The organism is Microbulbifer sp. ARAS458-1, assembly GCF_045348205.1.
GTDB lineage: Bacteria > Pseudomonadota > Gammaproteobacteria > Pseudomonadales > Cellvibrionaceae > Microbulbifer.
The window spans coordinates 3,500,506-3,557,981 of the sequence record NZ_CP155838.1 but is presented as its reverse complement, the minus strand read 5'-3'; the positions used below and the strand labels follow the sequence as shown (position 1 = coordinate 3,557,981).

At 53.5% G+C, this 57,476-nt stretch carries 57 protein-coding genes and 1 tRNA gene (1 of these 58 running past the window's edge); 36 read left to right on the top strand and 22 right to left on the bottom strand.

Annotated features, from left to right (window positions below; genetic code table 11):
- Positions 1-1,388: the 3' portion of a flagellar hook-associated protein FlgK gene (gene flgK, locus AAFH99_RS14825; protein WP_043318878.1), read on the top strand. Its footprint begins 232 nt before the window's first position; only the last 1,388 of its 1,620 coding nucleotides appear in the window; the start codon falls outside the window, past its left edge; it ends in the stop codon at positions 1,386-1,388.
- Positions 1,389-1,431: 43 nt separating this feature from the next.
- Positions 1,432-2,628, top strand: coding sequence for a flagellar hook-associated protein FlgL (flgL, locus tag AAFH99_RS14820; RefSeq protein ID WP_043318877.1), 1,197 nt, complete (start codon positions 1,432-1,434; stop codon positions 2,626-2,628).
- A 58-nt stretch (positions 2,629-2,686) separates the two neighbouring features.
- On the opposite strand, the gene fliR is transcribed toward flgL, so the two are convergent.
- The 13 genes from fliR to fliF form a co-directional block, all read right to left on the bottom strand.
- Complete coding sequence (fliR, locus tag AAFH99_RS14815; RefSeq protein WP_406828094.1) at positions 2,687-3,469, bottom strand: flagellar biosynthetic protein FliR; 783 nt, start codon at positions 3,467-3,469, stop codon at positions 2,687-2,689.
- Between the two features lie 13 nt (positions 3,470-3,482).
- On the bottom strand, positions 3,483-3,734 hold the full coding sequence (gene fliQ / locus AAFH99_RS14810; RefSeq protein ID WP_369797829.1) for a flagellar biosynthesis protein FliQ: 252 nt from the start codon (positions 3,732-3,734) through the stop codon (positions 3,483-3,485).
- 14 nt (positions 3,735-3,748) lie between these two features.
- The gene (fliP, locus tag AAFH99_RS14805; protein ID WP_406828093.1) at positions 3,749-4,525 is read right to left on the bottom strand and encodes a flagellar type III secretion system pore protein FliP; all 777 of its coding nucleotides are present in this window, start codon (positions 4,523-4,525) and stop codon (positions 3,749-3,751) included.
- Complete coding sequence (fliO, locus tag AAFH99_RS14800) at positions 4,522-4,911, bottom strand: flagellar biosynthetic protein FliO (protein WP_051687124.1); 390 nt, start codon at positions 4,909-4,911, stop codon at positions 4,522-4,524. Before fliO ends, fliP begins: the two co-directional genes overlap by 4 nt.
- Before the next feature lie 5 nt (positions 4,912-4,916).
- Entirely contained in the window at positions 4,917-5,384 is a 468-nt protein-coding gene (gene fliN / locus AAFH99_RS14795) for a flagellar motor switch protein FliN (protein ID WP_043318873.1), read from the bottom strand.
- Entirely contained in the window at positions 5,381-6,430 is a 1,050-nt protein-coding gene (gene fliM, locus AAFH99_RS14790; RefSeq protein WP_043318872.1) for a flagellar motor switch protein FliM, read from the bottom strand. Before fliM ends, fliN begins: the two co-directional genes overlap by 4 nt.
- Before the next feature lie 11 nt (positions 6,431-6,441).
- A complete protein-coding gene (fliL, locus tag AAFH99_RS14785; protein ID WP_043318870.1) occupies positions 6,442-6,927 on the bottom strand; it encodes a flagellar basal body-associated protein FliL in 486 nt (161 codons plus the stop codon).
- Positions 6,928-7,154: 227 nt separating this feature from the next.
- Positions 7,155-8,159 (bottom strand): flagellar hook-length control protein FliK, encoded by a 1,005-nt coding sequence (locus AAFH99_RS14780; protein ID WP_406828092.1) that lies wholly within the window; start codon positions 8,157-8,159, stop codon positions 7,155-7,157.
- 235 nt (positions 8,160-8,394) lie between these two features.
- Positions 8,395-8,859, bottom strand: a complete 465-nt coding sequence (fliJ, locus tag AAFH99_RS14775) for a flagellar export protein FliJ (RefSeq protein WP_406828091.1) — start codon at positions 8,857-8,859, stop codon at positions 8,395-8,397.
- Positions 8,856-10,250 carry a flagellar protein export ATPase FliI gene (fliI, locus tag AAFH99_RS14770; protein ID WP_406828090.1) on the bottom strand — a complete coding sequence of 465 codons (1,395 nt, stop codon included), beginning with the start codon at positions 10,248-10,250 and terminating at the stop codon, positions 8,856-8,858. Before fliI ends, fliJ begins: the two co-directional genes overlap by 4 nt.
- Positions 10,247-10,918 carry a flagellar assembly protein FliH gene (locus AAFH99_RS14765; protein WP_043318863.1) on the bottom strand — a complete coding sequence of 224 codons (672 nt, stop codon included), beginning with the start codon at positions 10,916-10,918 and terminating at the stop codon, positions 10,247-10,249. Before AAFH99_RS14765 ends, fliI begins: the two co-directional genes overlap by 4 nt.
- Positions 10,911-11,945 (bottom strand): flagellar motor switch protein FliG, encoded by a 1,035-nt coding sequence (gene fliG / locus AAFH99_RS14760; protein ID WP_051687122.1) that lies wholly within the window; start codon positions 11,943-11,945, stop codon positions 10,911-10,913. Before fliG ends, AAFH99_RS14765 begins: the two co-directional genes overlap by 8 nt.
- A complete protein-coding gene (gene fliF / locus AAFH99_RS14755; RefSeq protein ID WP_043318861.1) occupies positions 11,938-13,665 on the bottom strand; it encodes a flagellar basal-body MS-ring/collar protein FliF in 1,728 nt (575 codons plus the stop codon). The genes fliG and fliF overlap by 8 nt, the downstream gene beginning before the upstream one ends.
- A 236-nt stretch (positions 13,666-13,901) precedes the next feature.
- On the opposite strand from fliF, the gene fliE reads away from it, so the two are divergent.
- On the top strand, positions 13,902-14,252 hold the full coding sequence (gene fliE, locus AAFH99_RS14750; protein WP_043318859.1) for a flagellar hook-basal body complex protein FliE: 351 nt from the start codon (positions 13,902-13,904) through the stop codon (positions 14,250-14,252).
- An 80-nt stretch (positions 14,253-14,332) separates the two neighbouring features.
- Here the strand turns inward: fliE and AAFH99_RS14745 are convergent, their stop codons facing one another.
- Positions 14,333-15,463 carry a FliC/FljB family flagellin gene (locus AAFH99_RS14745; RefSeq protein WP_043318858.1) on the bottom strand — a complete coding sequence of 377 codons (1,131 nt, stop codon included), beginning with the start codon at positions 15,461-15,463 and terminating at the stop codon, positions 14,333-14,335.
- 258 nt (positions 15,464-15,721) lie between these two features.
- Between AAFH99_RS14745 and fliD the strand changes: the two genes are divergently transcribed.
- The 9 genes from fliD to AAFH99_RS14700 all read left to right on the top strand — a co-directional run bounded on the left by fliD (position 15,722) and on the right by AAFH99_RS14700 (position 21,816).
- Positions 15,722-17,077, top strand: coding sequence for a flagellar filament capping protein FliD (gene fliD / locus AAFH99_RS14740; RefSeq protein WP_406828089.1), 1,356 nt, complete (start codon positions 15,722-15,724; stop codon positions 17,075-17,077).
- A gap of 21 nt (positions 17,078-17,098) precedes the next feature.
- A complete protein-coding gene (gene fliS / locus AAFH99_RS14735) occupies positions 17,099-17,518 on the top strand; it encodes a flagellar export chaperone FliS (protein ID WP_043318855.1) in 420 nt (139 codons plus the stop codon).
- Positions 17,508-17,894, top strand: a complete 387-nt coding sequence (locus AAFH99_RS14730; protein WP_043318853.1) for a flagellar protein FliT — start codon at positions 17,508-17,510, stop codon at positions 17,892-17,894. The genes fliS and AAFH99_RS14730 overlap by 11 nt, the downstream gene beginning before the upstream one ends.
- Positions 17,891-18,790, top strand: coding sequence for a flagellar hook-length control protein FliK (locus AAFH99_RS14725; RefSeq protein WP_406828088.1), 900 nt, complete (start codon positions 17,891-17,893; stop codon positions 18,788-18,790). The genes AAFH99_RS14730 and AAFH99_RS14725 overlap by 4 nt, the downstream gene beginning before the upstream one ends.
- On the top strand, positions 18,787-19,074 hold the full coding sequence (locus tag AAFH99_RS14720; protein WP_406828087.1) for a hypothetical protein: 288 nt from the start codon (positions 18,787-18,789) through the stop codon (positions 19,072-19,074). The genes AAFH99_RS14725 and AAFH99_RS14720 overlap by 4 nt, the downstream gene beginning before the upstream one ends.
- Before the next feature lie 507 nt (positions 19,075-19,581).
- Positions 19,582-19,884, top strand: coding sequence for a flagellar transcriptional regulator FlhD (flhD, locus tag AAFH99_RS14715; RefSeq protein ID WP_043318849.1), 303 nt, complete (start codon positions 19,582-19,584; stop codon positions 19,882-19,884).
- Between the two features lie 10 nt (positions 19,885-19,894).
- Complete coding sequence (gene flhC / locus AAFH99_RS14710; protein ID WP_043320298.1) at positions 19,895-20,461, top strand: flagellar transcriptional regulator FlhC; 567 nt, start codon at positions 19,895-19,897, stop codon at positions 20,459-20,461.
- 272 nt (positions 20,462-20,733) lie between these two features.
- Positions 20,734-21,033, top strand: coding sequence for a hypothetical protein (locus tag AAFH99_RS14705; RefSeq protein WP_406828086.1), 300 nt, complete (start codon positions 20,734-20,736; stop codon positions 21,031-21,033).
- An 84-nt stretch (positions 21,034-21,117) separates the two neighbouring features.
- Positions 21,118-21,816, top strand: a complete 699-nt coding sequence (locus AAFH99_RS14700) for a molecular chaperone (RefSeq protein WP_051687120.1) — start codon at positions 21,118-21,120, stop codon at positions 21,814-21,816.
- Positions 21,817-21,819: 3 nt separating this feature from the next.
- Here AAFH99_RS14700 and AAFH99_RS14695 read toward each other — a convergent pair whose 3' ends face one another.
- Genes AAFH99_RS14695 through AAFH99_RS14680 form a run of 4 tightly spaced genes read right to left on the bottom strand, consistent with a single transcriptional unit; the run spans position 21,820 to position 27,123 of the window.
- Positions 21,820-22,923: a hypothetical protein gene (locus tag AAFH99_RS14695; RefSeq protein WP_156035246.1), complete on the bottom strand. Its 1,104-nt coding sequence runs from the start codon at positions 22,921-22,923 to the stop codon at positions 21,820-21,822.
- A gap of 19 nt (positions 22,924-22,942) precedes the next feature.
- Positions 22,943-24,028 (bottom strand): hypothetical protein, encoded by a 1,086-nt coding sequence (locus AAFH99_RS14690; RefSeq protein WP_406828085.1) that lies wholly within the window; start codon positions 24,026-24,028, stop codon positions 22,943-22,945.
- Complete coding sequence (locus AAFH99_RS14685; protein ID WP_406828084.1) at positions 24,015-26,531, bottom strand: TcfC E-set like domain-containing protein; 2,517 nt, start codon at positions 26,529-26,531, stop codon at positions 24,015-24,017. The genes AAFH99_RS14690 and AAFH99_RS14685 overlap by 14 nt, the downstream gene beginning before the upstream one ends.
- A gap of 25 nt (positions 26,532-26,556) precedes the next feature.
- Positions 26,557-27,123, bottom strand: a complete 567-nt coding sequence (locus tag AAFH99_RS14680; RefSeq protein ID WP_043318841.1) for a hypothetical protein — start codon at positions 27,121-27,123, stop codon at positions 26,557-26,559.
- 338 nt (positions 27,124-27,461) lie between these two features.
- On the opposite strand from AAFH99_RS14680, the gene gltX reads away from it, so the two are divergent.
- A complete protein-coding gene (gltX, locus tag AAFH99_RS14675) occupies positions 27,462-28,937 on the top strand; it encodes a glutamate--tRNA ligase (protein WP_406828083.1) in 1,476 nt (491 codons plus the stop codon).
- A 297-nt stretch (positions 28,938-29,234) separates the two neighbouring features.
- Positions 29,235-29,310 (top strand) — tRNA-Ala (locus AAFH99_RS14670).
- Between the two features lie 138 nt (positions 29,311-29,448).
- Here AAFH99_RS14670 and AAFH99_RS14665 read toward each other — a convergent pair.
- The 4 genes from AAFH99_RS14665 to AAFH99_RS14650 form a co-directional block, all read right to left on the bottom strand.
- Complete coding sequence (locus AAFH99_RS14665) at positions 29,449-30,891, bottom strand: O-antigen ligase family protein (RefSeq protein WP_406828082.1); 1,443 nt, start codon at positions 30,889-30,891, stop codon at positions 29,449-29,451.
- Between the two features lie 137 nt (positions 30,892-31,028).
- Positions 31,029-31,550, bottom strand: a complete 522-nt coding sequence (locus AAFH99_RS14660; RefSeq protein WP_406828081.1) for a hypothetical protein — start codon at positions 31,548-31,550, stop codon at positions 31,029-31,031.
- Between the two features lie 178 nt (positions 31,551-31,728).
- Positions 31,729-32,526 (bottom strand): LapD/MoxY N-terminal periplasmic domain-containing protein, encoded by a 798-nt coding sequence (locus AAFH99_RS14655; RefSeq protein WP_406828080.1) that lies wholly within the window; start codon positions 32,524-32,526, stop codon positions 31,729-31,731.
- A gap of 30 nt (positions 32,527-32,556) precedes the next feature.
- The gene (locus AAFH99_RS14650) at positions 32,557-33,309 is read right to left on the bottom strand and encodes a transglutaminase-like cysteine peptidase (RefSeq protein ID WP_406828079.1); all 753 of its coding nucleotides are present in this window, start codon (positions 33,307-33,309) and stop codon (positions 32,557-32,559) included.
- A gap of 820 nt (positions 33,310-34,129) precedes the next feature.
- Between AAFH99_RS14650 and galU the strand changes: the two genes are divergently transcribed.
- The 22 genes from galU (at position 34,130) to AAFH99_RS14540 (ending at position 57,256) form a co-directional block, all read left to right on the top strand.
- Positions 34,130-35,041, top strand: a complete 912-nt coding sequence (gene galU, locus AAFH99_RS14645) for a UTP--glucose-1-phosphate uridylyltransferase GalU (protein ID WP_406828078.1) — start codon at positions 34,130-34,132, stop codon at positions 35,039-35,041.
- A gap of 167 nt (positions 35,042-35,208) precedes the next feature.
- A complete protein-coding gene (locus AAFH99_RS14640) occupies positions 35,209-36,651 on the top strand; it encodes an MBL fold metallo-hydrolase RNA specificity domain-containing protein (RefSeq protein WP_406828077.1) in 1,443 nt (480 codons plus the stop codon).
- Between the two features lie 26 nt (positions 36,652-36,677).
- Positions 36,678-37,637 carry a sulfotransferase family protein gene (locus tag AAFH99_RS14635; protein WP_406828076.1) on the top strand — a complete coding sequence of 320 codons (960 nt, stop codon included), beginning with the start codon at positions 36,678-36,680 and terminating at the stop codon, positions 37,635-37,637.
- Between the two features lie 2 nt (positions 37,638-37,639).
- Positions 37,640-38,410: a glycosyltransferase gene (locus AAFH99_RS14630; RefSeq protein ID WP_406828075.1), complete on the top strand. Its 771-nt coding sequence runs from the start codon at positions 37,640-37,642 to the stop codon at positions 38,408-38,410.
- Positions 38,407-38,856 (top strand): hypothetical protein, encoded by a 450-nt coding sequence (locus AAFH99_RS14625; RefSeq protein ID WP_406828074.1) that lies wholly within the window; start codon positions 38,407-38,409, stop codon positions 38,854-38,856. The genes AAFH99_RS14630 and AAFH99_RS14625 overlap by 4 nt, the downstream gene beginning before the upstream one ends.
- A complete protein-coding gene (locus tag AAFH99_RS14620) occupies positions 38,853-39,419 on the top strand; it encodes a glycosyltransferase (RefSeq protein ID WP_406828073.1) in 567 nt (188 codons plus the stop codon). The genes AAFH99_RS14625 and AAFH99_RS14620 overlap by 4 nt, the downstream gene beginning before the upstream one ends.
- Positions 39,420-39,425: 6 nt before the next feature.
- On the top strand, positions 39,426-40,628 hold the full coding sequence (locus tag AAFH99_RS14615) for a hypothetical protein (RefSeq protein ID WP_406828072.1): 1,203 nt from the start codon (positions 39,426-39,428) through the stop codon (positions 40,626-40,628).
- Positions 40,625-41,743 (top strand): GDP-mannose 4,6-dehydratase, encoded by a 1,119-nt coding sequence (gene gmd / locus AAFH99_RS14610; protein ID WP_406828071.1) that lies wholly within the window; start codon positions 40,625-40,627, stop codon positions 41,741-41,743. Before AAFH99_RS14615 ends, gmd begins: the two co-directional genes overlap by 4 nt.
- 89 nt (positions 41,744-41,832) lie before the next feature.
- A complete protein-coding gene (locus AAFH99_RS14605) occupies positions 41,833-42,801 on the top strand; it encodes a GDP-L-fucose synthase family protein (RefSeq protein WP_406828070.1) in 969 nt (322 codons plus the stop codon).
- A gap of 7 nt (positions 42,802-42,808) precedes the next feature.
- A complete protein-coding gene (locus AAFH99_RS14600; protein ID WP_406828069.1) occupies positions 42,809-43,288 on the top strand; it encodes a GDP-mannose mannosyl hydrolase in 480 nt (159 codons plus the stop codon).
- A gap of 36 nt (positions 43,289-43,324) precedes the next feature.
- A complete protein-coding gene (locus tag AAFH99_RS14595) occupies positions 43,325-44,740 on the top strand; it encodes a mannose-1-phosphate guanylyltransferase/mannose-6-phosphate isomerase (protein WP_406828068.1) in 1,416 nt (471 codons plus the stop codon).
- A gap of 24 nt (positions 44,741-44,764) precedes the next feature.
- Positions 44,765-46,084: an oligosaccharide flippase family protein gene (locus tag AAFH99_RS14590; protein WP_406828067.1), complete on the top strand. Its 1,320-nt coding sequence runs from the start codon at positions 44,765-44,767 to the stop codon at positions 46,082-46,084.
- Positions 46,085-46,198: 114 nt separating this feature from the next.
- Positions 46,199-46,585, top strand: a complete 387-nt coding sequence (locus AAFH99_RS14585; protein WP_406828066.1) for a hypothetical protein — start codon at positions 46,199-46,201, stop codon at positions 46,583-46,585.
- 256 nt (positions 46,586-46,841) lie between these two features.
- Positions 46,842-48,251, top strand: coding sequence for an undecaprenyl-phosphate glucose phosphotransferase (locus tag AAFH99_RS14580; protein ID WP_406828065.1), 1,410 nt, complete (start codon positions 46,842-46,844; stop codon positions 48,249-48,251).
- 183 nt (positions 48,252-48,434) lie between these two features.
- Positions 48,435-49,634 (top strand): outer membrane beta-barrel protein, encoded by a 1,200-nt coding sequence (locus tag AAFH99_RS14575; protein ID WP_406828064.1) that lies wholly within the window; start codon positions 48,435-48,437, stop codon positions 49,632-49,634.
- A gap of 43 nt (positions 49,635-49,677) precedes the next feature.
- Complete coding sequence (locus tag AAFH99_RS14570) at positions 49,678-50,244, top strand: polysaccharide biosynthesis/export family protein (RefSeq protein ID WP_406828063.1); 567 nt, start codon at positions 49,678-49,680, stop codon at positions 50,242-50,244.
- Positions 50,245-50,257: 13 nt separating this feature from the next.
- Positions 50,258-52,549 carry a GumC family protein gene (locus tag AAFH99_RS14565; protein WP_406828062.1) on the top strand — a complete coding sequence of 764 codons (2,292 nt, stop codon included), beginning with the start codon at positions 50,258-50,260 and terminating at the stop codon, positions 52,547-52,549.
- On the top strand, positions 52,546-53,271 hold the full coding sequence (locus AAFH99_RS14560) for a tyrosine-protein phosphatase (RefSeq protein WP_406828061.1): 726 nt from the start codon (positions 52,546-52,548) through the stop codon (positions 53,269-53,271). Before AAFH99_RS14565 ends, AAFH99_RS14560 begins: the two co-directional genes overlap by 4 nt.
- Before the next feature lie 46 nt (positions 53,272-53,317).
- Positions 53,318-54,124: a VpsP family polysaccharide biosynthesis protein gene (locus AAFH99_RS14555; protein ID WP_406828060.1), complete on the top strand. Its 807-nt coding sequence runs from the start codon at positions 53,318-53,320 to the stop codon at positions 54,122-54,124.
- 152 nt (positions 54,125-54,276) lie between these two features.
- A complete protein-coding gene (locus AAFH99_RS14550; protein WP_406828059.1) occupies positions 54,277-54,615 on the top strand; it encodes a hypothetical protein in 339 nt (112 codons plus the stop codon).
- Between the two features lie 3 nt (positions 54,616-54,618).
- Positions 54,619-55,089, top strand: coding sequence for a hypothetical protein (locus AAFH99_RS14545; RefSeq protein WP_406828058.1), 471 nt, complete (start codon positions 54,619-54,621; stop codon positions 55,087-55,089).
- A 406-nt stretch (positions 55,090-55,495) separates the two neighbouring features.
- Positions 55,496-57,256 (top strand): DEAD/DEAH box helicase, encoded by a 1,761-nt coding sequence (locus AAFH99_RS14540; RefSeq protein ID WP_406828057.1) that lies wholly within the window; start codon positions 55,496-55,498, stop codon positions 57,254-57,256.
- The last annotated feature ends 220 nt before the right edge of the window (positions 57,257-57,476 follow it).

Below are 57,476 nucleotides of genomic sequence, written 5' to 3'. Positions count from 1 at the left end.
GTTACGTGACACAGGTATCACAGATAGACAACCTGCTGGCAGACCAGCAGGCGGGCCTTGCGCCCCTGATGCAGGATTTCTTTTCCTCATTTGAAGATCTGGTCAGTGCGCCTTCTGACCCGGCTGCGCGTCAGGGGGTGATTGGCGCGGCCGATACAATGAGTGCGCAATTCCGTGCCTTTGATGAATACCTTAACGATATGCAGGACGGCGTCAACACGCAGATTCGCGACGAAATCACCCAGATCAATAACACCGCTGCCCAAGTTGCCAACCTGAATCGTGAGATCGCCCTGGCCAGAGCCAAGCACGGTGAAGCGCCGAACAGTCTCCTCAATCAGCGGGACCAGTTGGTAGCGGACTTGAGTACACGTCTGGACGTTGAACTGACCGTGCAGGAAAGTGGTACCTACAACCTTTCTATTGGTAATGGGCAGCCCATTGTTGCCGGCAGTAGCAGCTTTGAGTTACAGGCAGTGGCCAGTGATGCAGATCCAGCCCGTTCGGTGGTTGGCTATCGGGATTCTGCCGGCAATCTGATTGAAATGAAGAGTGATAGCATCAGTGGCGGTACTCTAGGTGGTCTGTTGAGCTTCCGTAGTGAAGCATTGGACAAGACCCAGAGTCAGCTTGGTCAGTTGGCGGTCAGCCTGGCAAGTGCGCTGAATGAGCAGCACCGAGCAGGCTTTGATCTCGAAGGCAATCCAGGCGAGAACATGTTTACCGTGGCTGAGCCCCGTATTCTGAGTAATGACAGTAATAACGGTACTGCCGCGTTCAGTGCCGCGTTCGGTGATCTCAGTCAGTTGGCGGCGACCGATTACCAATTGAAAGTGAGCGATGCTGCCACGGGTGAATTTCAGGTCACTCGTCTGGATAGTGGTGAGCGCTTCACCATCACACTGGATGGCAATGGCCAACTGGAAGTGGGTGGTGTAGTGCTACAGGTGGACGACGCTACCGCACTGGCAGATGGTGATAGCTTTCAGCTGCAACCGGTACGCGGTGCGGCCGGAAGTATGGAAAATTTGGTTCGGGATACTGCGGCTATCGCCGCGGGCGCCGGTGGAGGAACTGGCGACAACGAGAATGCGCTGGCCCTACAGCAGTTGCAGCAGCAGAGCCTGGTAGGTGGCAGTGCTACATTTAATGGCGCTTACGCGATCATGGTCAGCGATGTGGGCAGTCACACCAATATCGCACAGGTGAATCTGGATGCGCGCCAAGGGCTGAGTGAACAACTTTATGCATTACAGCAATCCGAGTCCGGTGTAAATCTTGATGAGGAAGCGGCAAACCTGATTCGCTATCAGCAGTTTTATCAGGCGAATGCCAAAGTCATCCAGACAGCCTCTACTGTGTTGGACGAAATTCTCGGTCTTCGCTAACTCGCAGTCCGGCGTGAAACGAGTAAATAGAGAGAAATAAATCATGCGTATCAGCACCCTTACCATTTACGAGCAAAGCATGAGTTCACTGAATCGTCAGCAGGGTAGTCTGATGCAGGTGAGTCAACAGATCGCATCTGGCCGTCGCGTGGTCAATCCTTCCGACGACCCTCAGGCTGCGTCTCAAGCCGTACAGGTTTCGCAGGCTCTGGCCATCACCAATCAGTATACCGATGCCAGGATAAGTGCACGGAATGCGTTGGCGCAGGAAGAAAGTGTGTTGAACAGTGTTAGTGATGCCATTGGCAGCGCCCGAACACTGATTCTGCAGGCTGCCAGCGATACTCTGAGCGATGCAGACCGTGCTTCGGTGGCCAGTGAATTGCGCGGTATCTATGAAACTGTGATTGGCCAGGCTAATGCCACTGATGGTAATGGACGCTATCTTTTTGGTGGTTACCAGGACAGCAGTGAACCGTTCGTGCGCGACGCGAATGGCAATGTCAGTTATGTTGGTGATAACAATAGCCGCGCAGTGAGAATTGACGCTTCGAGGCTGATGCCGGTAGCCGACAGTGGAGAAGATATTTTCCGCAGCGTTCACAGCGGAGCCGGCTATGTGATGGAGGCCGCAGATACCAACCAGGGCAGCGTCGTTTTCAAGGGACCACAAATAGTGGATGAAAGTGATCCCGCTTATGGTAGTGCCTTTGACATATCCTTTTCAGTGTCTGGTGGTGTAACCAGCTATTCGATCAATGGCGGTACGGCGCAGGCTTACGAGCCGGGCCAGGCAATACGATTCGGTGGGCTCTCTGTTACTCTTGATGGAATTCCAGCGGATGGTGACAGCCTGCACATGGATCGCGCGGAAAATATGAACACCGACCTGTTCCGGACTTTTGAAAAAGCACTCGCCGTGCTTGAGCAACCCTCCGTTACCGATAGGGAAATTGCGGCGCGAAAGAATACTCTTAGTAGCGTGCTGCGAGAATTCGATAATAGCCTGGATAACGTATTGACTACGCGCGCATCGGTCGGCGCGCGCATGAATGAACTGGATGTTGTTGATTCGGTCGCTGGAAATCGCAGTCTGAATTACGAAGAAAAACTCTCAGGCTTGGTGGATCTGGACTATGTTTCCGCGATTGCGGAGTACAGTCTGCGCCAGATTGGTTTGCAGGCGGCGCAGCAGGCGTTTATCGATATCAAGGGTATGAGTCTGTTCGACCGCATGTAACGGTAGTACTCTACTGTTCAGGACTTGGCGCTGAGGGCGGTAAACTGGCCTTCTGCACTCAGGAAGAAAATGTTGCGAGTAACTGCACAACCGTAGTTAGACCATTTTCAAACAGTAGCTGCAGAAAGCGCCCCAAGTCGGTCATCAACACCAGTAGCAATACCAAGCCCAGAGTGAGGGATACGGGAAACCCGATCGAGAATACCGTGAGCTGTGGTGCGGATCGATTGAGAATCCCGAGAGACAGATTGACGATCAACAAGGCGGCTACCATGGGTAACGCCAGCATTAGTCCAGAGGAAAAAATTGTACCGCCATAACGAGCGAGCATTTCGAAGCCCGCGGGGTTAAGCCCGCTGTATCCGATTGGAAGTGTCCGAAAACTTACCGCCAGTGTATCTATTACGATCAGATGACCATCCACCGCCAAAAAAACCATCATGGCGATCAGGTGCAGAAAACGTGACAGCACCATGGTATTGACTCCGTCTGGGGTAACAAAGGTGGCAAATGCGAGCCCCATCTGAAGACCAATAAAATCTCCTGCCGCTTGAACCACAGCAAACATTACTCGTAAAACCAGCCCGATGGCCGCCCCGATCAACGTCTGTTCAATCATGATTCCGAGCCCAACCCAGGACCATACTGGTACCGAGGGTAGTGTGGGAAGGGTGGGTGAAATAGCGAAAGTGATAAGTACTGCGAGGCCAATTTTGACCCGCGCGGGCGCGCTCTGATGACCTAGTAGCGGCGCCGTCATAAAGAAACCTGACAGACGCACAAACGGCCAGAGAAATGCGATCAACCAGGCATGTAATTGCGCGTAAGTAATATCAATCACGAATATGCCGAATTCAGGAGACCAGCAGGGGGATATTCTGGAACAGTGTGCGTGTGTAATCGACAATCAATGCCAGAAGCGCCGGACCGGTAATCACGAGAACAGCAAATACTGCGAGAATTTTCGGAATAAATGAGAGTGTCATTTCATTGATCTGGGTCGCGGCCTGAAACAGGCTGACCAGCAACCCTACTAATAGCGCGGTGATCAGCATGGGTGCGCCGAGGGACAGGGCTACCAGCATTGCCTGATAGGCGAGGTTCATTACGGTTTCTGCAGTCATGGGAAAAAGCTCTGTGCGAGAGATCCGATCAATAGTTGCCAGCCATCGACTAGAACAAAAAGCATCAATTTGAACGGCAGGGAAATAGTGGCGGGAGGGACCATCATCATACCCAACGCCATAAGCACGCTGGCCACAACAAGATCGATAATCAGAAAGGGAATGAAAATCGTAAAGCCGATCTGAAATGCCGTTTTCAGCTCACTAGTGACAAATGCTGGTAGCAACACACGCAGTGGCACTGCTTCCGGCCCCTGCAGCGGACCCACATCGGCCAGGCGGACAAACAATGCGATATCCGGCTCGCGGGTCTGTGCCAGCATGAACTGTTTCATCGGCTCGCTGCCACGATGCAGAAATTCCTCAAATTGGATCTCGTCTCGTGTGAGTGGCTGCCATGCCTCCTTGTACACTTTGTCTAATACTGGCGACATGACAAAAAAGGTCAGGAACAGAGTGATCCCTAGGATCACCTGATTGGGGGGCGCAGCCTGTGTGCCCATTGCCGTACGCAGAAGTCCCAACACAATAATGATACGGGTGAAGCAGGTCATCATCAGAAGAATTGCGGGCAGAAACGCCAGGCTGGTGAGTAGCAATAGGGTCTGAAGTTTGATCGACCACTGCTGGCCACCTCCCGCGGTTGGCTGACTGATAAGACCGGTGATATCCGCACCTTGTGCCAAGCTGCCGGAAGACCAAACGCCAATAAATAGGAGTAGCAGCGTTTTTGTCCGCGGAAAACCTTCTTGAATCGCATTGGCTATTTTCACGAGCCTTGTCCTCGGCCACGCAGGTTTTTTGTTAAAGCGTGCGCGAAGCGCTCAGCAAAACTATCGGGACTTTTTTTCGGGGTATTAACCTGAGGTGATGAGGGTGTAGCCTCGAGTGTATGCAAGCAGCTGACCTGCCCACCGCCAACGCCAAGCACCAGCCACTGGTTTTCGACCCGCAGAACTACGACCTTTTCCCGTGTACCCAGTGCCTTAGTGGCTACAATATCCATCTGAGGTCCATTGTGGGTACTGGCAAGTCCAGGTGCGAGGCGACGAGTCAGCCAGGCACACAACAGAATAAAGGCAATAAGCGCAATCAGAACTCCGGCTACCTTGCCCAGCACAGCCAGTCCAATGACCGATTCGCTGCTTGCAGAATTCACTCCGTTCACCGGTTCAGCTTGTGAATACGTTCTTGGGGAGTAACAATTTCAGTAATCCGAATACCGTACTTCTCTTCAATAACGACCACTTCGCCCTGTGCAACCAGATAGCCATTGATCAGGATATCCATGGGTTCACCAGCGAGTCCGTCCAGCTCAATTACAGAGCCCTGGGCCAGTTCGAGTAGTTGTTTGATAGTGATACGGGTGCGCCCCAGCTCGACACTCAGTTTCACCGGAATGTCCATCACCATCTCGAGATCTCGCGCAGCACCTCCCGCACTGTTATTTTCCAGTGGCTTGAATACCTGATCAGCAGCACTACGCGCGCCGCTTTCAGAATTCTCCTGCTCCGATAGCGCTTCTGACCACGCATCTTCAGCGCCGTCTGTCAGTTGCTCTGCCATCGCTGCCGCCCAGTTATCGGGTTCCTGTGCTGTGTTTTTTGGTTCCGCTTGATCACTGTCGCTCATGCTTCGGATTCCTCACGTTGCGGGGCCAAGCCCGCGTTAAAATTACTGATCAGGGATGTTGGCCGTGATGGGCTGCGTTCGATGACTTTATTCACGCGCAGGGCACTCAGGCCATTGCGGCTGCCGTACTCGCATTCCAATACCGGTACGCCGTCCACCCGCGCAGTTACACTGGTTGGTAGGTCGATGGGCAATATGTCGCCCGGTTGTAGTGCCAGTACTTTTCCGATACGACTGGGAATGTTTGCGAACTCGGCGACCAGCTCGACCTCAGACTGTCGGATTTCCCCTGCCATACGCCGATTCCAGGTCTGATCTCCCGGGTCGCGCCCGTCAACTACCGGGTTGGCTAGAAGATCGCGCAAAGGCTCTATCATGGAATAGGGCATACAAATCTGAAATCGCTCCGAAAGATTCCCCACTTCCAGATGAAAATTGGTGTTGACGATGATTTCGTTCGGCGAGTTGGTAATATTGGCGAAACGTGCCTGAAGTTCCGAGCGCAGATAACTTATCTGCAACGGATAAACCGACCGCCATGAATCCTGGTAGGCATTGATTGCAAGGTCGAGCACTCGCTGGATTACACGTTGCTCTGTATTGGTAAATTCCCTACCTTCGGAGCGGGTAACAAAACGACCGTCCCCGCCGAATAGACTGTCCACTACCATAAAGACCATTGCTGGGGGGAACACCATAAGGCCGGTGCCCCGCAGTGGCTTCATTGCAATCAGGTTGAGGTTGGTGGGCACCGGAAGGTTGCGTGCAAAATCCTTAAAACTCTGGTAGCGCACTGACTCAACGGTAATGTCCGCAGAGCGGCGAATCAGATTGAACAGACTCACGCGAAAATTCCGTGCAAACCGCTCATTAATAACATCGATACTGTGAAGCCGCTCGCGGATAACACGTTGCTGGGATGCCGGGTCGTATGGGCGCATCTGCGGGCCGTCGGCGCTGCTGATAGTGCTATCACCGCTATCGCCATCACCACCATGCAGCAACGCATCAATTTCTTCCTGGGAAAGGAGATCATCCTGGGACATATGAATACTGCCTATTGCACGATGAACTCGGTAAAAAGAACATCATCGATGAGTAGTGCCGGTTGCTTTTTACTCATTGGTTCTGAGAGGGTGTTGAGGATTCCTTGCACCAGGTTTTGCTTACCTTCCAGCGTCGCGAGCCCCGCCGGTGACTGAGACGAATGCAAGATCAGTAGCCGGCTACGTACCTGAGGCATGTGCTCCAGAAGGAAATCTCGGGTTTCGTTGTTTCCAACCTGCAATGAAAGCCCAACGTAGAGGAGACGATTGGCCATCTGATCACCCTGAAGGTTCACGGTAAAGGGGTCTATTCGTACAAAAATCGGATTGTCTGAGCGATTCGGAGACTCTTCCTGAACTACGGCTGTAGACGTCGCGTGGCCTTCATCGCGTAGTAACAGGTAGAGGTTGAGCCCTACCAAGATGCTAATCAGTAAAACCCCAATCGTAGCCAGCCAGACCAGGCCGCGAGGTTGTCCAGAAGTGTCTTCAGTCATACTGATGTGCCTTATTAAACATAGCCCTGCTGGGTGAATGAGAAGCAACGTGTGGAAAACAGCACGCTCCCATTCTTGATATTTTGTTTATGGGATGCGGGGAGTATGCCGTCGTGGCACGCCATTGAAGGAAAGAAAAGGCCCAGGAATTGGGCCCATCTCAAGGTTTTGGCGTTACCAAAGTAGGTGGCACGGAAATCAGGTGGGAAGTCAGGGTTCTTGGTTGCTCAGGCGTAAAGGTCGATTCCACTCGCACGGGAGCCGAGAGCTGTGTGCACCACAGTCTGTTTTTCGTCATTGGATTTGTCGGCAGAACTGAATTCGTTGGGTATAGCGCTACTTTCACCCAGATCGCGGCCAGAATGCTGCTGTTGGGGCGTCTGCTGTTGTTGCTGGCCCACGGATGTCTCACCCAGGGCAACCCCTTGCTGCGCGAGTGTTTCCCGCAACTGCGGTATTGCCTGTTCCACGGCACTACGCACCGCAGCATTTGCTGTGAGGAACTGTGCTCGCACCCCCTGGTCATCCAGGTTCAGGCTGACAGTAAGGGAGCCCAGTTCACGTGGGTGAAGATGCAGATCTACCTGTTTGTCTCCCCGGTGTGCCATGGTCAGCAGATGTTGGCTGAATTCCTGGCCCCATACCTCTGATCCCAAAGGTGTTGTCAAAGCCAGCCCGGAGCCCGCAGCAGATCGGGCAATGGGCCCCGCAGAATCGGTAAATGTGGAAGTTACGATTGGTGAAGGGGTAGGTTGATGTGTAAGCGATTGAGAATTATGTCCGTCGCCCGTAAAGATTCGAGTAGTAAACGATTCAGGTGGTGAGGGCTTTCCGGTGACTGATTCCTGCAATGAATTCAGTTCCCCGTTGGCCGCTGGTTCGAGATTTGTACCCTGGGGCATGGCACGTGGGTGGTTGGCAATATCCGGAGTACCAAGACCCCGTACATTGTCCGGCGATGCTTCGGGCGTTGATGACAATGCGGTCTGCTGCTGGCCGTTGCCCATAGGTGGTGTTGAAGCCAGGATCGCTTGGGGCTTGTGCGTGTCTGTGGCCGCCGTATTTGACGGCACTAGGTTGGAGATGGTGGTCAGTGCCGAGGGCGCCAGGAGATCGGGATCGTCCTGCACTAACTCCTCAAGCTCCGTTTTCGGCAGCTGTTCGTTATCTTGCGCGGAAGTATGCCCGGCCAGTAGCGCGCGCAAGTTATCATGGCTCGATATCCCTTCCACAGCCGTTTCTATAACAGGCAGTTGGCCGGGTAGCATTGTGGATCGCGACGGGCTACCTGTTGCAGCCTGAATGGCGGATTTCAGGTTTTGTGCAAATGGCTTCTCACTCTTCGGAACTTCGCTAGTGCTGTTTCCGGGCGCGCCATGTGCCGGCCTGCTGCTTGTCGACTTGATGGGTGCCTTGGCAAGTAGTGCATTCATATCCATGAGCGGTAATTCCGAAGCGGTTATTTCGTTAAAATGGGTTCTTGGCATCGCCGCTTGCGCGGCGGGCGATCAAATTCTGAGTGATCTCATCGGTCTGTCGACGCTCACGGCGGGCATCCTGTTGTTGCTCCAGCTGCACGCGCCGGGTTCTCAGTGTGCTGAAAGATGTGAGCCTGCTTTGATGGTGGCGCCAGTGCTCGCTACTGGATTCGACCCTGTCCTGCTGTTGAATTTGCAGGCTTCTCGCCTGGGTAATGGCGTCATCGAGGGAGCTGATAAAGCGGTTATAGTCTGCAAGGGTCGACGCATTGATTCCCATAGCCATGGCCTGCTGAAGCCGTTCACAGTATTCACTGCGATATCGCTGTAGCGCCTCCAGTTGCCCGGTGGTTTGTTCGTGCGCATTGCGCTCTTCAGCCAGCACCCGCCCCGCGCTATCTCGCGCTTTGCGGCTTTGGTCGATCAGGATTTCGAGTGGCTCTGAGGAAGTCATTTTCTACCTCCTGGCTGAGATGTTGCCTGCAGCAGCCCATTCAGCGCAGCAGTCGAGGATGTAATATCGGCGCGTTCATTCATTCGTTGTTGCAAAAACTGTTCAATGTATGGGTACCGCTGTACCGCCTGATCCAACTCGGGATCGTGCCCTGGGCTGTAAGCGCCAACGCTGATCAGGTCGCGATTCCGCTGATAGCGGGAGAACAATTGCTTGAGTCGCTGGGCCGCACGTTGATGGTTGTCGTCAACGATGGCGCTCATAGCGCGACTGACGGATGCTTCTATGTCGATAGCCGGGTAATGCCCGGATTCAGCGAGACTTCGAGAAAGCACGATATGGCCGTCCAGAATTGCGCGGGCCGCATCTGCAATCGGATCCTGCTGGTCGTCCCCCTCAGCCAGAACCGTGTAGAAGGCTGTGATAGAGCCACCGTTCTCACCATTGCCTGCGCGCTCAACAAGGACTGGCAGCTGCGCAAATACCGAAGGCGGATAGCCTTTTGTAGCTGGTGGCTCCCCGATGGCGAGGGCGATTTCCCGTTGTGCCATGGCGTAGCGGGTGAGGGAGTCCATAATCAGTAGTACACTTTTTCCTTCGTCACGAAAGTGCTCCGCTATGCGTGTGGCATAGGCGGCGCCTTGTAATCTCTGGAGTGCAGATGTATCTGCGGGGGCAGCCACTACCGCCGCGCGGCGTCTTCCCTCGTCACCAAGAATATTGTCAATAAAATCCTTAACTTCTCGACCACGCTCACCAATCAGGCCCACAACAATTACATCTGCGCTGGTATAACGTGCCATCATCCCCAGCAGTACCGACTTGCCGACACCGGAGCCGGCAAAAAGACCAAGGCGCTGCCCGCGGCCGACACTCAGTAGACCGTTGATAGTCCGAACACCAACATCAATCTGTTCATGAATCGGTGTGCGGTTGAGTGGATTGAATGGTGTTGCTGAGAGTCCAGCACTCTCAGAAAAATCAAATTCCGGGCCGCTATCTAAGGGGCGGCCGCTACCATCTACCACTCGTCCGAGCAGCTGCTCGCCAAGAGGGAAGAGGCGGGCTCCAGTGCCACCCAGTGGGAAAACTCTCGCACCGGGTGTGAGTCCACTGATCTCTTCCAGTGGCATCAGGAAAAGCCGCTCGCCGTTGAAGCCAACCACCTGGGCTTCTGCATAAGCGGGCTGCGATGCACCAGATGGATCGAGCTCTATCGAACAGCCGCTTCCCAGAGGTATCTTCAGTCCGACCACTTCCAGAACCAGGCCCGTCGCGCGTACAACCTTTCCGCTGCTCCTGTAGCGTGGCGCCAGTTCTATGCATTGTGCTGTGGCGTTGAGGCTCCGCTGCCAGCGAAGAGTATGAGTGGATGAGGTAGGCGCGCTCACGGAGTTGTTCCAGAGTTCTGGCTTTGGCCCTGCGGAAGCAGCTGACTGCGCTTCAAAACTTCTTGCCAGCGGGTCTCACGGGTCGCATCTAGCTCGCCGCTTGAAGTTGTGACACGGCAGCCACCACGCGTTAGTCGTGGGTCCTGTTCCAGTCGCCAGCCCGCGCTGATCAATTCGTTGCCGAGGTCCGTCTGCACAAGAGGTAGGTCTTCCGGGTGTAACCAAAGGCGGGCCTGATCGCTGGTAACCGGCTCCTCACGTAATAGGGTACGTACCAGCCCACAGACCTGTTGTGGGTCGGCCTTCAATGCTTCGTCTGCGAGATGGCGCCCAACGAGCAGAGCGAGTTTCGAAATTTCTTCGGCGATTTCGCCATCAATAGAAGTCAGTGCATGGCTGAAATTTCGAGCGAGTTCCTCCAATGGAGCGAGAAGAATTTTGCGCTGCTGATCGGTCTCTGCAATGCCTTCTGCGCGGCCCTCACTGAGCCCCAACGCATAGCCGTCTGAATAGCCGGCTTCATAGCCCTGCTGATGGCCTTCCTCTCGGGCGCTAGTGCGCAACCCATCCAATTCTTTGGCCAAGGATTTTTGCATGCAGTCGCGTCGTTCGCGCTCTCCACTCAGGTCTTCCGGCTGCCATCGGCGCCATGTGACAGCCTCAGACATAAACCTCTTCTCCACCGCTTAATACAATCTCCCCATTATCTGCGAGACGGCGCACGATCTGCAGTATGGCTTTACGCTCGCGCTCCACCTGCGACATGCGCAGAGGGCCGCTGGCCTCAAGTTCTTCGCGAAGCAATGTGCCAGCGCGGCTCGACATATTGTGCAGGAACTTATCAAGAAGGCCTGGCTTACTGCCTTTGAGAGCAGTTACCAGCTGCTTGGTTTCCACTTCCTTCAAGACCAGCTGAATCGCGCGGTTGTCCAGATCGATAAGGTTTTCAAACAGGAACATTTCGTCGATGATCTTCTGGGCCAGATCTTCATTGTGTTCCCGTACACGTTCAATGACATTTTCTTCTGCGCTTGAATTCATCAGATTCAGAATCTCCGCGGCGGTGCGGGCACCGCCCATTTTCGCGCGCTTGAGATTCTGACCATCGAGCATACTGGTCAGTACTTCCGTGAGCTCTTGTAGTGCCGCGGGCTGTACGCCACTAAAGGTCGCGATGCGAAGTACCACATCCTCTCGCAGTTTGTCCTCAAAATATTCCAGTACTGAGGCGGCCTGGCGTCGCTCCAGGTGTACCAGAATAGTGGCAATAATCTGTGGATGTTCATCGCGGATCATTTCGGCAACACTATTCGCCTCCATGATGTTCAATGCGTCGATGCCAGAGTCCGCGTTGGTAATATCGAAAATATCCTCTAACAGACTGGAAGCGCGTTCGTTACCGAGCGCTTTGGTAAGCACCGCTCGGATACGCTCACTGGAGTAGAGATTCAATGCTCCGAATTCTTCAGATTCCGTATTGAAATCCTGAAGTACAGAGCGCATCTCATCATGGGAGACAGAGCGAAGGGAGGCCATTTCCTGGCTTATATCCTGCACTTCTCGTGCGCTCAAATGCTTGAATACTTCTGCCGCACAGTCTTCATCCAGCGCCAACAGCAAAATCGCGCTGCGGCGCATATTGGTCATGGACTTTTCTTTCTGAATGGCATTTTGTAGGTGAATATTACTAGTCATCCCGGTGTATCCAACTGCGTACAATCATTGCGACCATTGCGGGGTCATCTTTCGCCATACTCTGCAGGTCCATCAGGCTCTGCTCGTAAATGGAGGAGCGCCGTTTGCGGCGGGGTATGGGTTCGGGGATCTCTTCGTCTTCTTCAAATGTAACCCCTTCAGTCTGCGCCTGCGCCGGTTGAGTGACATTGCTCTTTGCAGGCACCGTATTGTTTTGCGGTGCTGGAATGGCGACGGGGGGCTTACTGAGTTGCAGATGCCGGTTCACCAAAGGTCGTACCAGCCAGCGGAAAACGAACAGAAGCGTCAGTCCAGCCAACAGGTACCGTGCCATGGTGAGAATCAGCTGCCGCCAGAAGGGGTCTTCATGCCACGGGCGCTCGGGCAGCACCTGTTGATCGGCAACGGTGAATGGAAGGTTTACCACTTCCAGCCCATCCCCCCGGGCCTCGGAATAGCCCATTGCCTGACGAATAAGCTGTTCGATATGTTGTAAGTCATCCGGACTTAGTGGCTGTTGATCAACGGAACCGTCTTCAGCTACCAATTCCTGATAGTTCACAACTACCGCGGCGCTCAGGCGTTCGACCCGCCCTCGTTGCCGCTGAATATGAGTGATGTCACGGTCAAGCTCATAGTTGACCAGGCTCTCCTCGCGAATGTGGCGTTGCACCTCAGATTGCTCGGTCCCTTCAGCTTGAGTTTCGTCGTTGGCCACGATTGGCGATGGGGCAGAGCCCGGGGGAGTATTTGTCAGGGCACCCGGAATGCCACCCATATCCAGCGGATTTCCATCAACATCGGAGTTGTGCTGCTTGCTGCGTACCGCCGCGGGGAGTCCGTCTTGATTGGGCGCATAGCGCTCGCTGGTTTCTTCGCGGCGGTCAAAATCTACTTGGGCGGTGACCTGGGCACGAACATTCTGGCTGCCCAGAAGTGGTTCAAGTATGCGTTCGATACGCTGCTGATAGCTTGCTTCGAGAGTATGAACATACTCGAGCTGGGTACCGTCAAGACTGGCTTCATCGGTTCCTGGGCGCGACAACAGGCGCCCATTCTGGTCCACCAGAGTGATGTTTTCTGCATTCAGGTCCGGCACACTGCTGGACACCAGGTGTACGATGGCGCTGGCCTGACCTTCGCCCAGCACGCGCCCCGGTGCCAGGGTCAAAATCACCGATGCCTTCGCCGGTTCACGCTCGCGAATGAACACTGACGGTTTAGCCATGGAAATATGCACGCGTGCACGAACTACCGGGCCCAGTGATTCAATGGAGCTCGCTAACTCACCCTGTAGACTGCGCTGGAAGTTGACCCGTTCGGCAAACTGGCTGATACCGAATGCCTGGCGGTCCATTATTTCAAAGCCTGCATTTCCTCCGCTGGGGAGTCCTTGTTCTGCCAGTTGCAGACGAAGCCGGTACACCTGGTCCTCCGGAACCATGAGTGTGCGTCCACCTGCACTGAATTCGTATGGTATCGAGCGGCTCTCCAGTTCGCTGATAATCCGGCCACCATCCTCCTCGCTAATATTGCTGAACAGGACCCGATACTGCGGAGCCTGCGACCACATGAGGATCGCGACCACCAGAGCAAACGCAGCAGAGCCGCCGACTAAAAGCATCAGCAGGGGATTTGCCAGTAGCCGCGATGGCAACTGGTTTAGCGTCTGTGCCGCCGTCCCTGCGCTGTGAGTTGAGGCATTTTGGGTGCTACTCATAGGGGCAGTGCGCCGCGGTGAGAAGAGGATCTGGTGAGCGTGAAGCAAGGCATTACTGCAAATTCTTCCTATTGTTTGAAGTCCGCCTGATGGGCGGGCCGGAACAGTGACATGATTATCAATAGCTCCGAAACGAACAATCGAAAGAAAAGGCCGGTTTTTTAACGCCATTTACCTGCTTGGATGCATACAGGGCGCTGTTACCTTTGCATTGCGAAATTTCAAGAGGCGTAGTCATGACCATACAAACCGCTAACCCGGAAATGTTGGGTTTGCTGAATCAGATGCGAGGACTGGCGAGTGAGGCTTCAGGGGCGCGTACCACCTTTGATCTTCCGATGGTGGGTACCGATCTGTCGTCGAGTAGTAGTTTTGGCACTGTATTGAAAGACAGTCTGGAGCGGATAAATACGCTGCAGACCGAAAGTGCAGCGAAAGCGCGGGCCTTTCAGTCTGGTGACCCGGGTGTAGCCTTGCATGAGGTAATGATTGCCGGGCAGAAGGCCAGCATTGGGTTTGAACTTGGTGTGCAGGTGCGCAACCGCTTACTGACCGCGTATAAAGACATTATGAATATGCAGGTGTAACAGCCTGCTTTTTTATTTAGACATAAAAAAGGCCCCTGAATAGGGGCCGAGAGGATGGGCCACTGGCCCGGGGTTGGTGCTTAGCCCAGCAGTGACAGAACACTCTGCGGCAGCTGATTTGCCTGCGACAAGACGGAAGTACCGGCCTGTTGCAGAATCTGCGCGCGGGTCATGTTGGAAACTTCATCTGCGTAGTCTGCGTCTTCGATACGGGAGCGCGCGGCGGACAGGTTGGTCTCGGTAGTACTCAGGTTGTTGATCGCAGATTCAAAGCGGTTCTGGATGGCACCCAGGTCGGAGCGCAGTGCGTCTACGTCGCTAAGGGCGGTGTCCAGAGCTGCCAACGGATTGGCGGTTGAGGTCAGCCCGGCTTCTGCATCGGTATCGTAAGCGTCTTTCGCAGTTGCCACTGCAGCAGCATCGGCGAAGTCAGTGATCTGACCAAATGTGGCGGACGTCGCATCAGTATCAATATCCGCTGCAGCGATTTTCGCCAGGGTGCCATCTGTATCTTCAATCGCGTACTGAGTAGTGCCGCCGGCGTCAGTATATGAGCGAAGCTTGAGTTCGGAAGCGTCGGTAGCTGCGAAGTTGGTGACATCAATACCGGAAAGGTCGATAGCCGCGGTGACTTCATTGCCATTAGCATCGGTACCGGACAGTTCCGTAATTTCGTCAGACAGTCCCGAAACAGTGAAGTTTTCCATTCCGAGAGTCTGTGCGTTGATTTCCTTGAGATCGATACTGATGGATTCGCCATCATTGGCGCCAACTTGAATGGTAAAGCTGCGGTCCTCGGAAAGAACCTTCACGCCGTTGAAGTTGGTCTCGGAGGATATACGATCAATTTCGGAGAGACGCTGATTGATTTCGTCTTGAATGGAGTCCAGGTCGCTCTGGGAGTTGGTATCGTTTTGCGCCTGTACCGTCAGTTCACGAATGCGCTGCAGGTTGTCGTTTACCTGGTTCAAAGCACCTTCGGCTGTCTGAGCAACAGAGATGCCGTCGTTGGCATTCCGCTGAGCCTGAGACAGGCCGGTGATCTGCGCACTCATACGGTTGGCGATGGCCTGACCGGCTGCATCGTCGGCGGCGCTGTTGATGCGCAGACCGGAGGACAAGCGCTCCATAGAGGTCTGCAGGGCGCTTTGAGATTTGCTCAGGTTCTGCTGGCCAATCATGGCCGTGATATTGGTGTTGATCACTGACATTGTTGTGTCCCTCTGTGTGTCACCGTTTGAAATTGAGACAACGGCGCTGGCCGTTACCCCATTTTTCGGCCACCTCTGCCGGGACTTTAATTTTTCCGGAAAATTTCTGATTTTCTGTCGGGTACGCTGCGGGTAAACAGAGAGAAGAGGAAACACTAAAGTCTGCTGCAATTCTGCCGATGTGGATTTTATTGGCGATTCTTATGCCGCCGGTAGCCCTTAAGAGGCGCTGAATCTTTTGTATATAAGGAGGGCGTAATGGCCACCATTTCATCCTTGGGGATTGGTTCGGGGCTGGATCTGAGCGGTCTTCTGGATCAGCTGGAATCCGCTGAGCGCCAGAAGTTAACCCCTATCTTGCAGCAACAAAAAAGCTACGAGACCAAAATATCCGCTTTTGGACTTCTGGAAAGCGCACTGGAGAAAGTAAAGGATGCTGCTGTTGCCCTCAGTGAACCGGGGAGCTTCGCCGGCGTAAAAACCAGCCTGAGTGGAGAGGGATTGACCATCAGCGCTAATGAGGATACCCCGGTTGGTACCTACGAGGTTGATGTTGTCCAACGGGCGAGAAGCTACAGTATCGCTAGCACCGGCGTCGTAGATCAGGGTGCTGACCTGGGTGCCGGTAGTATTGATTTTACGCTGGGAAATGGTGAACAGTTTAGCGTTTCCGTAAGTGAAGCGGATAGCTCACTGGAAGATATTCGGGATGCGATTAACGATGCGGATACAGGAGTAATTGCATCCATTGTTAACGATGGCAGTGGCCAGCCTTATCGACTGGTGTTGACCTCCGCCCAAACCGGTACCGAGGCGGCCATTGACTCGGTTTCCTTCTCTGCCGGTGGCTTTGGCGATGCACTTACCCTGGATGCCGCTACCGAAGTTGCGGCCCAGAATGCGCAGTTAGATATCAACGGTATCGCCATTCAGTCTCAGAGTAATCGGGTGGAGGGAGCGATCCAGGGCGTTACCCTGAATCTGGAAGAGACTGGTACCACCACCTTGGAAATTACCAGGGATACTGCCGGTATCCAAAAGAAACTGTCTAATTTTGTCGATGCCTACAATAGCCTGCAGGGGTCCTTATCTGACCTCACTTCATTTGATGGCGCAACAGGTGTTGGCGGTATCTTGCAAGGTAACGCCACAGTACGGGGTGTTGAATCCCAATTGCGGGAGCTGGTGGGGGGATCCCTTGCGGATGATACATTTTCTTCACTGGCCGATTTGGGGATAACACTGGAGGTCGATGGAACGCTAACACTCGACGATGAAAAGGTCACGGATCTCGTTGCCAATCAGCTTGGGGCGCTGTCGAATCTATTCGCTGGGGAATCCGAAGAATCTGAAGGTTTTGCTGATCGGGTAGCGGAGGCTCTCGGCGCTATGATGGATGAGGGAGGCTTGATAGAAAATGCGACTAGCGGTCTTGAGACGAGTGTCGAGGCAATGGGGCAGCGTTATGACCGCATGGAGCAGCAGATTGAAAGTACCATCGAACGTTATCGAACACAATTTAGTCAGCTAGACAGTCTGATCGCGCAAATGAATTCGACGAGTTCATATCTCACGCAGCAGTTTGATGCACTCGCCGCGCAGCTGAAACAATAAGAATATTGAGGAGTTGAGAGATTGTACGCAAAAAGAGTGAATAACCGGGCGCAAGGCGCTGCCAGTTATGCGCGGGTAGGGCTGGAAAGTGACGTACTATCAGCTAGCCCACATCGTTTGATTGTGCTGCTATTTCAAGGCGCAGATACTGCAATTGGCACAGCGATGGTTCATCTGAGAGATGGGAATGTGGCGGAAAAAGGCCGTGCCATCTCGAAAGCGATCGACATTGTGAACAAGGGTCTTCTGGCGGCGCTGGATTTTGAACGTGGTGGTGAACTCGCACAACATCTGGCATCTCTGTACGAATATATTGCGGAAAAACTTCTAACGGCAAACCTGAGAAATAGCGAAGAGGACCTCAACGAGGCGCGCCGATTACTCGGCGAAATTGCCTCCGCCTGGAATGATATAGATCCGGGGACGGCTAATGGAAAATAAGTCCAAAACAAGAGAGTCCTCGTTATCGTCCCCAACGGCAATCCTCGCGGGCTATACAGAGTTACTCGCGCGATCTTCCCGCATGCTCGCCTTCGTACACGCGCGTGACTGGTTCAGGCTGGTAGAAGAGCAAACCAATTACGCTATTGAAGTGGAAACTCTTGCGAATGCGGAAGCTCGGTTGCAACTAAGCGATCGGGAGCGCAAGCGAAAAATGGAACTGCTTGAACAGATCCTGGAACAGGATCTTGAAATACGTCAGCGACTTGAGCAGCGCCAGACTGAACTCCAGGAGTTGATTGGTACCAATACCCGAAAGCGTGACCTGTCCAGAGCCTACGGCACAGTAATACCACTAAATTCCGCGCCCCAATGAGTGGTATCAATACGTTGCTGGACACCCTTCTACACCAGGTGCTCGGCAAGCGCGTTGAAACGGCACCTCGTGATCGCGCGTTGAAACCAGTCAAACCGATCGACGCCACGCGGAGTGTTCATGCAGTGCGTAGTGATGCTCGTCTGAACCAGCATGCTGCGCCACCCTATGCACAGGGTGTGTCGTCCAAATCCGGGGAAATTCGTTTGGGGGCAGTTAGTACTCACTACCCTGTTGATAAGGTATATCTGAGTCGAGCTGCGCAATACATTTCCACTATTCTCGAACGGCAAGTGGTAAGCGCTAGCGTTTCACCTAGCGGGGCAGTTGCTATCGGTGGGTCGGAGGCAAGCGAAGTTGCATCACTGTTGAAAGCAAGTGTTGTGTTCAGCGGCCTATTTTACGAATCCCACCTGGTTGCCTGGTATCGAGGTATTCGGGACAAAACGTTACTTCAGCGGGAGCCTCAAATGGCTCTTTGGCTGAGTGAGAGCAAAACCGATAGCGGCCTGGGTAAAGATCTACAGCGGTTAATTGGTAAGCAATTGGACCTGCTGGCGACGCGCTCACTCATTTGGCACGGAGAGCTATGGCCTGGTGTGTTCGTGGAAATCCGGTTGACCCCGCCATTTGATGAGCAACCTGAAGTTCCCTATCGGCAACCCAGAACGGTCGAGCAGTGTGCTACCTGGCATCTGGAGGTCGCCCTACAAATGGAGTCCCTAGGACCGGTGACCCTTGTTTTAAAGGTGTCCGGCTCATTGCTAGAGCTGGAAGTGAGAGCTGCGACCCAAATAGCGGCTGATCGGATTAATGCCGCGGTTGCTGTTCTGAAAGGCAAGCTCGAGATCGTTAGATTTCATAAGGTGATCATAAATGTCGTGGTTGTCAAATGAGCGATTTGTATGGAAAAGGGCCTGCTGGCGGTGCTTTGTCAAAGGGACTGGACGCAAAAATCGGTACCGATGGTGGTCAGATTATCAATGAGGTCATCGCTGCGGCAGTTAAAGAAAACCTGTTCACCCATCAAGCGCCAGAGCTCTTTGCGTTGCTTGCTCAGTTGGACTGGGGAGAGAAAATCCCGGATGAGGTATTCCAGACCGTAGTGGAATTGGTGGCATGGATATTGGAAGTAGATACTCAGTTCCGAGAAGATCGCCCGAAGTCCCCTAGCGGTTGAGAATGAAAGTCAATTAAGTCTCTTTTTCGTAAATTTCCTACAAAAGTAGTATGCAGAAGGATTACAGTTGTGGTAATTTTTCTCATAAGTTGAACGAACGCACAGTAAAAATGTGACTCAGCTAACGGTTTGGGCTTTAATTTTACTTCGCCGATTAGTTCGCTAATGGCGTTGTGATCTTAAAACCGAAGCTCCAGGGGTTTGTGGAGCGTCGTCAAACATCCATTAACGGTTGGACGTTGAGGCGAAGTGGTGGCAATTTGAGTGGGGCGCTGTGTCAGTTTGCGGGGGGGGTGTTGCCCTGCACTGCACGGCTCAGACTCATACTAGGGAAGGTCAACAGGATGCATGCATCCTGTTGAAAGGATGGCTGAGCGGTACCGAAAGGTAGGGGCCGCTCAAAAATAGAAAGGAGTCAAATGCGAGAAGCCCTTCGACTTTGGATGCATTAAGTGCTTGCCAGAAATTCTGGTTGCCAATAAAAAAGATTGAAGGAGTACGATAGCCATGCAGGATAGTGCAATCAACGAAATTCAAGAGATCAATCTTAGTTACCTGCTTCTCGCTCAGCGCTTACTTAAGGAAGATTTTGCAACCGCGCGTTTCCGTCTCAAGGTGGATGAAACGCTGGCTACAAAAATCGTTTCGCTGACTGCCAAACAGCTCACCCGGCTCGCACGTTCGAACCAGTTTTTATTCAGACTTAATCTGGAAAATCCGATCCAGCTTGAGCAGCTTACTAGCAACAAGCGCGCGGAAAACCTGAGCCATATACATACGGCACTTTTGATGTCTTCTAACGTCAATTGAGTTGTATGTCATGACAGAAAAAAGCCTGCTCAATGAAATGCAGCAAGTTCAGCTTGCGATTGAGTTGATTGAACTGAATGCCCGTTTACAGGTGTTAGAGTCAGAAACCGATCTTAGCCGGGGGCGCCTGATCCGGCTGTATAAAGAAGTGCGAGGAATGTCCCCGCCCAAGGGAATGTTACCTTTCTCGACCGATTGGTTTACCACCTGGATGCCGAATATTCACTCCTCGCTCTTCTACGGAATCTATTTACGCTTGACGGAGGAGCAGGGGTGCGAGCGCATGGAGGGCTTCATCAAAGCATATCGCCTGTATCTGGAGCTGGCAGACGATGAAAATGATGAGCCGGTGCTCGGCCTGACCAGAGCCTGGACGTTGATTCGCTTCTTTGAAAGCGGACTGTTTGAGCTGTCATCCTGTACGAGTTGTAGCGGCAAGTTTGTGAACCACGCGCATACACCGAGTCATAATTTTATCTGTGGTATTTGTCAGCCGCCTTCACGGGCCGGCAAGACTCGAAAGAAATGCGCCGCACTTGCCAAGCATCATCCGGATGTTATTGAGCAACTGGTTTAACGGCGAAGCGAGAGTACGTCACTTTAATCATTGTTTCCCGATGTGAGATTTTTTTCTCACAAAACAGGTTTTGCTCATAAACCTGCTAAAGCTTCTACCTCTTACGTCGATATTATTTTTAATAATGCAGATATCGACGTCGAGCGGTCTGCCATCTCGACTTGTTCCGTAATTCCCTGTCTACACTGAGTGGACCGGGTCGATCGGTTGAATTGGCTTCGGCTGCTTGTAACGGGCTGGAGAACCGTGCTATGGGGTTTGTAAGGTGGCGAGTGTGGACATTGCTATTGGCAGTGGCGATACTGCAGACGCATGGTCACGCACAGACGACGGCTCAGGCGTCAGCGAAAATTACACTGCGAATGCCGGTCAAGACGACTTTCACAACCTCGACCTCCAAAAGTGGCGGCACACTGTGTTTGCACCATTTGCCCTTCAACACATATCAACTCTTTGTTCGCGACCTGGATGCAGCAGCTGGCCCTGAAATGGTGGCGGTAAATATGCGCCAAAACTGCATGCCAGTGTCTGAATCCTCCACGGGTAAAGTCATCTTTATTGTGGCGGAATAAGCGCCGATAGTAGCTCTGATGTAGTTGTGGCGATAGAATATATAGATGCCACTTTCAGACCGAATAGACAGCTGCTCAGAAGCTATGAAAAAGTTTGCATTTCTCCTGCTCCTCCTCATTGCCAACCCTGCGTTGGCAGCAATGTCCCTGGACAAGATCATCGTCTATCTGAACGATCAACCGAACTCCCGAGATGATATTCTGGTTTCAAACCCCGATCAGGAGCCTCTTTACCTGCAAACCGAGATCTTTCGGGTCGATAACCCGGGTCAGCCCGATGAGCAGCGGGTGCGAATCACTGACCCCAAAGATTTCCGCCTATTGGTAAACCCTGCAAAAGCGGTGTTGGCACCTGGAACAAGAAAGCGTTTTCGCTTGATGTCACTGGATAAAAACCTGGACCGGGAAAAGGTCTACCGGGTGACCTTCAAACCGGTGGTCGGTGATATCAAGAGTGACAAAATGGCGTTGAAAATACTGATCGCTTATCAAGCATTAGTATTTGTTCAGCCCAAAAATGGATCCTATGAGTTTGAGCTGTTACGTTCCGGGGAGCAATTGATTCTTACCAATACCGGTAATATCAACGCACAGGTTAGCGAGGTATTCTACTGCACAGACGATGAATCCTGTGAGCCGTTGGATATTACTAACCGGGTATACCCTGATGAGAAAGTGACGATTAATTATGCGCAGCAAGGCCCGAACCCGGGTACCGCATTTTTGCGTTTCAATGCCGCTACGGGAGACGGCTCAACCACGGTCCAGCTTGCCGTTCCTTGAAGGTCATTCCGCCTCAACGGTTAATGTCAGCGTGTCATGGTAGGATGTTGAATCCAATGACTGAAGGCGGTCAGATGGAATGCGCAGTTCCAATAGCATATTCTCATCGGCTCCGGCATTGCACGCTTTTTGCGGGTGCCCATGCCAGGTATTTCGTGTAAACACACCTTCATCAAGACGCGCCCGTCTTCTGGGGCCAATCAGGGCCCAGGTTCTCAAGTCATACTCAATTGTTTGAGCGGAAGTTTGGCTTTTTAGCGCGAAAATCCCACTACCGTATTGACTATCCGCTTTTAGCCGAAATTCAGAGCCATCAGAGGTGTAAACGCAGAAGCGTTGGCTCGCATCTATGTCTTCTCCGGTAGAGATCAATTGCATATCCTCGAGTCCGGTAATCTGGATTCGAGCGCTCGACGTTAGGCGAACGCCAAAGTCGAGTGGCGGGGAAAGGTTGGCTTTACCATTGGAATCTGCTCCCCTACAGTCGCCGCCATTCCAGGTTCCCCTGCATTGGTATAGCGCGAAAGAAAAATTCCCCTCGTATTCACCGGGGGGGAAGGTTCCGGATTTGGGGGTTACGATAATCTTGACCGGAATCTGGGCGCCGTTGGCCGCACCGGAAAATTCCTGACTCTGATTGTTTGCCTGGAATCGATATTCACTGCCGTCGGGCTCATGCCGGAATCGAATGTCGACCGGTATACTTCCCGCGGGCCCTGTAAGGACAAAGTCGCCATCGGCATTGGTATCGCCATAAAGCTCGACCGAAAAACCACGAGGCTCTTCACAATAGGCGGTGGTGTATTGATTGCCCTCCCACCAGGCCCAGCAACTGCGAATTGTAAAAGAATTTATAATTTCCTGGATGTCGCCGCTCGCTTCACTGAGTGAATTCAAGCCGCATATTCCAATTGCTTTGTCTCCCAGACGATCCGGAGCTACAACTTCTGAGCCATTGGAGCAGGGATAGCTGTTATTGGAAGTGTAAGACTGTTGAGCAAGTACAGATTCGGAAAGGCAGGTTGCCGAGAGGATACTCGTGAACCCTGCTACCCGAATAAAACTCCCGGCCAGCCCTGACGTTTGGGAAAAGACTTGAGCAGTCAAGGGATGATGTATTCCCACACTATTCCAGTTCAACCACAAGTGTGAGCGTATCGGTATAAATACCCGCGCGAGCATCGCTGAGCTGGGTAGGGTGGATACGCACTTCCAAAGACATATTCATTCCATGTGCAGTGCAACCATCGACCAGTGCACCCTGCCACGGTCCGTAGGGCGTGTTGTAATCCAGTAGCGTGGCATTTTGATCCTTAGGGCCTGCGAGCACTTCGTAGGGGATCGTATCGGCGCCGTCGCTGAGTAAAAAGGCACTTTCTGCAGTACCCTGTAAACTAAGGGCTCGAAGTGTAAATTCCGCATTGCGGGAATACACGCAGAACGCCTGGTCTGATGAAGTATAGTCGCTAAAATCTGCTGTAAGAGTGACGTCGGACAGGCCGCTGATCCGGATCTTGGGTTCTATAACGAGCCTCACCGTAAAGTCGATCGGGGCGAGCGTGCTTCCGCTGTCAAAGTAGTATTGCCCGGTATGTGAAGCCTGCTCAACGGTAAATTGAAAGGTCTTCTCATAGATGCCGGGGCGAATCTGTGTGGGGTCAGGGATCTGCAACTGTAGCGCTGCTGAGGTCAATCGCACATTGCCCGGTAAATGAGGCGCGGCCGCACTCCACTGATTGGGGGCCAGGTTAATGGGAGGGCTGCCTTCCAGGGTGAGGGTGAAATCTACAGGGAGTATTTCACCGGCGGAATTCCGCAGTTGAAACTGAGTGGCAGCGTCCGGATCGATGACTTGTACGCGAAAGGCAACCGGCTCCCGGCAGCCCCACTGATATTGACTGTTGCTTTGGCGGCCGCAGCTTCGAATACCCATTCCCGGGAAAAGGTTCACGTAAGTGGCATCACCACTATATTCAATCTCTGAGGTCAGCCCTTCCAGGTTACACACACCCAGAAAGTGATCGTAATTGAATGCGTTGGGGTAGAACAGGTAGTACCAGCTACCCCGCTGGTTAGTGGGCCCCTCAAGGCATGGCTGGCTATTGTAGGAGGTACCCGCGCTGCTAGCGCCAGACCACAATATGATCAGGAACATGGTGAGCAGCGCGGTGATGCGGGCTGCCATGGCCTGTGCCATGCTAGCGGACCACATTGGCTACCTCCGACAGACAATGGTTGCGGTCTAGCTCGATGTCACCCAGGTTTATCCAGTGTTCGTCGTGTTGTTGCTGAGTGATGGGAATTTCGCAATTGCCCCACTGAAGTGGAGGAGAGGTACGCGCGCTACTTGGCAGGACGAGTGGCATCTGGAAAAGGCCGTACTCATCGGTAATGGCGCTACGCTCCCCGAACGAAATTTTTACGCCGCCGGCCGGTTTTCCCTGTTTCAGCAATCGGCCAATAACAAGAACGACACTTTCAACCTCGTAGGAGGAGGCCGACACATTTCCTGGATATAGCGTGATTGCCTGTGTCTGTTCCGCAAAATCGTAGAATCCATCGCCCAGAGGGCGTAACGTCAAGTCATACGTATTGAAAGCAGGCAGATTGATTGCCGAAATTTCATCTCCTCGGGCGTAGCCACGGCGTACGCCGTCTACAAGGATCTCGAAATCCTGCGCGGTGCTGCCGTCAATATCGATCAGAATCGCGCTCTCGAGTGCAGATTCCCCACCCCAGGCAAACGACTTGCCATCGGTCATGAGATTGGTGCTGAAAGTCCCGAGGTAATTGAGTGAGTTGGTATCACTCGCGGCGTTGTTATTCCAATCGAACGTGGCGGTTGCCTGACCGCGGTGCCCCGCAACACGGCTTACACTGCGAAGATATTGTTGGTTTTCTGCCAACTCTGCTGAAAAGTTCTGGTCGACCACCATGGACCATTTGTCGCGGTCACTCCAGGAGCTATTGAATCCGGCGAATGGCGTTGTGCCGTCTTCGGTTTGCTCAACTCGAGAGCGAACGGTGTGGCTCCATTGGTCGCCGTGCCGCCGAAACTCAATGGTGGCCCGGGTATATGGAACACCATCCGCATCACTGTGGGATAGGGTCAGGTCACCTCGCCAATAGCGGTTGCTGAAAATACTACGACGGAATTCCAGTGTTTTCAGGCGGTTGGATCCAGTGAAATCGGACTCAAGGGTAAAATCGGTATCTTCCAATGGCACAGCGCGGCTGCGCTCGGTATAGCGTGCGCTCAGCTGGCCCCCAAGAATTGGTGCACTGAGATTTAGAGATCGATTGCTGAATCCGCTGTGCAGAAGGGTGTATTGGCCACCCGCCAAATTTGGCCCCTCATCCAATTTGGTCTCGCTCACTCCAATTGTGAATCGTGACGTTTGCAGAGTGCCATACAGCCGGTGGCCTGTACGGCCATCAGAGAAGATGACGCTTGGGGATAATTCGACATAGGGAAGTATCCAGCGGCCGCCGATTTCAACAGCGGAGTCACTATCTGTACCGGCCACATTACCAAACATGCCGAAGTTGTCGGTCACGCGGCGCGCAGCACCTGCTTGCACGAAATAAGCGTCAAGCTGGTCGGGCAGGGTCTGAGTGGAAGAAACATGGGCAGGCTTGCCTGCTTGCAGACTCCATTGCCACTCATCGAGAGCGGGCAGTTGGGAGTCCTTTGCAAAGAATTCCTGATAGTTGTTGATGAGTCGACCGCTTTCATCATAAGTGCGGATTTCGATTTCGTAGGCACCATCAGGGAAGGTCGATGTATCAACCAACTGGTTGCCCGCCTCCAGCAGGGCGCTATGAATAAGGCGCCCATCTCGCAGCACCTCAATTCGGCCGCGGGTTGGCATGTTGATGTCCACCGCCGAACCGAGTCGATACTCCCGGTCTATTCGGCTGTTATCACTGCTTCTATATTCAATGCCATACAGATAAGGGGCGCTCACAAAGGTGCCAAAACCGGAATATGGCTGGAGCAGGCCTATTGAATAGGCCTGGCCCCGGTAATCTTTGGTCCAGTGCATCCGGTAAATTTGCGTATTACCGGTGTCGTCAACAGTCCAGTTGCTGTGGAGGCCACTTTCCCCAAAGCTCACAATGGTCTGCCCATAAAGGGATGCCGTCTGGGCGCTGTTATCACCTTCAACGCCAGACCAGGTTCCGGTAAGGTTCTGGATTACCGAAAACTCAGACTTGGAGTCGGGTAAGTAGGGTGCTTCGATAGCATCCTGCTGTGGGAGCAGGGATGACGACATGAAAATGTCGATCCGGAATCGGGACTCGTCATAGATGATGCCAAGTTCGTCCGGTTGCAGAAAACCGCAGTTTTGCTGCTGGGTTGTGAAGCAGACCTTGGATGAGTTACGCGCCAGTGGGCTCGACAGTAGTTCCAGCAGGCGGCTGGGGTCGAGCGTTTCGGGTAGAACCTCGGCGGTGTAGGCAGGGTCGCGGAAGGTCACTTCATTCAAGGTGACGGTAACGGGAACGCCACCAAGAAGACGGCCCCCGAAATAAATATCGGCGACGAGTTCCTGCGCTTCAGTAAGATCTGAAAACCCGGGAGGGACACCTGTCTCCAGTACCAATGCTGTCGTTGCTGCGTATGACTCGAGCGCAGCCAACATTCCCAGGCACAGCGAAGACCGGGTGAAAACTCGGAAAAGCATCAGGGCGCACAAGCGCTCGGCAACCACCAGGTCGCCGAGAGCTCATCTCAAATCAGTCAGCGATGGATACGGTGACTGTCAGAGTGTCGGTGTAGTCACCAGACTCAGTGGTGGAACCCCACTGATCCGCAGGAACGCTAACGAACAGCTTGGCGTTGTCGCCGCTGCAAGTAAGGTCGCCGGCTTTTGCGAAAGTGCCTGCAATGGCGCCGGTGCCGTCTGCATCTACGGAGCTGGAAGCAGCAGCAGCGTCATTGGCGAAGCCAACTTCGTAGCTGATACGGTCGGAATTGTTGATCAGCTCAAACGGGGCCACTGCTTCCGCGGCTGGGGTTGGAGCAGTGGTGCCATTGGCGCTGGCGAAAGCAACATCGTACTGCGCGAAACCAACTCCACCTACGCAGAAAGGATCACTGCTGGCAATCGGTTGGCCCGCAATCGCGGAGCTGGCATCGAGAGGGATGTCGTCAAAGTTTTTGGCGACGATCGTAGATGCCACGCTCAATGTAATGTCGACGCTGCCAGAAGAAGCATCGCTGTCTTCTGTACCCTGGGTAGCAGCAAAGGTGTTAGCGCAGAAAAATGCGGCTGCGGAGATTGCAACAATACGCTTTTTCATTATGGGACTCCCTGAACTCTTAAGTGCGATAGTGTTGTCGTTGTGGCTGGGCATTGTGTTGGGTATGCCCTGGCGTCGACTACAGCAAATTGGCGGAAAATTCACCAATCTCGCCGACTGTGGTGCGATCATACCAACTTTGTGAATTTAGTCACAGAAATTTTCTAAAGAAATTTTCACTTTGGTCGAGACTGTTCTGCCGGTCAGCTTGTACAGGTGTTGCGTCACCCGCCCCAATCGTCGGTGCGTTGATCTTTCTCCAGCGATATAATCGCGCGCCGTAAAAGTCTTTCTTCCTTTATATAGTTATTAGTCACTCGCCTAACAACAGGATTCCAATGACCGTTAGAACTCGTATCGCGCCTTCACCCACCGGTGATCCCCATGTAGGCACCGCCTACATCGCCCTGTTCAACCAGTGCTTCGCTCAGGCCCAGGGTGGCCAGTTTGTACTGCGTATCGAAGATACCGATCAGGCGCGCAGCACCCCGGAGTCTGAGCAGGCCATTCTCGACAGCCTCCGCTGGTTGGGGCTCGACTGGCAGGAAGGCCCCGATGTGGGTGGCCCTCACGGCCCTTATCGCCAGAGTGAACGGGGCGATATCTACAAAAAATACTGCGACGAACTGGTCGCCAACGGGCATGCTTTCCATTGTTACCGCACCGCGGAGGAATTGGATCACTTGCGCGCGCAATTACAGGAGTCGGGCAAGGCGACGCTGAAGCCCAGCGACCTGGCGCTGCCTGCTGAAGAGGTCGAGAAGCGCAAAGCCGCCGGCGAGCCCTATGTGGTGCGGATGAATGTGCCAGAGTCCGGCACCTGTGTGGTGGAAGACCTGCTGCGCGGCACCATCGAGATCGATTGGGCCCAGGTGGACGCCCAGGTACTGCTGAAGTCCGACGGTATGCCCACCTACCATCTGGCCAACGTGGTGGACGACCACCTGATGGAGATCACCCACGTACTGCGGGGGGAGGAGTGGATCAACTCCGCCCCCAAGCACAAGCTGCTGTACGAATACTTCGGCTGGGAAATGCCGGTGCTCTGCCACCTGCCGTTGCTGCGCAACCCGGACAAGACCAAACTGTCCAAGCGCAAGAACCCCACCTCTATCCTGTATTACCAGCGCGCCGGTTTTATGCCGGAGGCTCTGCTGAACTACCTCGGTCGCATGGGCTGGTCCATGCCGGACGAGAGCGAGAAGTTCACCCTGGACGAAATGCTCAAGCACTTTGATATCCAGCGGGTTTCTCTTGGCGGCCCGGTGTTTGATGTGGAGAAACTGAGCTGGCTCAACGGCCTGTGGATTCGCGAGCTGGAAGACGCGCAGCTGGCAGATCGTCTGCAGCAGTGGCTGCTCAATCGCGAAAACCTGCTCAAGGTTCTACCGCACGCCAAAGGCCGAATGGAAACCTTCGGCGATTTCGCCCCTCTGGTCAGCTTCCTCGCCTCCGGCAAACTGCCGCTGACCGAAGAGAGCTTCGCCAGCAATAAGTTGGAGCTGGACGAGCAGAAGAAACTGCTGCAGTTCGCGTTGTGGCGCCTGGAGGCCCTGCGTAGCTGGAGCAAAGACAACATCTTCGCTGCGGTGAAAGAGCTGTCCATGCAGATGGACGTAAAACTGAAGGACTTCAATGCGCCGCTGTTTGTCGCCATCAGTGGCACCACTGCGTCTTTCTCGGTCATGGACGCCATGGATCTGCTGGGCCCCGACCTCAGTCGCGCCCGTCTGCGCCAGGCCATTGATGTTCTGGGTGGTGCCGGCAAAAAGGTGCTCAAGCGCTGGGAAAAAGAATACGCTGCTCTGGGTTAAGCCCCACCGTATTCCGTGCGTCACCCCGGGCGGCTTACTCGCCATCCCGGGCTCGACCCGGGATCCAGCTCCGCGGAACCTGGATCCCGATACCGGATCATGTCCGGCACAGGCTCTTCGCCGGGATGACGAAGTGGGAGGGGGCGGTATCACGGTGTGAAGGAGTCGGGGGTGACTGTGACGGCCCGGTTCCTAACTAATTGATTAAAAAGTTATTTTTCTTGTTGACAGTGGCCCGCGCATTGTTAAAATGCGCCCCGCTTTCGACGGAAACGTCATCTGAAAGCCACCCAATTTGGGGCTATAGCTCAGCTGGGAGAGCGCAACACTGGCAGTGTTGAGGTCAGCGGTTCGATCCCGCTTAGCTCCACCAAATACAAAAAGGCCGCATCCGGAAGGATGCGGCCTTTTTGTATTTGGCGTTCCGTCATTCCGGCGTAGGCAGGAATCCAGAGTTTCGGAGTGCTGGATCCCGGGTCAAGCCCGGGATGAAGGAGGCGAGCCGTGCGGGCTATCGCCGTCGCTCACTCTGCATAAATCGCGCCTTCCAGGCCAGTCCCAGCATCATCAGAAAGTACATCGCCGTCGCCGGTGCCTGAAGATGAAAATCCGTGGTCAACATGATCAGCTCCGCCACAATCGCCATCAGGGTAGCGAAAGCCAGGCCCTGCATCAGGCTGTCCCGTCGGGTGCGCAGTGCGGTAAAGGCGTGAAATAAACTCCACATCACCGCCGCCCCCAGCAACAGAGTCGCGGGCAGTCCGAACTCGATGCTGAACTGAAGGTAATCATTGTGGGCGAGATCGTAAAAGGTATTGATGCCCGGCCCCTTCACACTGGGGAACGACGAATAGAAGCTCCCGCCCCCGGTGCCACTTAGCGGGTGCTGCTCGATCAGTGATAACCCGTACTGATTCACTTCATCACGGGTTTCTTTGGTGAATGTCGTTTCTTCGATTTCCTGGCGCAGGCGATCCATCCCAAACCAGCTGCCCACAATCATCAGGTCGATCACCATCAGGCTGGCCAGCAGAATGGTCAGGCTTTTACTGCGGTTGCGGATCAGCAGCAGACCCAGTGCACCCACAATGGAAAGGCTGGCAAAAAATGCCGTGTTGGCCATGCGCGAGTGGGACATCACCAGGCCGATCACCATCATCGCAAGGCAAATACGCAAAACCGCCTTTCCGCCCAGCAGCATATCAATGGTACGCATCAGCCGGTCTTTGAGTTTGCCACCACTGTGGCCACTCAGGCTCGCGATCAGCAGGCCGATACCCAGGCAAAGGCACATCACCAGAAAATTGCCGAAATGGTTTTTATAGCGGAAGCCTCCAGTGGCAATACCGGAATTTTTGAAGCCGAGAATCCAAGTGGTTTCCGCACCGGAGAGTGCCAGCAGCACGCCGTAAAATGCCTGGAAAGTGCCTGCCAGTACCACCACCATCGCCAGCAGGCGCAGCCGTTTGGTGCTGGTTACCAGGGCAAGTAGCAACAGCAACACACACCAGTAACTCAGGCCTTTTATCAGCGCGACATGTGTCTGGTTCGGGTCGAGAGACAGTGTGGCAGTGGAGAGCCCTGGGGCCACGCGCAGGTGTGCCTCGGCGATTGTGGGGGCAAATATTTCCAGCAGGCCGATGGGTAGTGGCAGTTGCTGAATAAAAACCCAAAGTTGAAACAGGCCGAAGATCGCCAGTAAAGGCCAGTAAGGGCGGAGTGCGTGGAGGCCCGGGCGGACCAGGTTCAGCAGCAGCCAGCCCGCGGTCAGGGCAAATACCCACACCTCCATCAGCGACCAGGCCCAGGGTCGGTGAGAGCCCAGGGGAATCGGCAGCCAGAACAGCAGGGCAAGCAGCCCGTAGAACAGCCCGATTTCCAGGCGTGCACTGCCAGAGAGTGCAGGTGTTGGTTGTGAAAGTTCGGGGAAAGACGCGTGACCAATCGCAGACATTGTTAAATCGTTCTATTTATCTGTTGAAGCCAGGGAAGCTGTTCCCAAACCAAAGAGTTCCGGTTTTTAAAATTAAAAAAGGCCCTTGCGGGCCTTTTCTGTATGCGCGGGTTGCACGTGCGGAGCCCGCCTCGCAATTAGTTCGGGGAAGCGGCAGTGCCACCACCGCCGCCACCAGCGCCGGCGCCACTGATCACCGGAGGTGCCGGAGGAATCGGAGTGGTTGGGGTAGAAGTGCTGCTCGCCAGGGAGGAGCTGCCAGCCGGAGGTGCTGCCGCTGCAGTTGCCTGAGAGACCACGGAAGCGTCGGCACCGGCAGCAATTGCGGTGGCGGCAATAGACTGCGGGTTAGCACCGGCAGCCACGGCTGCGGTTACAACCGCTTCGGCAGAAGCCGGATTTGCGGCAACGGCGGCGGCAACAACTGCCTCCGCGTTGGCGCCAGCCTTGATGGCGGCAGTGGCGATTTCTGCCGCTTTTTCAGGGGCGGCTGCCAGCGCCTGCTCCAGGGCTTCCTCGGTGCTCAGGCCTTCACTTTGTGCCAGAGCAATAACCTGATCCATGCTGTATCCAGCTTCGATGTATTGTGCAACATCGGCCATGGCTACAGCGCTCAGCAAGCTCGCACCCAGTGCGATCCCCAGTGCTGACTTTTTCATACGTCCCCCTATTAAAGAACATTGTTTTACAGTGGATTCCATTCAATCTGCGGCCGATTGTAGCGCCCATACAGTAAATGGGAAGGCTGCGCCACAGATAAAGTCGAAAAAAATTATTGCCCAGTGGTAACTGGTGCGCAAAACAGAAAATTATTAGCTCTTAATAGCTAGCGCTCATTCAAGCTTCCGTATGTTTTTTGTGTGGGCGCTTCTCGCGGGCAACGTCTTCTGCTGCTTCCTCGGAAAAAATATTCCCGGCCATGTGCAAATTCAGCTTGCGGGAAAGTGCCTGGAACTCTTCCTGTTCCCGCTCGGCGGATGTCAGTAGCGCGTCAACTTCACGTCTGTATTGCATCAGTGTTTTATGAGACAGCCAAAGCACCATCGCCATCAGCGCAATTCCTGCGCCGCACAGGCCAACCGCCAGGCGCCAGAGTAATTGCAGTGCTGGCCCCGGGTGTCGGCTGACTGCAACCTGTCCTGCAATTTCCCAGCCACTTGCCACTTCAAGTGTGGCAATTGGCGGCTGTATCCGCATAAGTGATGCAAACCAGTCAGGCACACCGGCAAAGTAATCCGGGATTGAAACAGAAACCGGAGCCATCGAAGCACGAGTTTGTTGCGTGCTTGTGACCGTCGAAGGTGGAGCTGCCGAATCGGCGTGGAATTCCCGTGCTGGTGAAAAGGTCACGTTTGAATAAGCACCACTATGGGTCACACCCTGCAGTAGGGTTTGAACGTAAAGCTCGGGAGATGCGCGCTCGCGCAATGCACTACCCAGCTGCGCAGCCAGTAACGCCGCGCTATCGCGGGCCTGATTTGCCAGTAATTGTTGGGACTGCTCGCGGGCGATGAACAGGCCAATCGCGATCGCCGCGCAGAGCCCCAGTAACCACAGCAGCGCCTGCCGCATCAGCAGGATACTGGTATGCCATGGGCCAAAACCGTAGCGACGGTCAGCTCGGAGGTGGGTCACTCGAATCTCCTTGTCTCGGGCAATACCGGACTAATCGAATACGCCTTCAAGTTTCATGCGCGCCATCAGCTCGCTCCACAGTGCCGAACCGGGCTGGTTGCGCACTTTTGTGGCGGTCGCCAGTGAGGCGTTCAGCCACAGTCCCTGTGCGTTAAAACTGTACACCGGTTCCAGATCGGTACGCTCCCGCGCGGGGAGAACATCACTGGTCATATTATCCAGCACCAGTGGATGCTCTCCCGGGTTGGCGGAGTACAGCAGTACCATATGAGGTTGCCCGGCCTGCGCCGCCACCACATAAGTAAGGCGGATTTTCTCTGGTGAAATACCGGCGCTGATCAAACTGAACAGCTTGGCGATGGCGTAGTCCTCGCAGTCGCCGCCGTTGGACGCCAGAAACTGAACCGGCGTTGCCCAGAAGTCCTCCTGCCCCCAATGGGTCCGATCTTCTGCATACGGCACCCGGTTCAGGAAATGGTTTATACGCAGCAGGCGGTGCCACTCCAGTGCCCGGGATTGCTCCTTGATCAGCTGTTGCCAGCGCACTAGGCGCCCGTGGGCGAGGGCGCCGTATTCCGCATGTACCTCTTCTAAAAGAGGCCGGGACAATTTGGGTGCCTGGCCGGGGGTAAAGGCACTCGCGGTGATCATACAACCGGCCGCAAACAACCCAAGCAGTGCGCTGTTGAGCAGACCGCGGTAGCGTCTGCCACCACCAGTGCGTGCATTGTGTTGATGGGTTGCCCGACGGCTCCAGAAACAAAAGCTGCTACTACCAAACATCAGCAGACCTGTATCGTTGCGATCAAAATTCGATCAACCTCAGTACAGTCTGGCACCGCTGGCACAAACCCTTCGGTTCTGGCGCGAATTCACGTTGCCACAGGCGCCGCGACAAATTGATACAAATTCGTGCTCACGCAACGGAGGCGCGGGCTGCAGCAGGCAGAGCTATTCCCGCAGTGTTTCAGATAGCCCTTTGAGGCTATTTTCTAACCGCAACTCCGCACTTTAAGATGAATAAACAGCCGAATGTTCCGGTTGGTATGCAAATTGCCAAAGAAAAAAGTGAAGACTATCGAGAATTCATGGAAAGCCTTCGAGGTAGCATAGGAATATCGGTCTCTGGCACTCAGTGGTTAGACGCTCGCACTTGATCTTGAATTGTCATAAACAAGTGCTAAAGTGTGACTCCTGTCACAACGTCAGCATAAGGCCGTTCGCACCGAATCAGCAGTTTGCGGTGTACAGAGAGCTCAGATCATGGGCCGCTAATGGAGAATGACAAGCCTGCAAAGGCTGCACAATGGAACTGGTTTTGCCTGGGGTGTAACGACGCCCGCCGGCAAAATGGCTTGAGATACTTATTGGGGTCTATCAGGGGGAGGCAACCGGTACCGCCGGAATTGCCAATTATTCAAGCGCTCGCATCATCGCGACGGGCGTCTCTGTAATCCTTCCATGTTTCTTTACTATGCCCGGTTCCGCCCAGTGTGGCTTATGTACCCCTCTCAGATGATCAGGAGTGGTACAACAGGCAAGCGCAACGGCCGGCACTCCGCAATTGCGAGAAACAGTTTTTAAACATTAAGGAAGGTGCATCATGCAGCAAGTAAAAAAAGCCGTTATCCCAGTGGCTGGCCTGGGGACACGTATGCTCCCGGCAACCAAAGCCATCCCCAAAGAAATGCTGCCCATCGTTGATAAGCCGCTGATCCAGTACGTGGTGAACGAAGCCGTTGCCGCCGGAATTAAAGAAATCGTACTGGTTACCCATGCCAGTAAAAACGCCATCGAAAACCACTTCGATACTTCCTTTGAGCTGGAAGCCCAACTGGAAAATCGCCTCAAGCGCCAGTTGCTGGATGAAGTCCGCTCCATCGTTCCGAAAGATGTCACCGTAATTTCTGTGCGCCAGGCCGAAGCCAAAGGTCTGGGCCACGCCATCAGTTGCGCGCGCCCGGTGGTCGGGGACAACCCCTTTGCGGTACTGCTGCCCGACGTATTGATTGATCAGTACGCTTCCGACCTTACCGCCAGCAATCTTGCCGATATGGTGAAAAACTTTGAAGCCAGCAGTGCCAGCCAGATTATGGTCGAGCGTGTCGAGTGGGAAGAGGTGAGTAAATACGGCGTGGTGGACTGTCTGGGAGCAGACCTGCAAACCGGCGGCACCGCCAAAATCGACGGCATGGTGGAAAAGCCGGAAGTCGACGCCGCGCCATCCAATATGGCCGTCGTCGGGCGCTACGTGCTTCCTGCAGAAATCTGGAACCTGCTGGAAAACACCGCCCCCGGTGCCGGCGGCGAAATTCAGCTTACCGATGCCATTGACGAACTCCTCAAACAACAATCCGTTGAAGCCTACCGCATCGTTGGCCACAGCCACGACTGCGGCAACAAGCTCGGCTACATGAAAGCCCAGTTCGAATACGGCCTGCACCACGCCGAAATCGGCAGCAGCCTGAAAGAGTTCCTTGGCTCTCAGAAATCCAAAACCACTGAACCCGCCTAAGGGATCCGGAATAACTGCCCTCCCTTCCTTCGTCATCCCGGCGAAGGCCGGGATCCGGAAAATGATAAATGTAGGAGCCTGCTCGCAGGCGATCAAGGACGATGACCACAAAGGCCCCGCAACAACCGATTGCGAAAGGAGGTACCCCTAATACCTCCCGGGCCCCCGTGCGTTCAAAATCCAATGACCATTTCGGTGCAATAAAGCACCACGGCGCAGTAGACGGCGTAACCGGTTCCTGCCACCAGCTCTACCTGGACGAAAGCAACTCCATCCTCATCGACTGCGGCCTCTTCCAGGGCGCCGAAACCTCACCCGGCGGCAGCCACCACAACCGCCTGGAAATCGAATTCCCGATCGACACCGTAAAAGCCCTGGTCGTCACCCACGTCCATATAGACCACTGCGGCCGCATCCCGTACCTCATCGCCGCCGGCTTCCGCGGCCCAGTCTATTGCAGCGAACCCAGCGCAGAACTCCTGCCCCTGGTACTGGAAGACGCCCTCAAAATCGGCGTAACCCGCAATAAAGACCTGATCGAAAAATTCCTCGGCCGCATCAAAGCCCAGCTGCGCCCGCTGCCCTACAACCAGTGGCAACCCGTAATCGAACATAACGGAAGCCACCTGAATATCCGCCTGCAACGCGCCGGCCATATCCTCGGCTCCGCCTACGTAGAATGCGACCTGAAACACCGCCAACCCGGTCCCGGTATAGACGACCAAAAGCGCCGCACCCTATTCTCCGGCGACCTCGGCGCCCCCAACACACCACTGCTCTACGGCCCAACCCCAAGTGAAGGCTGCGACGAACTCGTCATAGAAAGCACCTACGGCGACCGCATTCACGAAAACCGCGAACAGCGCGCAGAAACCCTGCGCAAAGCCATAGAGCGCGCACTAAAAGATGGCGGCAGCGTACTGATCCCCGCCTTCAGCATCGGCCGCACCCAGGAACTCCTGTACGAGCTGGAAAACATCATCCACCAGCAACAACAGAAGCACGGCGAAAACAGCCCCTGGCACAAGCTCCCGGTAATCGTCGATTCCCCGCTGGCCAGCCGCTTCACCGAAGTCTACCGCCGCCTGGAAAAATACTGGGATGAAGAAGCCAGAGCAGTCGTCGCCCAGGGCCGCCACCCCCTGAGTTTTGACCAGCTGATTACCGTGGACGACCACGCAATCCATCACAAACTGGTCAACCGCCTGACGCACACCAAGCAGCCGGCGATCATTATTGCCGCCAGCGGCATGTGCGCCGGCGGGCGCATCGTCAACTACCTCAAAGCCATGCTGGAGGAAGAACGCCACAACATTATTTTTGTGGGTTACCAGGCCAAAGGTACACCGGGGCGGGATATCCAGAAATATGGGCCGAGACAAGGCTACGCGGAGCTGGACGGGGAAAGATTAAATATCAAGGCCGGTGTTGAAACCATCGGCGGCTACAGTGCGCACGCAGATCAGCAGGATCTCCTGAACTTCATTCAGCAAATGACAACCAGCCCGGACATAGTCCGCATAGTCCACGGTGATGAGCAGGCCAAGAAGGCCCTGTCAAAACAAATTTCGAAGAGTGGCCTGGCCCTAGAAGTCAAAATTCCTTTGTAAGCGAAAAATAATTTGGTAAGCAAAACGTGTCTAAATGTATATTTTTGTTCTCTCTTCCGAGATCTGGTTCAACATACTTGCAAAGAGTATTGGGTACTAGCGATGAAGTAGCGACTACCGATGAGCCTTGGCTTGCAGTGAGTGCTTTGTATGCACTTGCGAATCAAATATATGCGCCGTACGGCTGGTTGGATGCGAGTCGAGCGCTAGAGGATTTTTTTTCGAAATACAGCCAAACGGGCTTTCTGAAGCGAGTCATGAAATCTATATGCGATTACTACATAAGTTTAGCTGAGGGGAGAGAATATTTTTTAGATAAAACCCCTAGGAATTTACTTGTTGCTACCGAGATTTGTGAGAATTCTCCAGAAGAAACAAAGTTTATATTATTGTCTCGCCACCCAGTATCAGTCGTAAAGTCAATGTCTGAGACGTGGTCGGAGGGCCAATGGAACTTCCATAAGTATAAAGTCGATATGGAGGTTTCATTGAATAACTTGATTGATTTAATAGCGCGATACAAAGGGAATCCAAATTTTTTCCACATTCGATATGAAGATCTTGTGGAAAGTAAATTTGAATCAGTTGTTAGCTTGGAAAAGTTCCTTGAGATTGATTTGAACCCGGAAGGATATAAGGATGTTCGCCTTGATGGTGTAATGGGTGACCCAAAACGGAATTCGGAATTTGCAGTGTCGTGCGATACTGAATACTCGTGGTTGCCATTTATTACTAATTCTTTTAGGAAAGGATTAATTTTAAGTTTTATATCTGATATAGGTCGGGAAAAATTTGAGGTTCTGGGTTACAACTATGATGAAACAGTTTCCCGCATTCGTAATAAGAAAGTCATTAAGCAAAAAAAACTAATTTCAGATACTTTTTATTTCATTGCAGGCGTTATATATAACCGTTTCCAACCGAGAGTGGTCGTGGATGCAGTGTCTCGGTTAGCTGGCTCCTCGAAATCTTATATTTACAGGTAATTATGATCTCAGTCGTAACGATAAATTACAATAATGCACCTGGCTTGCTTAAAACGTTAGAAAGTTTGGAGCGAGTAGCGGAATTGATTTCGCAGTTGATAATTGTTGATGGCAAGTCAACGGATGAAAGCCTTGATGTGTTGTCTCAGGTCAACTTGTCCGGCATTGGCGATGTGCAGGTTATATGTGAGTCAGATAAGGGGCTTTATGATGCAATGAATAAAGGGATTGCAGGTGTCTCCGGTCTCTATTTGATTTTTATGAATTCTGGCGATAGCTTTCATTCCCTTGAGTCGTTGGAGAGAGTATCGGTAGCGGCTCAGCGAAGAGCTCCCGATTTTATATATGGAGATTTTATTGAGGTGGGTGGGGATGGTCAAAAATATACGCCTGCTCGTTCTGCGAGCTGGCTTCCATATGGAATGTTTACCTCTCACCAAGCTATGCTTTTTAAAGTCTCCATAATTAAATCATACGCAATGGAATATAATCTGAGCTACAGGCTTGCCGCTGATTATTGTTTTGTGGCCGAGTTTCTTAGTTTATCGAATTCTGTGGAATATGTCCCAGTTCCGGTTTGTTATTTTGATGTCTCAGGTGTCTCAAATACAAAAAGATTCGAAGCGCTTAGGGAAAATTATGTAATCCGTGTGCAGACTCTTAATATGGGGCATTTGAAGGCTGCATTATTATATCTGGCTCATTTTGCTCACTCGCTATTGAAGAGAAATTTTAAAGGCCTGACTGATAGACTCAGGGGGAAGGTGGCATGAGGCGAATTCTGATAGTGTCTTCTCCTGGGGGGCACTCGGTCCAGGCTAGAGTAGTTGAGCGGGGGTTGGCTGAGAGCTTACCAGATGCTGAATTTTTACATTTTTTGTGCGATGGAAGTGAGCGGATAATAAAAGGGGAGTCTTGTAATATTCGAGATTTCAATATTAATAGCATTTTTTTGGGGGGAGCGGCTTTTCGTGGCTCACTAAAGCTATTGCGCGCCTATAGACCTGACGTTGTCATTTCTACGGGCGCGGCGCCTGGTTTGATTGTATGCGTCGCTGCTAAGCTGCTTAATTGTTCTACTATTTGGGTCGATAGTATAGCAAATGTAGAAAGAGTGTCTTTGTCTGGCCGGGTTGCAGCGTGTTTTGTTGATCAAGCGCTTGTCCAGTGGCCCAAGCTCGCAAATAGAAAATTTCAGTTCTTGGGTAGTGTTATATGATTCTTATATCTCTAGGCACACAGCTTCCATTTTCTCGCTATCTGGAGGCTGTTTTTAATGTTGCTGTGAAGGTTCCATTTTTTCAGGGGCAAAAAATTGTCGTGCAAATGGTTGGGGGTGGGAATTTTGGAATCTATCGGGACATGGCAGGATTTTATGATTTAGATGTCGACTTTTACGAGTACTTGTCTGCCGATGATTATGAAGTAATATTTGATCGTTGTGATTTAGTCTTTTCTCATGCCGGTATGGGGGGGATTATTAAATGTTTGGAGAGGGGTAAAAAGTTAGTTGTCTTTCCTCGGCGAAAGGTTTTCGGTGAACATAGGAACGATCATCAGCTTGATACTGCCAAGGTGTTTGAATCTGGGTATCAGAATATTAAAGTTTTGTTTGATGAAAGGGAGATTGATGGTTTTTTCCTTTCATCTGCATTCTCTGATTTTCTAGATTCTGAAGCAGATGGCGATTCGCAAGTGAGCACCTGGAAGATCAATAGAGATAATTTTTCGCGCAACCTATGTGAGCTCTTGCTACGCGTTGGTCGCGGCGGGAATTTATAGAGTCTTGTGATGTTTTTGACCTCTACTAAATCTATTTTCTTGTCGTTTTTGGCTCTTGCTATTTCTGCTTTTTACATTCTCGACCCTTCGGATGCCGCTTGGGGTGCGGATAATTTTTCCATTTTGAAATATTTACCATATGTGTTGTGTGGTTTTTCCGTTCTATTGTGCTTTCTTATCGGTGAGGTAGTTAGAAAGGTAAATGTTTGGCAGGCGCTGGTTTCTATTTTGTTTTTCTGGATGTTTTCGGGTGCGTTAATCACGTTGAGCAGAGGTGTTAATGTCGAAGAGTCGTATTTAGGCCGATCTCTTGCGATATTCCCCTTCTTGGCGGGAGCGCTTGCGGTTGGCCATCCAGTATTTGAGCGCTATTTGTCAGCTTTGGTTAAATATGTTTTGGTACCGTTTTCGATTTTAGTTTTTTTTATGCTGCTTTTTTGGCAGTTAGGTTTCCGGGTGGTTGATGAGAAGCATATATATCATGAGGAAATTTTTGTTTTTTCCGCGTCGTCAGTTTTTCTGCTTTCTAGATCAAAATTGTTGTCGTTCGGCTTTTGGCTTTCTGTGGTGCTGTTGTGTCTTCCTTTGTTGACGTTCAAAAATACTGGGTTCATTGTTTTTCTGCTTAATGTGGCTATGTTTGTTGTCGTGCTCGAGTCCAAGCGATTCGACAATGTTTATGCTCGATATTTTATTGTTGTTTTCAATAGGCTTGCTCCAGTTGTTTTCCTAGGTTCTCTCGTGGCGATTTATTTTGTGTATCAAGATTATATGCCGAGTGGTAGCCCTGAAGTCCGGTTGAAGACATATGAAATGAGGTTTCTACAGTTTCGAGATAGCCCATACTGGGGGCAGTTCTTCTCGGAGTCGCCTTTGATAGAGTTGGATACTCGATGGGGGGCTATTTTAGTTCCTAGTCACGCTGATTTTTTAGACTTACTGGCTGCTGGCGGAATTTTGGCAGTGATCTTGCTCTTTATCCCCTTTGGTATGGTCTTATCTAAATGCCGAGTAATCATGTCGAATAGTTGTTCGGCTATAACGACTTTCATGATTTTTATTTTAGCGTCAGGGTTTTTGGTGATGGTGTTTAATCCAGTGTTGAATCAGCCAAAGCTCGCTATTTGGTTCTGGTTTGCTTTTGGGGCTTTGCTAGGTGTCAAATGCAGAGAAATTAATTTATCGCAAATGAACGAGACTTATAAATGAGAAAGGTTGCACTAATTACTGGAATAACTGGCCAGGATGGTTCTTATCTTGCAGAATTTCTGCTTGAAAAGGGATATGAGGTTCACGGTATTAAGCGCCGCGCTTCTTCCTTTAACACCGATCGCATCGACCATATTTACCAGGACCCGCACGAGCCAAATCCTCGCCTTAAGCTCCATTATGGCGACTTGAGTGATACCTCTAACCTGACGCGTATCCTGCGTGAAGTACAGCCGGATGAGGTTTACAACCTCGGTGCTCAGAGCCACGTTGCGGTTTCATTCGAGGCTCCCGAATACACAGCAGATGTGGATGCCATGGGTACCCTTCGCTTGCTCGAAGCCATCCGCTTTTTGGGCCTGGAAAAGAAGACCCGTTTCTATCAGGCTTCCACATCCGAGCTGTATGGTCTGGTGCAGGAAATCCCCCAGAAGGAAACCACCCCTTTCCATCCGCGTTCTCCCTACGCAGTAGCAAAAATGTACGCTTACTGGATCACCGTGAACTATCGGGAGTCCTACGGTATGTACGCCTGTAACGGTATCCTGTTCAATCACGAATCTCCCCGCCGTGGTGAGACCTTTGTTACCCGTAAAATTACGCGTGGTTTAGCGAATATCGCTCAGGGCCTGGAGAAGTGCCTGTACATGGGCAATATGGACGCGCTGCGCGATTGGGGGCACGCCAAAGATTACGTCCGTATGCAGTGGATGATGTTGCAGCAGGAGCAGGCGGAAGATTTCGTTATTGCTACCGGTAAGCAGATTTCTGTACGTGAGTTCATCCGCCTGAGTGCTGCTGAGCTTGGTATCAAGTTGGCCTTTACCGGTAAGGGAGAAGCGGAAGTCGCCACTGTTGTTGAAATCGAAGGTGATAAGGCGCCAGGTATTAGCGTTGGTGATGTGATTGTTAAGGTTGACCCGCGTTACTTCCGTCCCGCGGAGGTGGAAACACTACTGGGTGATCCCTCCAAGGCGAAAGAGAAATTGAGTTGGGTTCCTGAGATTACCGTGGAAGAAATGTGTGCGGAGATGGTTGCGCACGATTTGGATCAGGCCAAGCGTCATGCACTGCTTAAAGAGCATGGGTTTGATATTAGTGTTGCTGTGGAATAAGTGGGACTCTTGGAGTCTTGGGGAGCTGGATCCCGGATCAAGTCCGGGATGACGATGAATGAATTCAGAATTTTAGATTGAGTTTCTGTATGTCTGAGAAGAAACGAGTATTTGTAGCCGGCCACCGTGGGATGGTGGGGTCGGCTATTGTGCGGCAGTTGGAGAATGATCCCGCAGTTGAGGTGGTTGTGCGTACACGTGCGGAGTTGGATCTGGTCAGCCAGCAGGCGGTTGCGGATTTCTTTGCGCAGGAAAACATCGATCAGGTTTATCTGGCGGCGGCCAAGGTCGGCGGTATTGTGGCGAACAATACTTACCCGGCCGAGTTTATTTATGAAAACCTGATGATCGAGTGCAACATTATTCACGCTGCGCACATGGCCGGTGTACAGGAACTGTTGTTCTTAGGTTCCTCCTGTATTTATCCGAAACTGGCCGAGCAACCTATGAGTGAGGCCGCGTTGCTTACCGGTGTTTTGGAACCCACCAATGAGCCCTATGCCATAGCAAAAATTGCCGGTATCAAACTGTGTGAATCCTATAACCGCCAGTACGGACGGGATTATCGCAGTGTTATGCCGACTAATCTGTACGGTGAAAACGATAACTTTCACCCGCAAAACTCTCATGTTATCCCGGCGCTGATGCGCCGCTTCCACGAAGCCAAGCTCGCCGGTGATACCGAAGTGGTGGTGTGGGGTAGCGGAAAGCCCATGCGCGAGTTCCTGCATGTGGATGATATGGCGGCAGCCAGCGTGCATGTGATGAGCTTGCCACAATCGCAGTATCTGTCATGTACTGAGCCGATGTTATCTCACATAAATGTGGGTACGGGGGAAGACTGCACTATTCGGGAGCTGGCGGAAACCATGGCGAAAGTGGTGGGTTTTGAAGGCAAGATCACTTTTGATGCGACCAAGCCAGATGGCGCTCCGCGCAAACTGATGAATGTGAGCCGCCTAGCAGACCTGGGTTGGCGCTATTCTGTCTGTCTGGAGCAGGGCCTGGCTGATACCTACCAATGGTTTCTGGCACACCAGACTGATTTCCGGGGTTGATGCCGTTATGGCAAAGAAATTACCTCGGGAAATATTCAAAACGGTGGTGTCTTCCACACCGCTGGTTTCCATCGATCTCGTAGTGCGAAATGACCTCGGTGAAATTCTGCTTGGTGAGCGCCTGAACCGGCCCGCACAAGGGTGCTGGTTTGTGCCCGGTGGGCGCATTGTCAAAAATGAGTCGTTGGCCGATGCCTTCCTCCGTTTGACCGAGGAGGAATTGGGCGTTGCTGTACCGGTGGAGCAGGCCGAGTTTATTGGGCCTTTTGAACACTTTTATTCCGATAGTGTTTTTGGTGCCGCAGAGAGTGAGGGTGTCTCCACTCATTATGTGGTGTTGGGTTATTCGATAAAGCTGAATCTTGACGTCGCAGCACTGCCCAACCAACAACATGGTAACTATCGCTGGTGGCCAGAGGAATCTTTACTGGCTGATCCTTCGGTACATAAACATTCCAAGTGGTATCTGGACGCGAACGCAGATTGAAGTTACGGATAACACGCTCAACAAAGCAATGAAGATATGATCTTACCTGTAATCATGGCCGGCGGCTCCGGCACTCGCCTTTGGCCTCTATCAAGAAAACTCTATCCGAAACAGTTTCTTCCTTTAACTGGCGAAGCCAGTATGCTGCAGAACACCTGTTCGCGCCTGACGGGTATCGATTCCCAGCCACCGCTGCTGATCTGTGGGGACGATCACCGTTTTATCGTTGCCGAACAGCTGCGTGAAACCGGTGAGCCCCACAGTGGCATTCTGTTGGAGCCAGCTGGCCGCAACACGGCGCCGGCGGTTGCACTGGCAGCTTTGCGCGCCACTGCGGGCGGTAAGGAAGATCCGCTTCTTCTGGTGTTGGCGGCAGACCACGCGATCAAAGATATAGCTGCTTTCCAGGCTGCGGTTGTACGTGCAGTACCACAGGCGGAGGCGGGCAAGCTGGTGACCTTCGGTATTGTGCCCACAGCGCCGGAAACGGGTTACGGCTATATCCGTAAAGCAGGTGCACTGGACGATTCTGCGAGTGCCTTTGGTGTAGAGCAGTTTGTGGAAAAGCCGGATCTGGAGACGGCAGCGGAATACCTGCGCAGCGGAGATTTTTATTGGAATAGTGGTCTGTTCCTGTTCCGCGCGAGCCGCTACCTGGAAGAACTCGCCAAGTTCCGCCCGGATATTCTTGCGGCGTGTGAAAAGGCCATGCAGAGCGCTTCTTTCGATGTGGACTTTGTGCGCCCGGGCAGTGATGCCTTTCTGGCCTGTGCGGATGAGTCTATCGATTACGCAGTCATGGAACAGACCCGCGATGCCGTTGTGGTGCCTATGGATTGCGGCTGGAGTGATGTAGGCTCCTGGTCTGCCCTGTGGGAGGTGTCCGACAAAGATGACAATGGCAATACCGCTAAAGGCGATGTGATTCTGCAGGATAGTCGCAATTGTTTTGTGCAGAGTGACGGCAAGTTGATTGCCGCTGTCGGTCTCGATGACGTAGTGATTGTAGAGAGCGATGACGCGCTTTTGGTAGCTGCGAAAGATCGCGTGCAAGACATTAAAAAAGTCGTGGAGAAACTGAAGGCGGAGAATCGCTCAGAAGCGCAGCTGCACCGTAAGGTATACCGGCCCTGGGGTTATTACGACTCGGTAGATTGCGGTGAACGCTTCCAGGTGAAACGGATTGTGGTCAACCCCGGAGCACAGTTAAGCCTGCAAATGCACCACCACCGTGCTGAGCATTGGATTGTGGTATCCGGTACTGCCCGTGTGACTTGTGGGGAAAAGGAGTTTCTGGTGACCGAAAACCAGAGTACCTATATTCCGCTGGGTGAGGTACATCGCCTGGAAAATCCGGGCAGTATTTCTCTGGAATTAATCGAGGTGCAGTCCGGTTCCTATTTGGGTGAAGACGATATCGTAAGGCTCGAAGACCGTTACGCACGGGTCTGATTGGTAAGTGGTGGTCAGGTAATCATGTTGGCGACAATTGTGGGTCGGCTGTCTGGCCGCTATGAACTATTATTCAGTACTGGGTTGAGTCTTGCTGTTCGTCTGCTATCAGCATTCTCCGCATTCATTGCCAGCTTGGCGCTTGGCCGTCAACTCGGTGCGGCGGAGTCTGGCTACTATTTTCTCGCCTTCAGCCTTGTTACATTTATCGCTGGAGTTAGCCGCGTTGGCTTAGATAACACCGTCCTGCGATTTGTCGGAGCTGGGTTCGCGGAGCAGGGCTGGGCGTCGATTGGTGCGGTGCTCCGGCGATCCCTGTTGTTGGTTGCCTGCACTTCCCTTGCCGGCGCACTGGTACTTTATTTTGCAAGCGCGCCTCTTGCGCAGTATGTCTTCAACAAACCGGCGTTGGCGCCGGTGCTGTCTGCCATGGCGCCCGGTATTTTTGGTCTGGCGGTATTCACCATTTTGGCGATGGCACTGCAGGGGCTGCGCAGGATAGTTCTCTCTGTTACCACGCTGAATATTCTCTGTAATGTTTTCCTGATAGCGCTGTTATTTTATTGGGCACTTTCCACGGCGGTGGATGCGGCCCGAGCCTATAGTGTGGCGTCACTGCTGACTGTGCTTTTCGGGGCGGGGTGCTTGTGGTTTGTACTGCGGCAGCTGCGCGCGGTGATGCCAGACAGTGGTTCTGAGCAGATCGACTGGAGGCAGTTGTTCCGAAGCTGCATACCACTGTGGGTGGTGCTCATAATGGGGCAGCTGGTGCAGTGGTCCGGGCAGTTTATCGCCGGTGCGTTTGTATCATCTGAAGCGGTGGCGCAACTTGCAGTGGCGCAGCGCACCGCACTGCTCACCAGTTTTGTTCTGATGGCGGTGAACCTGGTTGTCGCACCGCGTTTTGCTGCCATGTCCAAGCAGGAGAAGTTCGCCGAGCTTGAAAAACTGGCCCTTACTTCGGTGAAGTTAATGGCGTTGTTTGCCTTGCCTATTGTGGCAGTGATGCTGGTGTTCCCGGAATTTTTGATGGGTCTGTTTGGTGAGGGCTTCAGTGGCGGTGCACATCTCTTGCAGATTCTGGTGATCGGTCAATTTGTGAATGTATTGACCGGCTCTGTGGGCTATTTGCTGACGATGTCTGGGCATGAGAAAGACTTCCGTAATACGGTTCTTATATCTGGGCCTGTCGCGGTGGGCCTGGCATTTGCATTGACACCAGTGTGGGGTGCAACTGGGAGTGCGGTTGCGACAGCTGTAGCTGTGGCCACGCAGAATCTGATCGCTGTGTGGCAGGTCAAACGGCGGCTGGGTTTTAACACACTCGCGGTTTGGCGTGGCTGATCCTCACTGTCATTTTCCTGTTGTTTCTCCTTGTTAATTTAGCGCCGCACATTCTTTATGTTGCGCGTCGCTAGAAGTTTGACCCTTTCGGGCTATTTAGGAGCCTTGGTGTCCGTGTTTAAAATTCGCCATCTGATGCTGCTGGCTCGCCTCCTGTTTATCGCAGTGTTGAGTGTTGCCCTGTTTGCGGGCATGAAGTCTGAGCCGGTGCCTCAATTGGTACCCCATTTTGATTTGATGTTGCATAGCGGTGCGTTTGCGCTACTTGCCGGGTTGTGGGTGTTGGGTACGGCCCGGCGGTTTTGGATAGGTGGCTTGCTTGGGCTGTTACTTTTGGGGGCGCTGCTGGAGTTTTGGCAAGGCTGGTTAATGCCCGCACGCACAGCTTCACTGGTAGATATGGCCGCAAATGGCGCCGGTGTTGTCGTGGGCGGATCGTTTGCAATTTTATTGGCCCGCTTCTTGCGTTTCTTGAGTCAGGGTTTGACGAAAATCGATTGATCTTAAGTTGACCGCTCTGTGTGTTTGTTGTGCGTTTATTGTTTTTTCTGTTGTTCTGTCACGCTGATTATGTGACCGTCGCCACGCTGGTGGCGTGATCCCGCTCCATAGTTAGAGGCCCGGATTTGGGCCCGTTTTGGGGCTGGCAGTGCATTGCGGGCGCTGCCGTGTCGACCGAGGGTTGGTTGGCTGGGGGTTATTTAGGGAAAGCTTCAAATGAAGCATTAAGGGAATAGTTTCCATGGGGGATGGAGCCGTGAAACAGGGATGGATTCGCAGCTACCAGTCTGGGTTGGCTGCTGTTTACCGCTTGCTGGATGCACTATTAATCCTTGGTACGCTGATTGTCTGTTGCCAATATTTCGAGGTCGCCGTCAGTAAAGACTGGATGATCGCCGGGCTGGTGGCTTCGGTGAGCTTCACGTTTATGGCGGAGTCGCTCAATCTCTATCGCTCCTGGCGTGCCGACAGCTACCTTCATATGTTTGGCATTACCGCTATTTCCTGGTTGGCGGTGTGTGTATTGCTGGTACTGGTGTCTTATTTTTCCAAAACTGGCCATACCTTTTCCCGCTTGGTGGTAGGGTTCTGGTATTTGGGTACCTTTGTACTGCTGAGTAGCTGGCGCTACCTGTTCCGGCAGTTTCTGTTTTACCTCCGCGCCCACGGCCACAATACCCGTTCGGCAGTGATTGTCGGTGTGACGGATTCCGGCATCCGTCTGGCTCGTGACCTGGCAAGGGAGCCACATCTGGGTATTCGCGTGAAAGGCTTTTACCGGGTGCCGGAGTCCGCTGCCTGTGGCGAGGCATCTGCTGCCGGTAACTCCGTTCCTGTATTGGGCGATCTGGATGAGGCGGTGGCGGCGGCGAAGGCGGGCGAGCTGGACCTGGTCTATATCACTCTGCCCATGCGTGAAGAGTTGCGTATTGCAGAGATTCTGCACGCCTTTGCCGACAGCACCGTTACCGTGCATGTGGCAACAGACCTCTTTGTAAATAATCTGCTGCATGCGCGCTTTTATCAGGTCGGTGGTACCAGTCTGCTCAGTGTGCACGATACTCCGATCGAGGGTATTAACAGCTGGTTAAAGCGTATGGAAGACCTGGTTCTGTCTTCATTGATTCTGTTATTGATCTCCCCACTGATGCTGGTGATCGCCGCGGCGGTCAAGCTCACTTCCAAAGGGCCGGTGATTTTCAAGCAGCACCGCTACGGCCTGGATGGGCGGCCGATCAAGGTGTGGAAATTCCGCTCCATGACCACTCAGGACAATGGCGACAAGGTGGTGCAGGCGAAGAAAGGGGATACCCGCATTACGCCGGTGGGCGCCTTCTTGCGCCGCACGTCACTGGATGAGCTGCCGCAATTTATCAATGTGTTGCAGGGCCGCATGAGTATTGTGGGTCCGCGCCCGCACGCAGTTGCACACAACGAGCAGTACCGTGCCGTTGTGAATGGCTACATGCTGCGCCACAAGGTTAAGCCGGGCATTACCGGTTGGGCGCAGGTAAATGGCTGGCGTGGCGAGACCGACACGGTTGAAAAAATGAGCAAGCGTGTGGAGCACGATCTGCAATACATCCGCAACTGGTCGCTCTGGCTGGATATCCGGATTGTATGGATGACCTTGTTTAAGGGCTTTGTGAGCAGCAATGCCTATTGATACGGGGCGCCACGTTTGGGCCGTACTTACATAGTGGATTTCATTGTTTTGTGATATTGTTCGGCGCTTTGTGTGACCCGTGTCACACTGCGTCGCGAGCCGGAGTTGCTCGAAAGGGGAGCGAAGCCTGTTGGGGAAAGGACATAGGCTTCAAAAATAATTTCAGACCATTGGAAAGGAAACATGACCAAGCTTAATTTGTCTGCGGCTGTATTTATGATCACCAGCCTGGGTGCGGGCACTGCATTGGCACAAACGGAGGCTGCTGCGGTGAAGCTGGGCAGCGGGGTGAATTTTACACCAACTCTGAACTTCGACCTGCAACAGGACGACAACGTTACCAGTGTCGAAGAAGGCGAGATTGAGAGCCTGGTGGCGGTCATCAACCCTAACTTCCTGCTGTCTGCGGACGACGGCGTTTCCGCGTATATGGTCAATTACTCACTGCTGCGCGGTGAGTACTTCGATAGTGAAGAAGATAACTACACCGATCATTTTCTTTCTGGCGAAGCCGCCTGGGAACTGAATGTCCGCAACCGTTTGGCAGTGGCGGCCAGCTTTTCCGATGGTCACGAGCCTCGCGGTACCGGTTTTTCACAAGGTGCTGGCAACGCGCAAAACGAGCCGGATCGTTACCAGAGCAATGACGTAAACGCGACCTATGTGTTTGGTGCGGCCACTGCCAAAGGCCAACTGGAGCTGCAACTGGGTACTGCGGATACAGATTACGAAGGCGGCATGCGCACCGCTGGCCGCGATCGCGGTACCGATTACGGTTCCATCGCGTTCAACTATAACGCCGGTGGTAAAACCAAGTTACTGGCCGAAGTCGGCCGCCGTGAGCTGGGTTACGAGTACACCGCTGTCGGTAACGAGACGCTGGACAGTGCGGAAATGCGCTACCAGGTGGGTGTAACCTGGGAAGGTACCGCCAAGACCACTGGTACCGCGAAAGTCGGTCTGCGTACCAAAGATTTTGTGAGCCCCGAGCGTAAAGACTACACCGGCCCGGCCTGGGAAGTGGGTGTGCGTTGGACCCCGAAAGAGTACAGTGCCTTTGACTTCAACACCGCGCGCCGCAGTGATGAAACCAGTGGTGTGGGCAATTTTATTGATGTGGAAAGTTATACCCTGAGCTGGCACCACGCATGGGCGGATCGCCTTTCCAGCCAGGTAACTCTGGACCACTCCATCAATGATTATCAGGGTGCAAATGTTGAGCGTGTGGAGGATATCAATACCGGTACCCTGCGCTTTAACTACCAGATGCAACGCTGGTTGGCATTTAACGCTGGTTTCATTGTTTCCGACAAGGAATCCACTGCAGCCGGTTTCAGCTACGACAAAAACGTAACCTTTATTGGCCTGCAGGCGTCCCTGTAATTGGTAGTAAAGTAGAAAAAACGACTATTTGATCGGTAATTTTATGGGTATTTTTACCTCATTTCTGCAGCGCGTTTTTCGCGCTGCTGTTGTGTTGGCGGTTTGTGCTTTTACTTCTGCAGTGATTGCGCAAAGTGATCTGAAAACGGTGGGTGATTATCAGCTGGGCTCTGGAGACAAGATTCAGATCAGTGTCTACGGGGAAGAAGACCTGACCCTGGAAACCACCCTCAGTGACAGCGGTGTAATTAATTACCCGTTTCTGGGTGAACTGAAAGTGGTTGGCCTGACGGTATCCAGCCTTGAAGCGGTGATTGTGAATGGTTTAAAACCGGATTACCTGATTAACCCGAATGTGCACGTTTCTATTCTGGAGTACCGTCCTTTCTTTATTAATGGAGAGGTGGAAAAGCCGGGCGGCTATCCATTCCAGCCGGGGCTGACCATCAGTAAAGCGGCGGCACTGGCCCAGGGGTTCACCGAGCGGGCTTCCTATAACAAGATTTTTATTATCCGTGGCGACGACGCGAGTCAATCCCGGGAGAAAGCGGAGCTGAATACGCTGCTGCGCCCTGGGGATATCGTCACTGTCGAGCAGAGTTTCTTCTGAGGTAGTCGTAGCCATGAATGCACATTCCAATATGGGTAACCTGAACAATCAGGAGCGACTGCTTCAGGAAGACGTTATCGACCTGCGCCAGTACTGGCGCATTGTGGATCGCTTCAAGTGGCGCATTGCTGCGCTGTCGATCGCGGTGACCATGCTTACCGCCATGGTGGTATTTTCCATGACCCCCAAATATCAGGCCACGGCGACCCTGATGATTGAGGCGGAGCAGGCCAAGGCGTTGTCGATCGAAGAGGTGTATGGGCTGGATTCCAGCCGCAAGGAATACTTCCTCACCCAGTTTGAAATTCTGAAGTCCAAGCGCATCGCCGAGCGTGTCGTGGAACAGATGGGGCTTACCACCCATCCGGAATTTGATCCGGAACAGCAGGAAGGCGGATTTAGCCTTCGCTCTCTGCTGCCCTTTCTTTCCCAGGCGGAGCCACTGACCGAAGAGGAAGCGGCACAGCTGAAATTGCAGCAGGTCACCGATGCTTTTGTTGAGCGTTTGAGTATCTCGCCGGTGCGTAACACCCAGCTGGTAAAAATCAGCTTTGAGTCGGAGTCCCCCAAGCTCGCGGCAAATATTGCCAACAAGGTGGCCGAGGTCTACATCAACAGCCATCTGGAAGCCAAACTGGAAATGACCCAGCAAGCCACCAGCTGGTTGAACAGCCGTCTGGATGGATTGCGGGTAAAGTTGGAAGAGTCTGAAGCGCGCCTGCAAGCATTCCAGGAGGCCGAGGGCCTGGTGGATGTGGAAGGTGTACGCGGTCTGGCGCGGCAGGAGCTGAACGAAATTACCGAGCAGCTGCTGGCCGCGCGGAAAGAACTGAAGCAGGCGGCAAGTATCCGCGAACTGGTGACCGTGCGAGGCTCCGATGTGAATGCCCTGGCGAGCCTGCCGGAAGTGCTGAACCACAGTGTGATTCAGGATGTGAAGCGCGCGGAAGTGGAAGCTTCCCGCAAGGTTTCTGAACTCGCCCGCCGTTACGGCCCCAAACACCCGAAAATGATCGCAGCCAATGATCAGTTGGCGTCTGTGGAATCCAAGCTACAGAGTGAAGTTCGCCAGCTGGTGGCCGGTATTGAAAGTGAGTACCAGGCGGCACTGTCGAACGAGCGCGCGCTGCAACAGGAACTGAACGATGCCAAGGCCGAGTTTCAGGTGGTTTCTCGCAAGGAGACCCGTTATCAGGAACTTAAGCGCGATGCGGACGTAAACCGTCAGCTGTACAACGCTTTCCTGACGCGTTTTAAAGAAACCAGCGAAACGTCCAGTTTCGAAGCGGCAAACGCGCGTGTTGTCGATCCGGCTGTTGCGCCGCGCCAGCCGTCCAAGCCGAAGAAGAGTTTGATCGTGGCCCTGGCCATGGTAGTCAGCGCGATGATGGGTGTCATGCTGGCTTTCCTGTTTGAAGCGCTGAACGACGGAGTGCGCAACCCGGACGATGTGGAAAACAAACTGTCTCAGCGCATGATCGGTCTGTTGCCTTGGGTCGATCATGAAAAAGGTGAGCGCCTGGGGCTGCGCACCTTCTTCGAGAGTGGTCGGCATCAGTTCTCTGAAGCGGTACGCACACTGCGGACCAGTTTGGTGCTTTCGCATCTGGAAAAACCGGCCAAGATTATCTCTGTGACGTCATCGGTTCCTGGAGAAGGTAAAACTACGGTTTCTGAAAACCTGGCGTTCTCTCTGGTTCAGATGGAAAAGGTACTGCTGATTGATGCGGACATGCGTCGTCCGTCGGTGGGTAAGGATTTTGGCTTGCCGGTATACCAGCCGGGCCTTTCCAACCTGATTGCCGGCAGCGCGACAGTGGATGAGTGCGTTTTTCACGATGAGCAGAGCGGCCTGGACGTTATTCCCGCCGGTGCCGTGCCGCCCAATCCGCAAGAACTGCTGGCTTCGCCGCGATTTGCGCAGGTGTTGGAGTCCCTCAGCGAAACCTACGATCGGATCATTCTGGACACCGCGCCTTCGCAGGTTGTGAGTGATGCTCTGGTGGTTTCCCGTGTTGCAGACTCCATGTTGTATGTGGTGAAGTCTGACAGTACGCGCCAGAAGATCATTACCGACGGTATCGGTCGCCTGCTGCAAGTTGGCGCCAAGCTCGATGGCGTGGTGCTGAACCAGGTGGACACGACTTCCAAAGCCAGTGGCTACGGTGAATATTACGGCTACTACGGCGGTCGTTACGGCTATGGCGTGGAAGAGGGTTTGGAGCAAGGCGAAAGCGCTGCGCCTGTAACCGTATCTGCGACGGCCAGTAAATCGTCTGAAGAGAAAAACTTCGAGCCCGCATGATCGACCTGCATTGCCATTTGCTACCGGGCATCGATGACGGTGCCCGGGACCTGGATCAGTCACTGATCCTGGCCCGCGCCGCGGTGGCCGATGGCATCACCCATGTGGTCGCTACCCCCCACATTCACCCCGGTCGTTTTCCCAATACCCTCGCCACCATCACCAAAGCTTTCCGCACGCTGCAAGCGGTGCTGAAGGAGCAGGGCATTCCTCTGAAGCTGGGAATGGCCGCAGAGATTCGCCTTTCCGAAGAAATCCTGAATATGGTGATGCTGAAGCAGGTTCCGTTTTTGGGAGAGTGGGAAGGGGACCGGGTCCTGTTGCTGGAATTGCCCCATAGCCATATCCCCCCGGGAACCGAGCAGCTGATCCGCTGGCTGATCAAACAGAAAATCCGCCCGATGATTGCACACCCGGAGCGCAACAAAGATGTGATTCGGGATTTCAGCAAGGTTCTGCCGCTGGTGCGAGAGGGGTGTTTGTTTCAGGTGACTTCCGGTGCGGTCATTGGTCAGTTTGGTGAGCCCGCACAGCAGCGGGCCATCGAGTTGCTGGAACGGAATCTGGTGACCATCCTTGCCACAGACGCCCACCACGAAGTGCGCCGACCACCAATCTTGAAAGCTGGCCGGCAGGCCGCTGCAGAAATTGTCGGTGACGAGAAGTCCTGGCAACTGGTGCGGGATAATCCGGGTAAAATAGCGGGTGTTCACTTCGCCTAACGGAAGTGAATTCTTACTAACTGCCAGCTTTCAAGAGCCGGGTGCCATGAATCAGACAAGTTACGTGGATCAGACGCTGTCGAGCCAAACCGAACCCGGCACGCGCCGCCGTCGGCGTCGATCCCGCCGGCGTTCAGGTCTGGCGTCGCGCATAGTGTCCACAGTCTGGCCTGCAGAACGCAGCCTCACGGTGCGGGCTGCCTCTTGGCTGGCCATCATTCTTCTGATATCGCTCAGTTTTTTTGCTGCCCGTTATGGTCTGGCGCACCTGGAAGTACTACGGGTGGAAAATCAGCTGCGCTACTGGCAGAAGCTGGGCAAGGTCCCATCGCCGGCTTCTCTGAATACCACGCTGGCGGCCATCGAGCGCGCCAACGGATTGCACCCGGATAATCCCTATCAGCTTACCTTGCAGGCCAGAATTCTGGAGTGGCGTGCGTACAACAATGGCCAGGTCATCGAGCAAGATTACCGTCAGGCGCTCGCGCTCTATAAAGAAGCCACAACCCTGCGCCCAATATGGCCAGAGTCCTGGGCAGAAATGGCCCAGGTAAAGGTGCGCCTGAACGAGTTCGACGCCGAACTGGATCAGATCCTGACGAAAGCCGACCAGCTGGGTCCCTACACCCCGGCAGTTCACTTGGTAGTAGCCCAGTCCAACTTCCCCCGTATAGCGCGCCTTCGGCCCGAGCAGTTATCACTGTTGCAAACACACACCGTACGTGGCGTACAGGATCACCGGTCACGCAAGCAGGTGATCGCACTGGTGGAGCGGTATGGTGCTGAAGCGCAGGCTTGTGAATGGTGGTCTGTAGCGAATTTGAACATCACCGTGAACACCTGCCCCGAATAACCATCCCCGAATAACTATCCCACCCGGCCAACCTAGTTGCGCGTTGCCGGATCGCGTTAGGTGTAGACCCCACACCTATTGCTACAGGTTGTAGCCATACCTATGCACATTGTGGCAATATGGCCACAACCTGTGGCCATGGAGCAACTTCTGTGAACCCCATTCTTGAAGCCCTTTTTGGCAGCCGATCCGCCGCGCAGGCGTTATTGTTTCTGCAAAATTACGGGGAAGGATACGCGCGTAGGATTGCGGTGACCTTCGGCGTGTCTCACATGGCTATCCAGCGGCAATTGCTGCGCCTTGAAGCGGAGGGTGTACTGGTTAGTCGAGAGATAGGCAAAACCCGAATGTTCACCTGGAACCCTCGCAGCGCCACAGTGCGGGATTTGCGCAAGTTCCTTGAGGCCGAGTTGGAGCGCCTGCCGCAAGAAGTAACCCAAGAATATTTCCGTCAACGCCAGAGACCACGCCGCACCGGAAAGGAGCTTTAGCTTATGGCCATTGATGCGAATACGCCTGCTGAAGAATTGGCTGCGATAGTGAGCCAGGTTCTTGAGGCCGCGGGGATTAAAGCCACTTTATCCGGTGGTGGCGCGGTCAGTATTTATTCTGACAACAAATACAAGTCAAAAGATCTGGATTTCGTGACGTCAGAGAGACGAGATCAGCTGTCTTCAGCATTGGCTCCACTCGGGGTTCATCTGGCAAGTGATAGGCGACACTTCACCCACCCAGATACCGACTTGTTTCTGGAGTTTCCAGGGGCTCCCTTGGAGTTTGGCAGTCGAATGGTTCAGCATGATGAAATTCCGAAACTGGATACTCTGTGGGGACCACTTCGGGTTATAACGCCAACGCTGTATGTAATGATCGACTGGCAGCCTTTTGGCACTGGAATGATCGTCAGTCCTGGGATCAGGCCGTCCTGGTGGCCAGCCATAGATCGGTGGATTATGCGGAACTAATGGCCTATGCAAGGGAAGAGGGTGCCGATTCCCGGGACATAGAAAAACTACGGAAGCAGGCGAGTAGGAAGTTGAAGGGATAGTAATTACTCGTCATCTCGGCGCAGAGCCTGTGTCGGACTTGATTCGGTCAAAAAATAAACTGGCAGTCTGCTGTCAAACTGGTAGACTGCGCAGCCTTTTGTTCCCCCAGCCCTGATGTGGCCACTAGCGGGGCAAAAGATGTATTGGGTAACAGACCTCCTCGCCACAGGCCCCTGTCTCAGAGTTGAAAAAGCTTGAAATAGCCGGTGCTATTAATGGGCTTCTTCGCCTTGCCCAGCAATCCTCCGCCGTGCGCTATGGTTACCCTTGATGGGTCCTGTGGCCCGGCCCGGCCTCCATGTATATTCAAGTGAACTCCAATATGACCGATACCCCCACGGCCACTGGTTTTGACCAGTTGGGCCTGCCCGCTGAAATTTTCGACGCTGTCACAAAACTTGGCTACGAAACCCCGTCCCCCATCCAGGCGCAGACTATTCCGTCACTCCTGGAAGGCCGCGACGTATTGGGCCAGGCACAGACAGGAACGGGCAAAACAGCGGCATTTGCGCTCCCTCTGCTGGCGAGCCTCGACCTGAAAAACAAGCGCCCCCAGGCTCTGGTACTGGCGCCAACCCGTGAACTGGCCATCCAGGTGGCGGAAGCCTGCCAGTCCTATGCGGCCAATCTGAAAGGTTTCCACGTTGCGCCGATTTACGGCGGCGCGGATTACCGCGGCCAGATCCAGCAACTGAAGCGCGGTGTGCAGCTGGTCGTGGGTACTCCCGGCCGGGTCATGGACCATATGCGCAAGGGCACCCTGGATCTGTCTAGCCTGAAGACCCTGGTGCTCGATGAAGCCGACGAAATGCTGCGTATGGGCTTTATCGACGACGTGGAATGGGTACTGGAGCAGATCCCGGACGAGCGCCAGATTGCGCTGTTCTCCGCCACCATGCCCCGCGAGATCGCCAAGATCGCCCGCGACCACCTGGACAATCCGGTGGACGTGAAGATCAAGGTGAAAACCGAGACTGCCGATACCATCCGCCAGCGCTACTGGCCGGTAGGTGGCCTCCACAAGATGGATGCGCTGACCCGGATTCTGGAAGCCGAGCCGGTAGATGGCACCATCATTTTTGTGCGCACCAAGAACGCTACAGTGGAGATCGCCGACAAGCTCGCGGCGCGGGGTTTTGCCAGTGCTGCCCTGAACGGGGATATGGCTCAGAACCTGCGTGAGCAGGTGATTGATAAGCTGAAAAAAGGCCGCCTGGATATCGTGGTGGCCACCGACGTGGCGGCCCGTGGTCTGGATGTGAAGCGCATCAGTCACGTGATCAACTACGACATCCCCTACGATACCGAAGCCTATATTCACCGCATTGGCCGTACCGGTCGTGCCGGCCGTGAGGGCGATGCCATTCTGTTTGTGGCCCCTCGCGAGCGCCGTATGCTGCGGGTGATCGAAAAGGCCACCAAAAAGCCCATTGAGCGCCTGGAGCTGCCCACTGCGAAAGCGGTAAACGCCTCGCGCATGGAGAAATTCCGCCAGCGTATTTCCGACACGCTGCAGGGTGACGGCGACCTGGCGCCGTTCCGTGATCTGGTGGATCAGTATCTGTCTGAGAATGAAGTGGATCCGCTGGACGTGGCTGCGGCCCTTGCCGCCATGGCCCAGGGCGATCAGCCACTGTTACTGGACGAGCGCGAACCCAAACAGCGCGACTTTAATGATCGCGATGACCGCCGTGGCGACCGCGATGATCGCAAACACAACAAGCGCGAGCGAAAGCCTTTCGACAAAGAAAAGCACGTTGGCCCGCCGGATGAAGGCAAAGAGCGCTTCCGTATCGACGTCGGCCGCGAACACGGCGTGCGTCCCGGTAGCGTGGTGGGCGCCATCGCCAACGAAGTGGATCTGGACAGCTCCTACATCGGCCGCATCGAGATCTACCCGGACTACACCACTGTGGACCTGCCGGAAGGCATGCCCAAAGAGATCTTCCAGCACCTGAAAAAAGTGCGCGTAAACGGCCGCCCGATGAATATCTCCAAGTTCGCGGAGCAGGGCGGCAGCGGTAAGGGCGGCAAGCCGCCGTTCGAGGCCAAGAAACGCAAGCCGAAAAAACCGCGGGATTAAGCCTCAAGCGTCATGCCGGCGAATGCCGGTATCCAGGGAAGCGAAGCTCCGCACTTCGAGTCATCTGGATCCCGGATCAAGTCCGGGATGACGCGCTCCCGTCATGCCGCAGGCTCCCGTCATGCCGGTGAAGGCCGGTATCGAGGGAAGCGAAGCTCCGCACTTCGAGTCATCTGGATCCCGGATCAAGTCCGGGATGACGCGCTCGCGTCATGCCGCA

What these genes read in the sequence shown, in the direction of transcription:
- flgL (WP_043318877.1), top strand. Translation starts at nt 1,432, where the DNA reads ATGCGTATCAGCACCCTTACCATTTACGAGCAAAGCATGAGTTCACTG.
- fliQ (WP_369797829.1), bottom strand. Translation starts at nt 3,734, where the DNA reads ATGAACCTCGCCTATCAGGCAATGCTGGTAGCCCTGTCCCTCGGCGCA.
- fliN (WP_043318873.1), bottom strand. Translation starts at nt 5,384, where the DNA reads ATGAGCGACAGTGATCAAGCGGAACCAAAAAACACAGCACAGGAACCC.
- fliM (WP_043318872.1), bottom strand. Translation starts at nt 6,430, where the DNA reads ATGTCCCAGGATGATCTCCTTTCCCAGGAAGAAATTGATGCGTTGCTG.
- fliL (WP_043318870.1), bottom strand. Translation starts at nt 6,927, where the DNA reads ATGACTGAAGACACTTCTGGACAACCTCGCGGCCTGGTCTGGCTGGCT.
- fliJ (WP_406828091.1), bottom strand. Translation starts at nt 8,859, where the DNA reads ATGACTTCCTCAGAGCCACTCGAAATCCTGATCGACCAAAGCCGCAAA.
- AAFH99_RS14765 (WP_043318863.1), bottom strand. Translation starts at nt 10,918, where the DNA reads ATGTCTGAGGCTGTCACATGGCGCCGATGGCAGCCGGAAGACCTGAGT.
- fliG (WP_051687122.1), bottom strand. Translation starts at nt 11,945, where the DNA reads ATGACTAGTAATATTCACCTACAAAATGCCATTCAGAAAGAAAAGTCC.
- fliF (WP_043318861.1), bottom strand. Translation starts at nt 13,665, where the DNA reads ATGAGTAGCACCCAAAATGCCTCAACTCACAGCGCAGGGACGGCGGCA.
- fliE (WP_043318859.1), top strand. Translation starts at nt 13,902, where the DNA reads ATGACCATACAAACCGCTAACCCGGAAATGTTGGGTTTGCTGAATCAG.
- AAFH99_RS14745 (WP_043318858.1), bottom strand. Translation starts at nt 15,463, where the DNA reads ATGTCAGTGATCAACACCAATATCACGGCCATGATTGGCCAGCAGAAC.
- fliD (WP_406828089.1), top strand. Translation starts at nt 15,722, where the DNA reads ATGGCCACCATTTCATCCTTGGGGATTGGTTCGGGGCTGGATCTGAGC.
- AAFH99_RS14730 (WP_043318853.1), top strand. Translation starts at nt 17,508, where the DNA reads ATGGAAAATAAGTCCAAAACAAGAGAGTCCTCGTTATCGTCCCCAACG.
- AAFH99_RS14725 (WP_406828088.1), top strand. Translation starts at nt 17,891, where the DNA reads ATGAGTGGTATCAATACGTTGCTGGACACCCTTCTACACCAGGTGCTC.
- AAFH99_RS14720 (WP_406828087.1), top strand. Translation starts at nt 18,787, where the DNA reads ATGAGCGATTTGTATGGAAAAGGGCCTGCTGGCGGTGCTTTGTCAAAG.
- flhD (WP_043318849.1), top strand. Translation starts at nt 19,582, where the DNA reads ATGCAGGATAGTGCAATCAACGAAATTCAAGAGATCAATCTTAGTTAC.
- flhC (WP_043320298.1), top strand. Translation starts at nt 19,895, where the DNA reads ATGACAGAAAAAAGCCTGCTCAATGAAATGCAGCAAGTTCAGCTTGCG.
- AAFH99_RS14700 (WP_051687120.1), top strand. Translation starts at nt 21,118, where the DNA reads ATGAAAAAGTTTGCATTTCTCCTGCTCCTCCTCATTGCCAACCCTGCG.
- AAFH99_RS14690 (WP_406828085.1), bottom strand. Translation starts at nt 24,028, where the DNA reads ATGTGGTCCGCTAGCATGGCACAGGCCATGGCAGCCCGCATCACCGCG.
- AAFH99_RS14680 (WP_043318841.1), bottom strand. Translation starts at nt 27,123, where the DNA reads ATGAAAAAGCGTATTGTTGCAATCTCCGCAGCCGCATTTTTCTGCGCT.
- gltX (WP_406828083.1), top strand. Translation starts at nt 27,462, where the DNA reads ATGACCGTTAGAACTCGTATCGCGCCTTCACCCACCGGTGATCCCCAT.
- AAFH99_RS14665 (WP_406828082.1), bottom strand. Translation starts at nt 30,891, where the DNA reads ATGTCTGCGATTGGTCACGCGTCTTTCCCCGAACTTTCACAACCAACA.
- AAFH99_RS14660 (WP_406828081.1), bottom strand. Translation starts at nt 31,550, where the DNA reads ATGAAAAAGTCAGCACTGGGGATCGCACTGGGTGCGAGCTTGCTGAGC.
- AAFH99_RS14650 (WP_406828079.1), bottom strand. Translation starts at nt 33,309, where the DNA reads ATGTTTGGTAGTAGCAGCTTTTGTTTCTGGAGCCGTCGGGCAACCCAT.
- galU (WP_406828078.1), top strand. Translation starts at nt 34,130, where the DNA reads ATGCAGCAAGTAAAAAAAGCCGTTATCCCAGTGGCTGGCCTGGGGACA.
- AAFH99_RS14630 (WP_406828075.1), top strand. Translation starts at nt 37,640, where the DNA reads ATGATCTCAGTCGTAACGATAAATTACAATAATGCACCTGGCTTGCTT.
- AAFH99_RS14625 (WP_406828074.1), top strand. Translation starts at nt 38,407, where the DNA reads ATGAGGCGAATTCTGATAGTGTCTTCTCCTGGGGGGCACTCGGTCCAG.
- AAFH99_RS14620 (WP_406828073.1), top strand. Translation starts at nt 38,853, where the DNA reads ATGATTCTTATATCTCTAGGCACACAGCTTCCATTTTCTCGCTATCTG.
- gmd (WP_406828071.1), top strand. Translation starts at nt 40,625, where the DNA reads ATGAGAAAGGTTGCACTAATTACTGGAATAACTGGCCAGGATGGTTCT.
- AAFH99_RS14605 (WP_406828070.1), top strand. Translation starts at nt 41,833, where the DNA reads ATGTCTGAGAAGAAACGAGTATTTGTAGCCGGCCACCGTGGGATGGTG.
- AAFH99_RS14600 (WP_406828069.1), top strand. Translation starts at nt 42,809, where the DNA reads ATGGCAAAGAAATTACCTCGGGAAATATTCAAAACGGTGGTGTCTTCC.
- AAFH99_RS14595 (WP_406828068.1), top strand. Translation starts at nt 43,325, where the DNA reads ATGATCTTACCTGTAATCATGGCCGGCGGCTCCGGCACTCGCCTTTGG.
- AAFH99_RS14590 (WP_406828067.1), top strand. Translation starts at nt 44,765, where the DNA reads ATGTTGGCGACAATTGTGGGTCGGCTGTCTGGCCGCTATGAACTATTA.
- AAFH99_RS14575 (WP_406828064.1), top strand. Translation starts at nt 48,435, where the DNA reads ATGACCAAGCTTAATTTGTCTGCGGCTGTATTTATGATCACCAGCCTG.
- AAFH99_RS14570 (WP_406828063.1), top strand. Translation starts at nt 49,678, where the DNA reads ATGGGTATTTTTACCTCATTTCTGCAGCGCGTTTTTCGCGCTGCTGTT.
- AAFH99_RS14565 (WP_406828062.1), top strand. Translation starts at nt 50,258, where the DNA reads ATGAATGCACATTCCAATATGGGTAACCTGAACAATCAGGAGCGACTG.
- AAFH99_RS14560 (WP_406828061.1), top strand. Translation starts at nt 52,546, where the DNA reads ATGATCGACCTGCATTGCCATTTGCTACCGGGCATCGATGACGGTGCC.
- AAFH99_RS14555 (WP_406828060.1), top strand. Translation starts at nt 53,318, where the DNA reads ATGAATCAGACAAGTTACGTGGATCAGACGCTGTCGAGCCAAACCGAA.
- AAFH99_RS14545 (WP_406828058.1), top strand. Translation starts at nt 54,619, where the DNA reads ATGGCCATTGATGCGAATACGCCTGCTGAAGAATTGGCTGCGATAGTG.
- AAFH99_RS14540 (WP_406828057.1), top strand. Translation starts at nt 55,496, where the DNA reads ATGACCGATACCCCCACGGCCACTGGTTTTGACCAGTTGGGCCTGCCC.